Here is a 54,885-nt window from a genome sequence, read left to right as displayed (position 1 = left end):
CCCTGGCCCTCGGAACCCTGGCCCTCGGAACCCTGGCCCTCGGAACCCCGCCCTCGGAACCCTGGCCCTCGGAACCCCCGCCCTCGGATGCCTCGCCCGCAGAACCCTCCGCCGCAGAAGCCTTGGCCGCCGAGCCCTCGCCCGAAGAACCCTCCTCTGCGGAACCCCCCGCCGCGGAACCCTCGGCCCCCGGCACGGCGACGGCCTCCTCCGGCGCGGCCTCCGCGCGCGGCGTCTCCGCTCCGGTGTCCCCCGTGGTCTCGGGCTCCGTGCTCACAGCGTGCTCCAGTCGTGATCGGGATAGCGGTGCACGGGCGCCGACACATCGTCCAGCGCCCGGCAGATCTCGTCAGGAAGACTAAGGGCCTCCACTGACAAAGCCGCCGTGAGCTGCTGCGCGTTGCGCGCGCCGATGATGGGCGCGGCCACTCCCGGCCGGTCCCGGACCCAGGCGAGGGCCACCTGGAGCGGGGTCACCGCCAGCCCGTCCGCCGCGGTCTGCACGGCGTCCACGATCCGGCTCGCGGTGTCGTCGAGGTACGGCGCGACAAAGGGCGCCAGGTGCTCGGAGGCGCCCCGGGAGTCCGGCGGCGGGGTGGCGCCGCGGTACTTGCCGGTGAGCACGCCCCGCCCGAGCGGCGAGGAGGGCAGCATCCCGATGCCCAGATCCAGCGCGGCGGGCAGCACCTCGCGCTCCACGCCCCGCTGGAGCAGGGAGTACTCCAGCTGCGTACTGGCCAGCCGGGTCCGTATGCCCGGCGCCGCGAGCTGCCAGGTGGCGGCCTTGGCGAGCTGCCAGCCGCAGAAGTTGGACACGCCCGCGTACCGGGCGCGGCCGCTGCTGACCGCGATGTCGAGGGCCTGGAGGGTCTCCTCCAGCGGGGTGTCCGGGTCGTAGGCGTGGATGTGCCAGACGTCGACGTAGTCCGTGCCGAGCCGGGACAGGGAGGCGTCGAGCGCGGCGAGCAGATGCCCCCGGGAGCCGTCGACCCGGCGCTCGGGGTCGGGCACGCTGCCCGCCTTGGTGGAGATGACCAGGTCCCGGCGCGGCACCAGGCCCTCCATGAGCTGCCCGAGCAGGTACTCGGCCTCCCCGTTGCCGTACACGTCCGCCGTGTCGACGAGCGTCCCGCCGGCCTCCCAGAAGGTCTTCAAGAGGTCCGCGGCGTCGTGCTCGTCGGTGTCCCTGCCCCAGGTGAGGGTGCCGAGTCCGATCCGGGACACGCGCAGGCCGGTGCGGCCGAGATGCCTCTGCTCCATGAACGCCGAGATTACTGGCCAGAACCTTCCACGTGGGTGCCTGTGGACAACCGGTTTCCCGGTCAACGAAAAGAACCGGCGCCGTGCCCCGGCGCCCTCCCCGCCGGGGCGGTCACCGCGCTAAGGTCTCGGCAACAAGGACGTTACTGATCAGTAAGGGGAATCGGCCATGCAGCTCGGGATCAACCTCGGCTACTGGGGTGCCGGAATGGACGGCGACAATCTCGCCGTCGCCCAGGAGGCCGACCGCCTCGGCTACGCCGTCTGCTGGGCCGCCGAGGCCTACGGCTCGGACGCCGCCACCGTGCTCAGCTGGGTCGCCGCCCAGACCGAGCGCATCGACGTCGGCTCGGCCATCTTCCAGATCCCGGCCCGTCAGCCGGCGATGACCGCGATGACCGCCGCCACGCTGGACTCCCTCTCCGGCGGCCGGTTCCGCCTCGGCCTCGGCGTCTCCGGGCCGCAGGTCTCCGAGGGCTGGTACGGCGTCAAGTTCGACAAGCCGCTGGCCCGCACCCGTGAGTACGTCGAGATCGTCCGCAAGGCGATGAGCCGGGAGCGGCTCACCCACGACGGCGAGCACTGGACGCTGCCGCTGCCCGGCGGCCCCGGCAAGCCCATCAAGCTCACCGTCCACCCCACCCGCGAGCACATCCCGCTGTACATCGCCGCGATCGGGCCGAAGAACCTCGAACAGACCGGCGAGATCGCCGACGGCGCCCTGCTGATCTTCCCCGCCGCCGAGCACCTGGAGGACACGGCGGTCAAGTACATCCGCGCGGGCCGCGAGAAGGCGGGCAAGACCCTCGAAGGGTTCGACATCTGCCCGACCGTCCCGCTCGCCGTCGGCGACGACAAGGACGTCGCCTCCCTCGCCGACACCTTCCGCCCCTACACCGCCCTGTACGTCGGCGGCATGGGCAGCCGCAAGCAGAACTTCTACAACCAGCTCGCCCAGCGCATGGGGTACGAGAAGGAAGCCGCCGAGATCCAGGACAAGTACCTCTCCGGCGACAAGCAGGGCGCCGCGGCCGCCGTCCCGCACGACCTGATCGACTCCACCACCCTGCTCGGCTCGGTCGACCGCATCGCCGACCGCATGCGCGCCTACGCGGAAGCGGGCGTCACCACCCTCACCCTGGCCCCCGCGGGCTTCACCCTGGACGAGCGCCTGGCCTCCCTCCGCGCGGGCACGGAAGCCCTGGAACGCGCGGGCCTGGCATAACCCCCGGCCCCACGGGGCGTCCCGGCGCGGGGCCACGCCGGCGCCGGGACGACGGACTCGCCGCGCCCGGCTCCGCCCGCGCGAGGCGGGGACACGGCGTATCCGCGCCAGGAACGGGGCGACCTCGCGCAGACCTCCCCGCGCACGGCAGCCGGTCGGCACCACGGCCCTGGAACCGGTCGACTCACCGCCCATCGACAGAGCCCCCGCGCGGGGGCGCGGGGGCTCTGAAGTGTGCCGGTTCCGTACCGGAGGTTTCCGCGGCCGTGGTGGGGGCTCGGGGGTCTTCCCCGCCACGGCCGTCACGCAGAACAACGCGTGCGCGCCCGCACGGTTACGCCCCTGTGGTGACGGCGCCCGTCCTCCTTTTGGCGGAGTTGTCCGACACAACTGTTGCAGCACCCCTCGCACCGCATTTGACTCGTTCTTTGCGGAGTCCCGCGGAGGCACACAGAGAGGTGCTCACGATGCTTTCGGCCAAGAGTCTGTTCCAGGAGATCCTCGACCACGACGAGTCCTTCGCCCTGTTCTGCTCCATCGCCGCGAGCGGGGAGTCCCAGGGAGGCTGGGAGAACGCCCGCATCGCCGCGCTTGTCCCGGCGGACGAACGCGGCATGGCCCCCAAGATCACCCGGCACGGCGCCGACGAGGACAAGCACGGCCGGATCTTCAACGCCCTGATGAAGAAGCGGGGACTGGAGCCCGTCCCCGTCCCGCCCGAGACCGACTACACGATGCTCCTGGAGAAGCACGGCATCGGTCTCGCCCACGAGAAGCTCAAGGGCGAGGAACCCCTCACCGTCCAGGACATCGTCACCTACCTCGCCCACAGCAGGGTCACCGAACAACGCGCCTCGGAGCAGATGGAACTGCTGCGCAAGCACTTCTCCGACCACCCCGACATCGGCCGCGCGGTGAAGATGATCTCCAACGACGAGGACAACCACCTCGCCTACTGCCACGAGGAACTGCTGCGCTTCGCCCGCGCCGGACACGGCCGCGCGATCCAGCGGACCCTGCGGGAGTGCGCCCTCGCGGAGATCCGCATCTACCGCGACGTCAGCCTCTCCGTCATGGCCCACATGGGCCGCATCCTAGGCTGGCCGCGCGCCAAGTCCGCGGTGCTCGCCGCCGGCATCCACGCCGTGTACGCCTGGGAACGGGCCGCGGGCTGGCGGCGCATGGTGTCCCTGGAGATGCCCGAGCGCCGCGACGCCCTCGGCGGCCCCGCCACCTCCGCCCCCGAGTTCGCCTAACGCGCCGGGCGGGACAGCCTCACATCCAGCCCCGCCGCTTGAACAGCCGGTACAGCAGAACCTCCAGGGCGACCATGGCCGCGATCAGCAGCGGGTACGACCACCGCCAGGTCAGCTCGGGCATGTGCTCGAAGTTCATGCCGTAGACCCCCGCGACCATCGTGGGGACCGCGGCCATGGCCGCCCACGCGGAGATCTTCCGCATGTCGTCGTTCTGCCGCACGCTCATCTGCGCCAGATGCGCCGACAGCACGTCCGACACCAGCCGGTCCAGACCGTCCACCGCCTCGTTCACCCGCGTGAGGTGGTCGCTCACGTCCCGGAAGAACGGCCGCGCCTTGTCGTTGACGAACGGCACCGCCACGCCGCCGCCCGTCCCCGCCAGCCGCGCGACCGGCAGCGCCAGCGGCCCGGTGGCCCGCCGGAACTCCAGGATCTGCCGCTTGAAGGTGTAGACGCGGGACGCGGCGTCCCGGGACCCGCCGCTCGGCGAGAACACGTCCGCCTCCAGCCCCTCCAGATCCGTCAGCAGCTCCGACGACACCTCCATGTAGTGGTCCACGACCGCGTCCGCGATCGCGTACAGCACCGCCGTCGGCCCCTTGACCAGCAGCTTCGGCTCCTGCTCCAGACGATGCCGGACCGCCTTCAACGGGGAGCCCTCGCCATGACGGACCGTCACCACGAAGGAGTCACCGAGGAAGATCATGATCTCGCCGGTGGAGACGGCGTCGCTCCTCGGCTCGTACACCACCGGCTTCAGCACCACGAACAGCGAGTCGTCGTAGACCTCCAGCTTGGGGCGCTGATGGGCCTTCAGGGCGTCCTCCACGGCCAGCGGATGCAGCCCGAACTCCTGCGTCACCAGGTCGAACTCGTCCTCCGTCGGCGAGTGCAGACCGATCCAGACGAACCCGCCCACCGCGCGCGCCGCGCCGAGCGCCTCGGACAGGTCCCCGGGGGCCTGGGTCCGTCGCCCTTTCTCGTAGACCGCGCAATCGACGATCACGGAGCGTATTCTCCCGTCTGCGCCCGGCCGCCGCACCCCGTGGTGCGCCTACCCTGGGCCGCATGCCCACGTTGATCCTGGTCCGGCACGGACGTTCCACCGCCAACACCGAGGGACTGCTCGCCGGCCGGATGCCCGGCATCGCCCTCGACGAACGCGGCGCCGCGCAGGCCGCCGCCCTCCCCGGCCGCCTCGCCGGGCTGCCGATCTCCGAGGTCGTCACCAGCCCCCTCCAGCGCTGCGAGGAGACCGTACGCCCCCTTCTCGACGCGCGTCCCGGGCTGCGTGCGCACACCGACGAGCGGATCGGGGAGTGCGACTACGGCGACTGGTCCGGCCGCAAGCTCGCCGAGCTCAAGGACGAACCCCTGATGGAGATCGTCCAGGCGCACCCCTCGGCGGCCGCCTTCCCCGGCGGCGAGTCGATGCGGGCCATGCAGACCCGCGCCGCCGAGGCCGTACGCGAGTGGAACGCGCGCGTGGAGCGCGACCACGGCGCCGACGCCGTCTATCTGATGTGCTCGCACGGGGACATCATCAAGTCCCTGGTGGCGGAGGCACTCGGGCTTCATCTCGACCTCTTCCAGCGGATCGCTGTGGAACCGTGTTCCATCACCGCGATCCGTTACACCCGTCTGCGGCCCTTCCTTCTGCGCCTCGGCGACACCGGCGACTTCGCCTCCCTGGTGCCGCGCGAGGAGCCGCCGGCCGGTGACGCCGCGGTCGGGGGTGGCGCGGGCGCACCGTGATCGCCGGGCGCAGTAGGGTGAAGCGGTCGCGGTAAGCGGCCCCGACCACGAGTCCGTTCACGATTCCCATGGAGACAGGACGTGTCCCGTCAGGTGTTCCTCTACGACCCGCCGGACCGCTTCGTGGCCGGCACGGTCGGACTTCCCGGACGCCGTACGTTCTTCCTCCAGGCCACCGCCGGCTCCCGGGTGACCAGCGTGGCCCTGGAGAAGACCCAGGTCGCCGCGCTCGCCGAGCGCATGGACGAACTGCTCGACGAGGTGGTGCGGCGCAGCGGCGGCAGCGCGGCCGTGCCCGCCGTGGCACCCACCGAAGTCGCCGACACCGCCCCCCTCGACACCCCGATCGAGGAGGAGTTCCGGGTCGGCACCATGGCGCTGGCCTGGGACGGCGAGGAACAGCGCATGATCGTCGAGGCGCAGGCGCTGGTCGAGCTGGAGGCCGAGTCCGAGGAGGACCTCGCCGAGGCCGAGGAGCGGCTCCTGCAGGACGAGGAGAACGGCCCGCCGATGCTGCGGGTCCGGCTCACCGGCGCGCAGGCCCGGGCCTTCGCCAAGCGCGCCCTGGACGTCGTCAACGCCGGGCGGCCGCCGTGCCCGCTGTGCAGTCTGCCCCTGGACCCGGAGGGACACGTATGTCCGCGCCAGAACGGATACCGCCGCGGAGCGTGACCACGCCGGACCTGCTCACCGAGGGCGAGCTGACCGTGCGCGGCCGGATCCGCGAGGCGTCCAACGCCGCCCTGCTGTGCTCGGTGTCCCTCGCGGGCCGGGAGGCGTCCTGCGTGTACAAGCCGGTCGCCGGTGAGCGCCCGCTGTGGGACTTCCCCGACGGCACCCTCGCCCAGCGGGAGGTCGCCGCGTACGCGGTCTCCGAGGCGACCGGCTGGGACCTGGTGCCGCCCACCGTGCTGCGTGACGGCCCCTACGGCGAGGGCATGTGCCAGCTGTGGATCGACCTCGAACCCGGCGCCGAACTGCTCGCCCTGGTCGACCGGGAGGAGCCCGAGCCCGGCTGGAAGGCCGTCGGTCTCGCCGACGTCGGCGAGGGACGCACGGCCCTGCTGGTGCACGCCGACGACGAGCGGCTGCGGCGGCTCGCGGTACTGGACGCCGTGATCAACAACGCCGACCGCAAGGGCGGTCACCTGCTGCCCGCCGCCGGGGGCCGCCTCTACGGCATCGACCACGGGGTCACCTTCAACGTCGAGAACAAGCTGCGCACGCTGCTGTGGGGCTGGGCGGGCGAACCCCTGACGGGGGAGGCCATCGACGTCCTCAAGGGCCTGAGGGCGGCCCTGGAGCCCGCCGGGACGCTCACGGCCACCCTCACCCCGCTGATCACCGCGGCGGAGCTGGACGCCACCCGCGCGCGGGTCGACGCCCTCCTCGCCTCCGGTGTCCACCCCGAGCCGACGGGGGAGTGGCCCGCGATCCCCTGGCCGCCGGTGTAGTGCGCCGCCGGGCACACGCCCCGGCGGAGCGCAAGAGGGCCTTCCCGGCCATCCGGCGTGATCCGGTTCGTATATGGAACGCCGGTCCGGTTACGCTCATGACATGTATGCCTGGCCCGCTTCTGAGGTCCCCGCCCTGCCCGGCACGGGCCGCGACCTCCGGATCCACGACACCGCGACCGGTGGGCTCGTCACCCTTGAGCCCGGTCCCGTCGCCCGTATCTACGTCTGCGGCATCACCCCGTACGACGCGACCCACATGGGTCACGCGGCGACCTACAACGCGTTCGACCTCGTCCAGCGCGTGTGGCTCGACACCAAGCGGCAGGTCCACTACGTCCAGAACGTCACCGATGTCGACGACCCGCTGCTGGAGCGGGCCGAACGCGACAGCGTCGACTGGGTGGCCCTCGCCGAGAAGGAGACCGCCCTCTTCCGCGAGGACATGACCGCCCTGCGCATGCTGCCCCCGCGGCACTACATCGGCGCCGTGGAGGCCATACCCGGCATCGTGCCGCTCGTGGAGCGGCTGCGGGACGCCGGAGCCGCCTACGAACTCGAAGGCGACATCTACTTCTCCGTCGAGTCCGACCCGCACTTCGGCAAGGTCTCCAACCTCGACGCCGCCGCCATGCGGCTGCTGTCCGCCGAGCGCGGCGGCGACCCGGACCGCCCGGGCAAGAAGAACCCGCTCGACCCGATGCTGTGGATGGCCGCCCGCCCCGGCGAGCCCAGCTGGGACGGCGCCTCGCTCGGCCGGGGCCGCCCCGGCTGGCACATCGAGTGCGTGGCCATCGCCCTGGACCACCTCGGCATGGGCTTCGACGTCCAGGGCGGCGGCTCCGACCTCGCCTTCCCGCACCACGAGATGGGCGCCTCGCACGCCCAGGTGCTCACCGGCGAGTTCCCCATGGCCAAGGCCTACGTCCACGCGGGCATGGTCGCCCTGCACGGCGAGAAGATGTCCAAGTCCAAGGGCAACCTGGTCTTCGTCTCCGCGCTGCGCCGCGAGGGCGTCGACCCGGCCGCCATACGCCTCGCGCTCCTCGCCCACCACTACCGGTCCGACTGGGAGTGGACCGACCAGGTGCTCCAGGACGCCGAGGCCCGCCTCGGCCGCTGGCGCGCGGCCGTCTCCCGCCCCGACGGCCCCTCGGCGGAGGCGCTGGTCGAGGAGATCCGCGAGGCCCTCGCCGACGACCTCGACGCCCCGTCCGCGCTCGCCGCGGTCGACCGCTGGGCCGCGCTCCAGCAGGAGAACGGCGGCACCGACGAGAGCGCGCCCGGCGTGGTCTCCCGCGCGGTGGACGCGCTGCTCGGCGTCGCGCTGTAGGACACGCACGGTGGTTCCCCGGCTGCCGGGGAACCACCCGTGTGCCGCGCGGCGAACCTGTCAGGACGCTGTCGAAGACGGGCGCCCGCTGTGGTGGGCGCGGCGCATGTGATGGGGTGGAACGGTCAGTTGACCGCTGGACCGGTTCAACTGCCGGTCCTCTCGTGGAAGGGCACCCCGTGGCTCCCACACACGGCTCCTTCGCACATCCCCTCAGCCGCCGCGGACTGCTCGCCGTCGGCGCCGCGGCCACCGGTGCCGCACTGGTCGGCGCACCCGCCCACGCGGCCGCCGGACCCACCGTCATCCCCCTGCCGGACGGCTTCCGCCCGGAGGGCATCACCATCGGCGGCGGCCCCTACGCCTACCTCGGCTCCCTTGGCGACGGCTCGATCTACCGCGCCGACCTGCGCACCGGCACCGGGAAGATCGTCTCGTCCGGCCCCGGCACCCCCTCGGTCGGGCTCAAACTCGACGAGCGGGGGCGGCTGTTCGTCGCCGGACGGGCCGAGGGCGCCCGGGTGGTGGACGCCCGCAGCGGCGAGACCCTCGCCTCCTACCGCCTCGCCGCCACCACCCCCACATTCGCCAACGACGTGTTCCTGACCCCGCGCGCGGCCTGGTTCACCGACTCCTTCCAGCCCGTCCTGTACGCACTCCCGCTCGGCCGGCACGGTCGGCTCCCGGACGCGGAGGACGTCGTACGGATCACCCTGGGCGGCGCCTGGAGCCAGGTCCCCGGCGAGGTCGTCAACGCCAACGGCATCACCCGCACCCCCGACGGCTCCGCGCTGCTGGTCGTCCAGTCCGGGGTCGGCGCCCTGCACCGGGTGAACCCGCGCACCGGCGTCACCGAACTCGTCGACCTCGGCGGCGCCGACCCCCTCACCAACGGCGACGGCCTGCTGCTGATCGGCCGCACGCTGTACGTCGTGCAGAACCGGCAGAACGCCGTCGAGGTCTTCACCCTGGCCGCCGACGGCCGCAGCGGGGTCTTCCGGCGCCGGATCACCGACCCCGCGTTCGACGTGCCGACAACGGTGGCCGCCTTCCGGGGGCGGCTCTACCTGCCGAACGCCCGGTTCACCACGACTCCGACACCGGAGACGACGTACACGGTCGTCTCGGTACCGAAGTAACGAGAAGAAGCAACGAGGAGAAGCAACGAGCAACGGAAACGGCGAAGGGCGGCGCGCACCCGGCGCACCGCCCTTCGCCTGACAACCGGCTCAGTCCTCCGGCGAGTCGTCGTCCTCGGAGTTCGGCTTCGGCGGCATCGGCGGGCGCGTACGGCCGCTGCCCGGAGTGTCCCGCAGATACGTGCCGTCACCCCCGTCCGCGGTCGCGTGCCCGCCCGTGGCCGGGCCGCCGCCGTCGCGGCGCCGCAGATAGCGTTCGAACTCGCGCGCGATGGCCTCGCCCGACGCCTCCGGCAGCTCGGCGGTGTCCCGGGCCTCCTCCAGCGTCTGCACGTACTCGGCGACCTCGCTGTCCTCGGCGGCCAGCTGGTCCACGCCCACCTGCCAGGCGCGCGCGTCCTCGGGCAGCTCGCCCAGCGGGATGCGTACGTCGATCAGGTCCTCAAGCCGGTTCAGCAGCGCCAGCGTCGCCTTCGGGTTCGGCGGCTGGGACACGTAGTGCGGTACCGCCGCCCACAGGCTGACGGCGGGCACGCCCGCGTGCGTGCATGCCTCCTGGAGCACCCCGACGATGCCCGTGGGGCCCTCGTACTTGGTCTCCTCCAGGTCCATCCGACGGGCCAGGTCCGTGTCCGAGGTGGTCCCGCTGATCGGGACCGGACGGGTGTGCGGGGTGTCGCCCAGCAGGGCGCCCAGGATGACCACCAGCTCCACGCCCAGTTCATGGGCGAAGCCCAGCAGTTCGTTGCAGAACGAGCGCCAGCGCATGGACGGCTCGATGCCCCGGACCAGCACGAGGTCACGCGGCTTCTCGCCGCCGACCCGGACCACGGACAGCCTGGTCGTGGGCCAGGTGATCTTCCGCACCCCGGCGTCCATCCACACGGTGGGGCGGTTGACCTGGAAGTCGTAGTAGTCCTCGGCGTCCAGCGCCGCGAACACCTCGCCCTTCCATTCCCGGTCCAGATGCGCGACCGCGGTGGAGGCGGCGTCACCGGCATCGTTCCAGCCCTCGAACGCGGCCACCATGACTGGGTCGATCAGCTCGGGAACTCCCTCCAGCTCGATCACCCAGCGCCTCCTTCCGACGTGCCCTCGCCTGACGACCCAACCTTACGGCGTGCGACGGGGGCGCCCGCAGCCCCCTTGCACGGGGGAGTGAACGGATCACTGCCCCGTTCACCACCCCGGAACACCCCCCGGCCCGGCGCTCCTCGCAGGCCACCGGCGCCCCTTCGGGAACCGGGCCGTGCGAAAGGGGCGGCTCCGTGCGGGGAGCCGCCCCTTTCGCGTGCCGGCCCCCGTGAGAAAGAGGGCCGTTCCCGTTCGCCAGGTCCTGTCGGGGGAGGGAACCGGCGACCGAGGTCTACTTCTTGTCGAGCAGGTCCTGGACCTTCGCGCGGACCTCGTCCGTGGCCAGGCCCCGGATCGTCAGCGTCGTACGGCGGCGCAGCACGTCGTCCGCGGTCTCGGCCCACTCGTTGTCCCGGGCGTAGACGACCTGCGCCCAGATCTCCGGGGCGTCGGGGTGGACGCGTTCGGCCAGCTCGGGGTTGTCGTTGGCCAGGCGGGCGATGTCGAAGGCCAGCGAGCCGTAGTGGGTGGCCAGGTGCTTGGCGGTGTCGGCGCCCATACGCGGGCCTGGCGCCGGACGGTCCACCAGGAGACGGTGCGCGACGGCGCGCGGGTTGGCGACACCGGGCAGCGGGAGCTTCTTCGGCAGCGTGCTGACCGGCTCGAAGTCCTCGCCCAGCGGGTGGCCCGGCAGGGCCTCCAGCTTCTTCATGATGGTCCGGCCGATGTGCCGGAACGTGGTCCACTTGCCGCCCGCCACCGACAGCATCCCGCCGCGGCCCTCGGTGACCACGGTCTCGCGCTTGGCCTTCGCGGTGTCTCCGGGGCCGCCAGGGAGCACCCGAAGACCCGCGAAGGAGTAGGTGATCAGGTCCCGCGACAGCTGCTGGTCGCGGATGGAGAACGCGGCCTCGTCGAGGATCTGGGTTATGTCCTTGTCGTTGACGGCGACGTCCGCCGGGTCGCCCTCGAACTCCTCGTCGGTGGTGCCCAGCAGGAGCATGTCCTCCCACGGCAGCGCGAAGGTGATGCGGTACTTGTCGATCGGGGTGGCGAGCGCCGCCCGCCACGGCGCGGTCCGCTTCAGGACCAGGTGCGCGCCCTTCGACAGCCGGATCGACGGTGCCGCATTGGGGTCCTCCATCCGGCGCAGGTGGTCCACCCACGGACCGGTCGCGTTCAGCACCAGGCGGGCGCTGACGCCGAACTCCTCGCCGGTGAGCCGGTCGCGCAGCTCGGCGCCGGTGACCCGGCCCCGGGTGAAGCGCAGCCCGGAGACCTCGGCGTGGTTCAGCACGACCGCACCGGCCTCGACGGCCGCGCGGACCGTCATCAGCGCCATCCGGGCGTCGTTCATCTGGTCGTCGCCGTAGACGGCCACGGCCTTGAGGTTGTCGGTGCGCAGCTCCGGCACGTCCTGCGCCGCCTTGGCGGGGGAGAGCAGGTGGCCGACGCCGTCACCGAAGGCGGAGAGCGCGGAGTAGGCGAACACGCCCGCGCCGAGCTTCGCCGCGCCGTGCGGCCCGCCCTTGTACACGGGGAGGTAGAAGGTGAGCGGGTTCGCCAGGTGGGGGGCCACCTGGCGGGAGACCGCACGGCGCTCGAAGTGGTTCTCCGCCACCAGCTTCACCGCGCCGGTCTGCAGGTAGCGCAGACCGCCGTGGAGGAGCTTGGAGGAGGCGGAGGAGGTGGCGCCGGCGAAGTCGCCGGCGTCGACCAGAGCCACCCTGAGGCCGGCCTGCGCGGCGTGCCAGGCGGTGGAGATGCCCAGGATGCCGCCTCCGATCACGAGAAGGTCGTACGACGCCTTGGAGAGCTGCTCCCGGGTCTCGGCGCGGCTCGGGTTGGAGCCGGAGGCCGGGCGCGTCCCGAGGGCAGGCACGGACTGCAGGGTGGACTGACTGGTCATTTCGGGTTCTTACTCCTCGTCAGAGCGTGCGGGAGGCCTGACCGGGGAGCCCGCAGGCGGGCTCCCCGCGGCCCTCGTCAGTGCTCGTCGTCCTCGATCCAGCCCATGGTCCGGTCGACGGCCTTGAGCCAGTTCTTGTACTCGCGGTCGCGGGTCTCCGCGTCCATGTGGGGGGTCCACTCGGCGGCCCGGCGCCAGTTGGCGCGCAGTTCGTCCGTGCTGGACCAGAAGCCGACGGCCAGGCCGGCGGCGTAGGCGGCACCCAGGCAGGTGGTCTCGGCGACCATCGGGCGCACCACGGGTGCGTCCAGCACGTCGGCGAGGGTCTGCATCAGGAGGTTGTTGGAGGTCATGCCGCCGTCGACCTTCAGGGCCACCAGCTCGTCGCCGGAGTCCTTGACCATCGCGTCGGCGATCTCCCGGGTCTGCCAGGCGGTCGCCTCCAGGACCGCGCGGGCCAGGTGCGCCTTGGTGACGTACCGGGTCAGGCCGGCGATCACACCGCGGGCGTCGGAGCGCCAGTGCGGGGCGAACAGACCGGAGAAGGCCGGCACGAAGTAGGCGCCGCCGTTGTCCTCCACCGAGAGCGCGAGCGTCTCGATCTCGGCGGCGGTGGAGATCAGGCCCATCTGGTCGCGCATCCACTGCACCAGGGAGCCGGTGACGGCGATCGAGCCCTCCAGCGCGTACACGGTCGGCTGGTCGCCGATCTTGTAGCCGACCGTGGTCAGCAGGCCCGCGTAGGAGTTGATGATCTTGTCACCGGTGTTCATCACCATGAAGGTGCCGGTGCCGTAGGTGGACTTGGTCTCGCCCTCGGAGAAGCAGGTCTGGCCGAACAGGGCCGCCTGCTGGTCGCCGAGCGCCGAGGCGACCGGGATGCCGCCGAGGACCTCGCCCAGCTTGCCGCCGGTGACCTCGCCGTAGACCTCGGCGGAGGAGCGGATCTCCGGCAGGATCGCCAGCGGGACGCCGATGGACTCGGCGATCTTCTCGTCCCACTCCATGGTGTGCAGGTTCATCAGCATGGTGCGGGAGGCGTTGGTGACGTCGGTGACGTGCTTGCCGCCGTTGACACCGCCGGTCAGGTTCCAGATGACCCAGGTGTCCATGGTGCCGAAGAGGATGTCGCCGGCCTCGGCGCGCTCGCGCAGGCCCTCGACGTTGTCCAGCAGCCAGCGGGCCTTGGGGCCGGAGAAGTAGGACGCCAGCGGCAGGCCCGTCTCGCGGCGGAAGCGGTCCTGGCCGACGTTGCGGCCGAGCTCCTTGCAGAGCGCGTCGGTGCGGGTGTCCTGCCACACGAGGGCGTTGTGGACGGGCTCACCGGTGTTCTTGTCCCACAGCACGGTCGTCTCGCGCTGGTTGGTGATGCCGATGGCCTTGATGTCGTCGCGGGTGATGCCGGCCTTCTCGATGGCCCCGGCGACCACTTCCTGGACGTTGGTCCAGATCTCGGTGGCGTTGTGCTCGACCCAGCCCGGCTTGGGGAAGATCTGCTCGTGCTCCTTCTGGTCGACGGAGACGATGCGGCCGTCGCGGTCGAAGACGATGCAGCGGGAGGACGTGGTGCCCTGGTCGATCGCGGCGATGAAGGGGCCGGCGGTGTGGGCGTCGGTCACTGTGTGCTCCTGAAGGTCCGTGGATGTGAGAGACGTGTCTACTGGTGCTTCGGGAAAGCAGCGTGCTTGGGGAAGCTGCCCGCTTTAGACGAAAGCGACGTTGTAGAGACCGGCGGCGATCGCCGCGCCGAGCAGCGGGCCGACCACCGGGACCCACGCGTAGCCCCAGTCGGAACCACCCTTGTTGGGCAGCGGCAGGAGGGCGTGCACGATACGCGGACCGAGGTCACGGGCCGGGTTGATCGCGTACCCCGTCGGGCCGCCGAGGGAGAGGCCGATACCGACCACCACGAGGGCGGTGATGAGACCGCCGAGGATGCCGAGGCCGTCGCCGCCCGCGTTCAGGCCCTGCGTGAGGACGGCCAGGATCAGCACGATCGTGCCGATGACCTCGGTGGCGACGTTCTGCCAGGCGACCCGGATCTCCGGACCGGTGGAGAAGACGCCGAGGACGGGGCCCGCGCCCTTCTCCTGGGCCTCCACGGCCTTGGCGGTGGTGGCCTGGGCGCCCGGACCGCCCACGATCTCCTTGTCGGTGAGGTGGGCGTGGAACTGGCCGTAGTACGCGATCCAGACCAGGGCCGCACCGATCATGGCGCCGAGCAGTTCACCGGCGAAGTAGACGGGGACGTCGCCCCACTCGATGCCGTTGTCCTTGATCGCCAGCGCGAGGGTGACGGCCGGGTTCAGGTGGGCGCCGGACAGCGGCGCCGAGATGTAGACGGCGGTGAGGACCGCGAAGCCCCACCCGAAGGTGATGGCGAGCCAGCCGGCGTTACGGGCCTTGGAAGCCTTCAGCGTGACGGCGGCGCAGACGCCGCCGCCCAGCAGGATGAGCATGGCGGTACCGATGGTCTCGCCGAGGAAGATGTCGGAGCTGGACACCCGCGACTCCTTTGTCATTCGTCCAGGGGAAGCCGAACCCCGGGTCCCACCGGTGGTTCGCGCCCTCGGGGGTGAGAGCGTTACCGGCCCTTGGCGTTGCCACACTCTAGCGTGTATTGCCGGTAGGTGTTCGACAATGCCGACCGATGGACGGGAGTCTTGCTCCGGCGTAAGGCGTGCGTCAAGGGTTCTGTTATCGAAAGTGCGATCGTTATTGATCGTCGTCGGTTATCGATGTACGCAGGGATGTGTTATGGATCATCCCTGTTTGTCCGTCTCAGGGTAGGCCGAAGACCGGGACGCCGTACGGCTCCCGGTCCTCAGTGGTCCGTGTTCAGAAGCGTCCGGCGCCCAGATCCCGCGACACCGCGCGGGCGCAGTCCCGTACCGCGGCGATCACCTCGGGGCGCACCTCCCCGTCCTGGCACAGGCGCTCCACGGCACCCGTGACGCCCACCGCGCCGACCGGCATGCGCCGCCGGTCGTGGATGGGGGCCGCGAGCGAGGCCACGCCCTCCCAGGTCTCCTCCACGTCGGCCGCGTAACCGCGGGCCCGCGTGATGTCGAGGATGTGCTCGAAGTCCTCCAGCTCGACCACCGTTTTCTCGGTGAACGGCTTGCGGTCCGCCTCCAGCGCCTCGCTGTGCGCGACCGGGTCGTAGGCGGAGAGCACCTTGCCCAGCGCGGTGGAGTGCAGCGGCTGCATGGCGCCGATCTCCAGCACTTGACGGCTGTCGTCCGGACGGAAGACGTGGTGCACGATCAGCACGCCCTGCTGGTGCAGCACGCCCAGGTAGACGCTCTCCCCGCTGGAGCGGGCCAGGTCGTCGGTCCACACCAGGGCACGCGCCCGCAGTTCGTGCACGTCCAGATAGGTCGTGCCCAGGCGCAGCAGCTCCGCGCCCAGCTGGTAGCGCCCGGAGGCGTCGTCCTGCTCGACGAAGCCCTCCTGCTGGAGCGTGCGCAGTATGCCGTGCGCGGTGCCCTTGGCCAGCCCCAGTGAGGAGGCGATGTCGGACAGACCGAGCCGACGCTCGCCGCCCGCGAGCAGCCGCAGCATCGCGGCCGCCCGTTCGAGCGACTGGATGTTCCGTGCCATCGCCGTCCCTGCCTCCGTCCCCATCGACCGCCGACCTCGACGATGTCGCTGCCGTTGTTCGGCAATGTCGAACACTACCGGTCCATGACGACCAATCGCCAATGTTCCGCCGGGATCCACGGCGATCTGTTGCGTCACTCGTATCCCGACCGTGGCCCGTCCGTCATCCTCGTCCGCCCCGTGGACGCCCTGACCATCAGGTCCCGGTCCCGGCTACGCTGGCGGCGTGCGCCCACCGCGGGAACCGTCCGCCCGGGTGCAAAGCCGACAGCCGTCGCACCTCAGGGAGCCCTTTCATGGCCTCGTTGCCACAGACCCCTTCCGCCGACAGCCGGACCCGTGTGTCCGCCCTCCGCGAGGCGCTCGCCACCCGTGTGGTCGTCGCCGACGGAGCCATGGGCACCATGCTCCAGGCCCAGGACCCCACTCTTGAGGACTTCGAGAACCTTGAGGGCTGCAACGAGATCCTGAACCTGACCCGGCCCGACATCGTCCGCTCCGTGCACGAGGCGTACTTCGACGCCGGCGTGGACTGCGTCGAGACCAACACCTTCGGCGCCAACCACGCGGCGATGGCCGAGTACGACATCCCCGAGCGCGTCTTCGAGCTGTCCGAGGCGGGCGCCCGAATCGCCCGCGAAACCGCCGACGCCTACACCGCCCGCGACGGCCGCGCCCGCTGGGTCCTCGGCTCCATCGGCCCCGGCACCAAGCTGCCCACCCTCGGCCACATCGGCTACACCACCATCCGCGACGCCTTCCAGCAGAACGCCGAGGGCCTGATCACCGGCGGCGCCGACGCGCTGATCGTGGAGACCACCCAGGACCTGCTGCAGACCAAGGCCGCCGTGATCGGCGCCCAGCGCGCCCGCGAGATCTCCGGCCTCGACCTGCCGATCATCGTCTCCGTCACCGTCGAGACCACCGGCACCATGCTGCTCGGTTCCGAGATCGGCGCCGCGCTCACCGCGCTGGAGCCGCTCGGCATCGACATGATCGGCATGAACTGCGCCACCGGCCCCGCCGAGATGAGCGAGCACCTGCGCTACCTCTCCCGGCACTCGCGCATCCCGCTGTCCTGCATGCCCAACGCCGGTCTGCCCGTCCTCGGCAAGGACGGCGCCAGCTACCCGCTCACCCCCGCCGAGCTGGCCGACGCCCACGAGAACTTCGTCCGCGACTACGGCCTCTCCCTCGTCGGCGGCTGCTGCGGCACCACGCCCGAACACCTGCGCCAGCTGGTGGAGCGGGTCCGCGACGTCACGCCCACCGAGCGCGAGCCGCGCCCCGAGCCCGGCGCCGCCTCCCTCTACCAGACCGTGCCCTTCCGCCAGGACACCTCCTACCTGGCGATCGGCGAGCGCACCAACGCCAACGGCTCCAAGAAGTTCCGTGAGGCCATGCTGGAGGGCCGCTGGGACGACTGTGTGGAGATGGCCCGCGAGCAGATCCGCGAGGGCGCGCACATGCTCGACCTGTGCGTGGACTACGTCGGCCGGGACGGCGTCGCCGACATGGAGGAGCTGGCCGGCCGCTTCGCCACCGCCTCCACCCTGCCGATCGTGCTGGACTCCACCGAGGTCGAGGTCATCCGGGCCGGTCTGGAGAAGCTCGGCGGACGCGCGGTCATCAACTCCGTCAACTACGAGGACGGCGACGGCCCCGAGTCCCGCTTCGCCAAGGTCACCGCGCTCGCCCGGGAGCACGGCGCCGCGCTGATCGCGCTCACCATCGACGAGGAGGGCCAGGCCCGCACCCCGGAGAAGAAGGTCGAGATCGCCGAGCGGCTGATCGAGGACCTGACGACGAACTGGGGCATCCAGGAGTCCGACATCCTCATCGACACCCTGACCTTCACCATCTGCACCGGCCAGGAGGAGTCCCGTAAGGACGGCATCGCCACCATCGAGGCGATCCGCGAGCTCAAGCGCCGCCACCCCGACGTGCAGACCACGCTCGGCCTGTCCAACATCTCCTTCGGCCTCAACCCGGCCGCCCGCATCCTGCTCAACTCCGTCTTCCTCGACGAATGCGTCAAGGCGGGCCTGGACTCGGCGATCGTGCACGCCAGCAAGATCCTGCCGATCGCCCGCTTCGACGAGGAGCAGGTGCAGACCGCCCTCGACCTCATCTACGACCGCCGCCGCGAGGGCTATGACCCGCTGCAGAAGCTGATGCAGCTCTTCGAGGGCGCCACCGCCAAGTCCCTCAAGGCCGGCAAGGCCGAGGAACTCGCCGCGCTGCCCCTGGAGGAGCGCCTCAAGCGGCGCATCATCGACGGCGAGCGCAACGGCCTGGAGGCCGACCTCGACGAGGCCCTCACCACCACGCCCGCCCTCGACATCGTCAACAACACCCTGCTGGACGGCATGAAGGTGGTCGGCGAGCTGTTCGGCTCCGGCCAGATGCAGCTGCCGTTCGTGCTCCAGTCCGCCGAGGTGATGAAGGCCGCCGTCGCCTACCTCGAACCGCACATGGAGAAGACCGACGCCGACGGCAAGGGCACCATCGTGCTCGCCACCGTCCGCGGCGACGTCCACGACATCGGCAAGAACCTCGTCGACATCATCCTGTCCAACAACGGCTACAACGTCGTCAACCTGGGCATCAAGCAGCCGGTCTCCGCGATCCTGGACGCCGCCGCGGAGCACAAGGCCGACGTCATCGGCATGTCCGGGCTCCTGGTCAAGTCCACGGTGATCATGAAGGAGAACCTGGAGGAGCTCAACCAGCGCGGCCTGGCCGCCGACTACCCGGTCATCCTCGGCGGCGCCGCCCTGACCCGCGCCTACGTCGAACAGGACCTGCACGAGATCTACGAGGGCGAAGTCCGCTACGCCCGCGACGCGTTCGAGGGCCTGCGCCTGATGGACGCCCTCATCGGCGTCAAGCGCGGCGTGCCCGGCGCCAAGCTGCCCGAGCTCAGGCAGCGCCGGGTCCGGGCCACCGCGGCCACCGTCGTCGAGGAGCGCCCGGAGGAGGGGCACGTCCGCTCCGACGTCGCCACCGACAACCCCGTGCCCACACCGCCGTTCTGGGGCACCCGCGTCATCAAGGGCATCCAGCTCAAGGAGTACGCGAGCTGGCTGGACGAGGGCGCGCTGTTCAAGGGCCAGTGGGGACTGAAGCAGGCCCGCACCGGCGACGGCCCCACCTACGAGGAGCTCGTCGAGACCGAGGGCCGCCCCCGGCTGCGCGGACTGCTGGACCGGCTGCAGACCGAGAACCTCCTCGAAGCGGCCGTCGTCTACGGCTACTTCCCCTGCGTGTCCAAGGACGACGACCTGATCATCCTGGACGAACAGGGCAACGAGCGCACCCGCTTCACCTTCCCGCGCCAGCGCCGCGGCCGCCGTCTGTGCCTCGCGGACTTCTTCCGCCCGGAGGAGTCCGGCGAGACGGACGTGGTCGGCCTCCAGGTCGTCACCGTCGGCTCCCGCATCGGCGAGCAGACCGCGCAGCTGTTCGCCGCCAACGCCTACCGCGACTACCTCGAACTGCACGGACTGTCCGTGCAGTTGGCGGAGGCCCTCGCCGAGTACTGGCACGCGCGCGTGCGTTCGGAGCTGGGCTTCGCCGGGGAGGACCCGAACGACATCGAGGACATGTTCGCGCTGAAGTACCGGGGTGCCCGCTTCTCCCTCGGCTACGGCGCCTGCCCGGACCTGGAGGACCGCGCCAAGATCGCCGAGCTGCTGCAGCCCGAGCGGATCGGCGTCCACCTGTCCGAGGAGTTCCAGCTGCACCCCGAGCAGTCCACGGACGCCATCGTGATCCACCACCCGGAGGCGAAGTACTTCAACGCCCGCTGAGACACGGGCCGCCGTCCGGAGCTTTTCCAGGTGGGGCGCCGTTTCGAGGCACGACGCGGCGCCCCTCGACCGTAGCTCCGGTGTTCCCCGTGCCACTCCGGTTAAACAGAGCGTTCCGGCTGCGCACGACGTACACTGGTCGGTCCACTGCAGGCCGGTTCCCCGTGTGGGAACCGGCCTGATCGTCCCTCAAGGAGGTGCGCCAGGATGACCACCACGGTCCCCGCGCTCGGAACCCGTTCGGCCGAAGGCTCCGCCCTTCAGGCCGTGCTCCTCGACATGGACGGCACCCTCGTGGACACCGAGGGGTTCTGGTGGGACGTGGAGGTCGAGGTCTTCGCGCGGCTCGGTCACACCCTCGACGACTCCTGGCGGCATGTCGTGGTCGGCGGCCCGATGAGCCGCAGCGCGGGGTTCCTGATCGAGGCCACCGGCGCCGACATCACCCTGCCCGAGCTGAGCGTCCTGCTCAACGACGGGTTCGAGGAGCGCATCGCCGAGGCCCTGCCGCTGATGCCGGGCGCCGGGCGGCTGCTGGCCGAACTCGCCGAGTACGAGATCCCCACGGCCCTGGTCTCCGCCTCCCACCGGCGCATCATCGACCGGGTGCTGACCTCGCTCGGCCCGCAGCACTTCGCGCTCACCGTGGCCGGCGACGAGGTCCCGCGCACCAAGCCGCACCCCGACCCGTATCTGACCGCGGCCGCCGGACTCGGCGCCGACCCGACCAGATGCGCGGTCGTCGAGGACACCGCGACCGGGGTGGCCGCGGCCGAGGCGGCGGGCTGCCATGTGGTGGCGGTGCCCTCGGTCGCCCCCATCGCCCCGGCCCACCGCAGGACCGTCGTCCGCTCCCTGGAAGAAGTGAACCTGACATTTCTGCACGGCCTGATGACGGAAATGCGCTAGCCGTTCACCGAGCGTGCAACCGCGGAACCGAGAAATTCCGACTGCCCGTCAGAACCGCGAGAACAGGGCGCGCGGCCGGAATTCCGGCCGCGCGGACCCGCTAATTCCGCGGGTTCTTCAGTTGTTCTGAATGTGACGTTCCCCACCTCGGGCGACCTCGACAGGGCGCACGCCATGTGCTGTTCACCCCCTTTGGGGCCCTGTCTGTGCTCCCTTGTGTCCTGATTGGGGAGAGCGTGCACGAATCCTTCCGCTGTCGGTTTTTCGGTGTGTCCACGACCGGTTTCGCTGCGTGATGGCGGCCCGGCTCAGGGGCCCGCGAAGGGTCCCGCGAACGACGACTAATCTCACTACTTGAACCCTCACCCCCTGTCGTCGTGAGCCGCCGTATCACCCCATGTATGGGGAGTACACGGACTGAGCGTTGGAGAAACTCGCCCATGAACCGCAAGTCGTTGGTGCTGCCGGCCGTCATTGGTCTGCTCGCCCCGGTTCTCGCCGCCTGCGGCGGATCCGAGGGCGGCGGTGACAGCGGGGACGCGATCGTCGTCGGCACCACGGACGTGTTCTCCACCACCAAGGACGACCCGGCGCCGCTCGACCCGGCGTCCGCGTACGACGTCGGCACCTGGAACATCCTGCGCCAGACCGTGCAGACCCTGATGATCCAGCCGCGCGGCGAGGGCGACCCGGTCCCCGAGGCCGCCGAGAGCTGCGAGTTCACCGACGCCGGCAACGAGCGCTACTCCTGCACCCTGCGCGAGGGCCTCACCTTCGCCAACGGCGACGCCGTCACCGCCGAGGACGTGAAGTACTCCATCGACCGCGCCAGGCGCATCGAGGCGCCCAGCGGGGTGGTCGGCCTGCTGTCCACCGTCGACACCGTGGAGACCAAGGGCGAGCGCGAGGTGATCTTCCACCTGAAGACCGCCGACGCCACCTTCCCGTACAAGCTGTCCACGCCCGTCGCCGGCATCGTCGACGCCGACGACTACGCCAAGGACGAACTGCGCGACGGCTTCGAGGTCGACGGCTCCGGCCCCTACACCTTCCGCGCCGAGACCGACGACAACAAGCTCGTCAAGGCCGTGTTCACCAAGAACCCCAACTACAAGGGGACCCTCAAGGTGAACAACAGCAAGGTCGAGCTGCGCTCCTTCGCCGACGCCGACGCCATGAGCGAGGCGATCGAGGACGGCGACATCGACCTGATGACCCGCACCATGTCGCCGGACCAGATCCAGCGCCTGTCCACGGCCGCCGACAGCGAGGTCGACCTCGTCGAGAAGTCCGGCCTGGAGATCCGCTACCTCGGCTTCAACACCGACGACCCGGCCGTCAAGAGCAAGGCCGTCCGCCAGGCCATGGCCCAGGTCATCAACCGCAGCGAACTGGTCTCCAAGGTCTACGGCACCCAGGCCGAGCCGCTGTACTCGCTGGTCCCGGCAAGCCTGGCCGGCCACTCCAACTCCTTCTTCAACAAGTACGGCGAGCCCAGCGTCAGCAAGGCCCGCACCCTGCTGGAGAAGGCCGGCATCAGCACCCCGGTGAAGCTGACCCTGCACTACACCACCGACCACTACGGCGCGGCCACCAAGAAGGAGTTCGAGGTGCTCAAGGAGCAGCTCAACGCCAGTGGCCTGTTCGACGTCACCACCAAGGGCATCGCCTGGGACACCTTCCGCCCCGCCGAGCAGAAGGGCCGGTACGAGGTCTACGGCATGGGCTGGTTCCCCGACTTCCCCGACGCCGACAACTACGTCGCCCCCTTCCTCGACAAGGACAACTTCCTCGGCTCGCCCTACGCCAACAGCGAGATCCGCAACTCCCTGATCCCGCAGTCCCGGCGCGAGGCCGACCGGCAGTCCGCCGTGGGCAGCCTGGCCGAGATCCAGGACATCGTCGCCGAGGACGTGCCCGTCCTGCCGCTGTGGCAGGGCAAGCAGTACGTGGCGGCACGCGACACCATCACGGGTACGGCGTACGCGCTGAACTCCTCCTCCACCCTCCAGCTGTGGGAACTCGGCCGTGGCGTGAGCGGCTGATGTCTCCCGTGCCCGGACCGTCCGGACGGCGGTCCCGCGATTACCGAACCCGAACGACAAGGCACCTGCACGTGAACATGCGCAACCCGTGGCCGGTCCTGCCCATCATGGCGGGGCTGGCCTCCGGCCTGCTGACCGGCTGCGGCTCGGAGAGCGGCGACCCCGCGAGCGACGGCTCAGCCGTGGTGGTGGGGATGTCCGACGACGTCCTCGCCACCGACCCGGCCTCCGGCTACGACCCCGGCTCGTGGCTGCTGTTCAACAACGTCTACCAGTCCCTGATGGCCTTCCCCAAGGGCGGCACCGACCCCGAGCCCGACGCGGCCGAGTCGTGCGCCTTCAGCGACACACAGGCCAAGGTCTACAAGTGCACGCTGAAGGACGGACTGAAGTTCAGCAACGGTGACTCGCTCACCTCGGAGGACGTCAAGTTCTCCTTCGACCGCATGCTGAAGATCGACGACGCCGACGGTCCGGCGGTTATGTTCCCGATGCTGGACAAGGTCGAGACCCCGGACGAGAAGACGGTCGTCTTCAAGCTGAACACCCCGGACGCCACCTTCCCGAGCAAGATCGCCTCGGGTGCCGGCGCCATCGTCGACCACCGCCAGTACGACGCCGACGGACTGCGCGAGGACGGCAAGGCCGTCGGCTCCGGCCCGTACAAGCTGGAGTCCTTCGGCGAGGACGAGGCCGTCTTCGCCGTCAACGAGCACTACAAGGGCACCGCCGAGGTCAAGAACTCCGGCGTGACCATGAAGTTCTTCCACGGTGACCGCGCCGCCCTGAAGAGCGCGCTGCTCAAGGGCGACGTCGACATCGCCTTCCGCGGCCTGAGCGCCGCCGACATCGCCGAGACCGAGAAGGCCGACGACCGCGGCAGCGGCAGCGTCGAACTCGTCGACGGCACCGGCGCCGAGGTCCAGCACCTGGTCTTCAACATGGACCACCCGGTCGCCGGACAGCTCGGCGTCCGCAAGGCCATCGCCTACCTGCTCGACCGGGAAGCCCTCATCGAGGACGTCTACCAGGGCACCGCGACCCCGCTGTACTCGATCATTCCCGCGGGCATCGGCGGCCACAACACCGCCTTCTTCGACACCTACGGCTCCCGGCCCTCCAAGGCCAAGGCCGCGGCGGCCCTCCAGGCCGACGGCATCACCGGCAAGGTGAAGCTGACCCTGTGGTCCACCCCGTCCCGCTACGGCCCGGCCACCGACCAGGAGCTGGAGGCCATAGCCGAGCAGCTCAACGCCAGCGGCCTGTTCGACGCCGACATGAAGTCGGTTGACTTCGAGCAGTACGAGAAGGACATCGCCAAGGGCAAGTACGGCGTCTACGTCAAGGGCTGGGTCCCGGACTACCCGGACGCCGACAACTTCACCTCGCCGTTCTTCGGCAAGGGCAACGTGCTGTCGAACAACTACAGCAACGACACCATCACCGACACCCTGATCCCGCGCACGGCCGCCCAGAGCGACCGCACCGCCACCGACCAGGACTACGGCCGCCTCCAGGACATCGTCGCCGACGAACTGCCCATCCTGCCGGTCTGGCAGGCCAAGCAGTACGCCGTCATCCGCGAGAGCGTCTACGGCCTGGAGTACTGCCTCGACGCCTCCACGGTGTTCCGCTTCTGGGAGCTCAGCAAGACCGACTGAGCCACCCCGCACCACAAACGGCGCCCGCTTCCCCCGGAGGGAAGCGGGCGCCGCTGTGTCCGCGCTCGCAGGCCCTACTGCGCGCCGGGGCGCACCAGACCGCTCTCGTACGCGTACACCGCCGCCTGCACCCGGTCCCGCAGCCCCAGCTTCGTCAGCACATGCCCCACATGCGTCTTCACCGTGGTCTCACTGACGAACAGATCGGCGGCGATCTCCGCGTTGGACAGCCCGCGCGCCACCAGCTTCAGCACCTCCACCTCACGGTCGGTGAGCGTGTGCAGCGTGTCCGGGACCGGCTCCTCCCCCGACGGCAGATGCGTGGCGTACTTGTCCAGCAGCCGGCGCGTGATGCTCGGCGCCAGCATCGCCTCCCCGGCCGCCACCACGCGGATCGCCTGCACCAGCTCATTGGCGGGCGCGTCCTTCAGCAGAAAGCCGCTGGCACCCGCCTTCAGCGCCTCCACCACGTACTCGTCGAGGTCGAACGTGGTCAGCACCAGCACCTTCGCCGGGCCGTCCCGCCCCGGCCCGGTGATCTGCCGGGTCGCCTCCACGCCGTCCATCCGCGGCATGCGGATGTCCATCAGAACCACATCGGGCTGCAGGGCACGCACCTGGTCGAGAGCCTGGAGGCCGTCCCCGGCCTCACCCACGACCGCGATGTCCTGCTCGGCCTCCAGGATCATCCGGAAGCCGGTGCGCAGCAGTGGCTGGTCGTCGACCAGTAGGACGCGGATGGCCACGTAAGTCTCCTTCGCTAGTCCGGGCCCATTCTGCCCTGCGCCCCCGGCTGCGCCTCGGGCGCCCTGACCGGCAGCGGATACGGCGGGGGAGTACCGCCGAATTCCGGACAGTGCGCCTGGTGGTCGCACCAGCCGCACAGCTTCGTCGGCCGCGGCCGCCAGTCGCCCGACTCCGTCGCCGTACGGATCGCCTCCCACAGCGCCAGCAGCTTGCGCTCCACCCGCTCAAGATCCGCGAGCACCGGATCGTAGGTCAGCACCTCGCCACTGCCCAGATAGACCAGCTGCAGGCGGCGCGGCACCACGTTCTTCAGCCGCCACACCACCAGCGCGTAGAACTTCATCTGGAACAGCGCGCCCTCGGCGTACTCGGGCCGCGGCGCCTTGCCCGTCTTGTAGTCGACGATCCGCACCTCGCCCGTCGGCGCCACATCCACCCGGTCGATGATCCCGCGCAGCCGCAGCCCCGAGTCCAGCTCGGCCTCCACGAACAACTCCCGCTCGGCAGGCTCCAGACGCGTCGGGTCCTCCAGCGTGAACCACCGCTCCACCAGCCGCTCCGCCTCCGCCAGCCACCCGGCGAGCCGCTCGCCCTCCGGGTCGTCGGCGAACAGCTCCCGGATCTCCGGCCGAGACTCCCGCAGCCGGTCCCACTGCCCCGGGATCAGCGACTTCGCGCGCGGCGCCGTCCGCTCGGCCGCCGGGGCGTCGAACAGCCGCTCCAGCACCGCGTGCACCAGCGTGCCCCGCGTCGCCGCCTCGCTCGGCTTCTCCGGCAGCCGGTCGATCACCCGGAACCGGTACAGCAACGGGCACTGCATGAAGTCCGAGGCACGCGACGGGGACAACGAAGCGGGCGGTATGGCCGTGGCCACCACGGGCAGCTCCGCCGCCCGCTCCCGCGGCCCCGCCGCCACACCCTCGGCCGTCGCCGACGGCTCCACGTCCTCCGTGCTCGTCTCCATGCCCACGACCTTACGGCCCGGCACTGACAGCCCACCCCGTCGGCGGTGGGCGAACACAGGGGTGCCGGGGCGGAACCCACGGCCACGGCCGCATACCATCGACCCGAGACCCTTCCGCCCGGCAGGCGCGGAAGACGCTTCGAACGAGGGGACACCGTGGACGAGAGCGGCGGGAGCGGGAAGCCGCGGTCCGGCACCGAGGAGCCGACCCAGCACCACGCACCACCAACCACCCCGCCCACACCACCGGCACCGCCCGAAGGCCCCGCCGAGCACGAGACCACCGAGCAGGAGACGCCCTCGGAGCGGCCCGACCAGCCGCGCACCGACAGCGACGAACCCACCACCCGGCCGCTGCCCGCCCAGCCCGGAGACCACGACCGCGCCCACGCCCACTCCGCCACCGGCGGCAACCGCCCGCCCAAGCCCCCGGAGCCGCGCGGCGGACTCCTCATGGGCCGCCCCTTCGGCGTGCCCGTCTACGTCGCCCCCAGCTGGTTCCTGGTCGCCGCCCTGATCACCTGGGTCTTCGGCGGCCAGCTCGACCGCGTCCTGCCCGAACTCGGCGCCGCCCGCTACCTCGTCTCCCTCTTCTTCGCGGTCGCCTTCTACGCCTCCGTCCTCGTCCACGAACTCGCCCACACCGTCGCCGCCCTCCGCTTCAAGCTCCCGGTGCGGCGCATCCAGCTCCAGTTCTTCGGCGGCGTCTCCGAGATCGAGAAGGAGTCCGACACCCCCGGCCGGGAATTCGTCCTCGCCTTCGTCGGCCCCCTGCTCTCCCTCGTCCTCGCCGGCGTCTTCTACGGCGCCATGCAGGCCGTCGAACCCGGCACCGTCCCCGGCGTCCTGCTGGCCGGCCTGATGATCTCCAACCTCATCGTCGCCGCCTTCAACCTCCTGCCCGGCCTGCCCCTCGACGGCGGCCGCATGCTCCGCGCCGTCGTCTGGAAGATCACCGGCAAGCCCATGACCGGCACCGTCGCCGCCGCCTGGGTCGGCCGCGCCCTCGCCGTCTCCGTCCTCATCGGACTCCCGCTGCTCACCCAGTCCGGGGCACTCGGCGCCGACGCCGAGGACAACGTCGGCATGGACACCGTCATGGACGCCCTGCTGGCCGCCATCCTCGCCGCGATCATCTGGACCGGCGCCGGCAACAGCCTGCGCATGGCACGCCTGCGCGAACACCTCCCCGAACTGCGCGCCCGCACCCTCACCCGGCGCGCCGTCCCCGTCGAGTCCGACACCCCCCTCTCCGAGGCCCTGCGCCGCGCCAATGTCGCCGGCGCCCGCGCCCTGGTCGTCGTCGACGCCGACGGCACCCCCCTCTCCCTCGTCCGCGAGGCCGCCATCGTCGGCGTCCCCGAACACCGCCGCCCCTGGGTCGCCGTCAGCGGCCTCGCCCAGGACATCACCGACGGCATGCGCGTCTCCGCCGAACTCTCCGGCGAAGAACTCCTCGACGCCCTGCGCGCCACCCCCGCCACCGAATACCTCGTCGTCGAGGACACCGGCGAAATCTACGGCGTCCTCTCCGCGGCCGACGTGGAACGAGCCTTCGTCAAAGCCATGGCCCGCCCCTCCTGACCACCCGCCGCCCGCCCGGCGGGCGGCCCCGCCCCGTGGTCGGCGGCCCCCGCAAACCCCGGTAGGCTGTTCACATGTCCGAACCGACCGGTGCCGCCCGCAGGCGCGGGCCCTTCAAGGTCGGGGACCAGGTTCAGCTGACCGACCCCAAGGGCCGCCACTACACGTTCACGCTCGAAGAGGGAAAGAACTTCCACACCCACAAGGGTTCCTTCCCGCACGACGAGCTGATCGGCGCTCCCGAGGGCAGCGTTGTCCGCACCACCGGTAACGTCGCCTACCTCGCGCTGCGCCCCCTGCTCCCCGACTACGTCCTGTCCATGCCCCGCGGGGCAGCCGTCGTCTACCCCAAGGACGCGGGGCAGATCCTCGCCTTCGCCGACATCTTCCCTGGCGCACGCGTCGTCGAAGCCGGCGTCGGCTCCGGCTCGCTCAGCAGCTTCCTGCTGCGCGCCATCGGCGACCAGGGCATGCTGCACTCCTACGAGCGCCGCGAGGACTTCGCCGAGATCGCCCAGCAGAACGTGGAGCGCTACTTCGGCGGCCCCCACCCCGCCTGGCAGCTCACCGTCGGCGACCTCCAGGACAACCTGTCCGACACCGACGTCGACCGCGTCATCCTCGACATGCTCGCCCCCTGGGAATGCCTGGAGGCCGTCTCCAAGGCCCTCGTCCCCGGCGGCATCCTGTGCTGCTACGTCGCCACCACCACCCAGCTCGCCCGGACCGTCGAGTCCATCCGGGAGATCGGCTGCTTCAACGAACCGACCGCCTGGGAGACGATGATCCGCAACTGGCACATCGAGGGCCTCGCCGTCCGCCCCGACCACCGCATGATCGGCCACACCGGCTTCCTGCTCACCGCCCGCCGCCTCGCCGACGGCGTCGAGCCCCCCATGCGCCGCCGCCGCCCCGCCAAGGGCGCATACGGCGAGGACTACGCCGGCCCCAACGCCGACGGAGGCTCCAGCCGCTGACCCGGCCACCCGTCCCGTACAACGCGAAGGCGCCGCGGCGCAGTTCCCGGACCCACCCGGGAACTCCGCCCCGGCGCCTTCGTGCTGACGCCACGCCAAACCCCCACCCGCGAAACCCCACACCCCGCCGTTCCCAGCGCGTGTGACGTGTGGCACGATGCCTGGCACCCCCACCGGCACAGCCCTCACAGGAGACACTCCTAGTGCAGCACCCCGCCGTCCCGGAACTGGCCCACACCCACACCCGCCCCATCCACTGGGTCGCGACCGCCACCGCCCTGGCCGGCGTCGTGGCGCTCTCCGCCGTCCTGCAACCCGACGCCGCCACCGCCGCCCAAGCAGCGGGCCCGGAGACCAGGACGGCGCACGCCGCACCCGCGCCCGACCCCGAGGCCGCCGACTTCCCGCTCGAATGCGGGCCCGTGAAGGCCGTCGTCGTCAAGAAGGCCACCGGCGACCTCGACGGCGACGGCAACCCCGAAACAGTCGCCGTCGTCCACTGCGACGCCCCCATGGGCACCCCGCCCGACGGCGTCTACGTCCTCACCCGCGGCACCGGCACCGAACGCGCCCGCGTCGTCGCCACCCTCGTCGACCCCAAGACCCGCCAGACCGTCAAGGAAATCGCCGTACACCGAGGCGAGGTCACCGCCACCCTGCTCGGCTACTCCACCGACGACGTGCCCAGGTGCTGCCCCGACGTCACCGACCACGCCACATGGACCTGGAAGGACGGCGCCTTCCTGCGCACCACCCCCGCCGGAGCGCGCAGCGTCTGACGACCCCGCGCGCCCGGCACGTCACGGCGCGTCCGGCCCGTACACCTCGGCCCCGTCCGCGACCCGGCGCACATGAATGCACTCCCCGGGGCACTCCTTCGCGCTGTCCACCACATCGGTCAGCAGCGGCAGCGGCACCGGCGTCGTCGCGCCCTTTTCCTGCAGCAGCTCGTCGTCCGCGCTCTTGACGTAGGCGAGTCCGTCGATGTCCAGCTCGAACACCTCCGGCGCGTACTGGGCACAGATGCCGTCGCCGGTACAGAGATCCTGATCGATCCAGACCTCCAGCGCCTCGCCGACCACGGCCTCCTCCTGCACGCTCATCTCTCCTGCCGTCCTCCCGTACCGGGCGATCTTTCCTCGACCCTACCTCCGCCCGCACTCCGCCCAAGGCCGCCGAGCACTCCCGCCGGACCCGAGAAATGCCCGACCGTCAACACCCACCGTGGGCGCACCTACCCACAGCGTCACCGTCGAACGCCCCCGACGCCCCGGCCCCGGCGCCTCACCCCGACCCGCCCGCACCCCGCCGACGACGGCAACTCCGGCCAAAAGCGACGGTGTTTGACCACTCCGGCCAGGAACAGTCGGCTTCCAGAACGCGTTGAGTGGGTATCCACACCGCGTACGGAAGGCCGCGAGGTGTGGCCGACGACACACCTTGACAGTCTTTGTGATCTAGGGGTTTCAATCGACACCCACCCAGGTAGGGTCTGGAAGCGTCCAGCTCCCCTTGGAGGAGGTGAGGACCGTGGCAGCCCACGACGACGACATGAACCGCGGCATCCGCCCGGGACGAGGGTCCGAAGACCCGGCCGGGCAGATCGCCTACCTTGAGCAGGAGATCGCCGTCCTGCGACGCAAGCTCGCCGACTCTCCGCGACACACGAGGATTCTCGAAGAGCGGATCGTCGAGCTGCAGACCAACCTGGCCGGCGTGTCCGCCCAGAACGAGCGACTCGCGAACACGCTCCGTGAGGCCCGCGACCAGATCGTGGCCCTCAAGGAAGAAGTCGACCGGCTCGCACAGCCACCGGCCGGCTTCGGTGTCTTCCTCCAGGCGAACGAGGACGGCACCGCCGACATCTTCACCGGCGGCCGCAAACTCCGCGTGAACGTCAGCCCCAGCGTCGAACTCGACGACCTGCGCCGCGGCCAGGAAGTCATGCTCAACGAAGCGCTCAACGTGGTCGACGCCATGGAATTCGAGCGCGTCGGCGACATCGTCACCCTCAAGGAGATCCTGGAGGACGGCGAACGCGCCCTGGTGCTCGGGCACACCGACGAGGAACGGGTGGTACGCCTCGCCGAGCCACTGCTGGACGTCACCATCCGGCCCGGCGACGCACTCCTGCTCGAACCCCGCTCCGGCTACGTCTACGAAGTCGTCCCCAAGAGCGAGGTCGAGGAACTCGTCCTCGAAGAGGTCCCGGACATCGGCTACGAGCAGATCGGCGGCCTGGGCAACCAGATCGAGATGATCCGCGACGCCGTCGAGCTCCCCTACCTCTACCCCGACCTGTTCAAGGAGCACGAACTGCGCCCGCCCAAGGGCGTCCTGCTCTACGGGCCCCCCGGATGCGGAAAGACCCTCATCGCCAAGGCCGTCGCCAACTCGCTGGCCAAGAAGGTCGCCGAAGTCACCGGACAGGCCGCCGGCAAGAGCTTCTTCCTCAACATCAAGGGCCCCGAGCTCCTCAACAAGTACGTCGGCGAGACCGAGCGGCAGATCCGCCTCGTCTTCCAGCGCGCACGTGAGAAGGCCTCCGAGGGCACACCCGTCATCGTCTTCTTCGACGAGATGGAATCCCTCTTCCGCACCCGCGGCTCCGGCGTCAGCTCGGACGTGGAGAACACCATCGTCCCCCAGCTCCTCGCCGAGATCGACGGCGTGGAAGGCCTGGAGAACGTGGTCGTCATCGGCGCCTCCAACCGCGAGGACATGATCGACCCCGCCATCCTGCGCCCCGGCCGGCTCGATGTGAAGATCAAGATCGAGCGTCCGGACGCCGAGGCCGCCAAGGACATCTTCGCCAAGTACCTCACCGACCGGCTCCCGCTCCACCCCGACGACGTCGGAGAGCACGGCGGCGACAAGACCTCCACGGTCCAGGGCATGATCCAGACCGCGGTCGAGCAGATGTACGCCGAATCCGAGGAAAACCGCTTCCTGGAAGTCACCTACGCCAACGGAGACAAGGAAGTCCTCTACTTCAAGGACTTCAACTCCGGCGCCATGATCGAAAACATCGTCGGCCGCGCCAAGAAGATGGCGATCAAGGACTTCCTGGAACACAACCAGAAGGGCATCCGCGTCTCCCACCTCCTCCAGGCCTGCGTGGACGAGTTCAAGGAGAACGAGGACCTGCCCAACACCACCAACCCCGACGACTGGGCCCGCATCTCCGGAAAGAAGGGCGAACGGATCGTCTACATCCGCACCCTCATCACCGGAAAGCAGGGTGCCGACACCGGACGCTCCATCGACACGGTGGCGAACACCGGTCAGTACCTGTAAAAGACAGGGCGGCTGCGGGTGCCCTCACCGGGTACCCGCAGCCGACTGTTTTTACGGCCACGACCGGACCAACGCAATGACGCAAATGATCTCCCCACCAGCGCAAAGGCGTTCTAGGCTCTTCCCTACCGCCGAGTCGCGCAGTGCGGGGACGGGCACCGCACACGCACCGGAGCGCCAGCGGTACTTGAGCGCCGCCCCCGACCGAGGGCGCCGCCGGGCAAGGAGGGCCGCATGACCGTACGGCGAGTAATGGGCATCGAGACGGAGTACGGGATCTCCGTCCCCGGTCACCCCAACGCCAATGCCATGCTCACCTCATCCCAGATCGTCAACGCCTACGCGGCGGCGATGCACCGGGCCCGCCGGGCCCGCTGGGACTTCGAGGAGGAGAACCCGCTGCGGGACGCGCGAGGCTTCGACCTCGCCCGCGAGGCCGCCGACTCCAGCCAGCTCACCGACGAGGACATCGGCCTGGCCAACGTCATCCTCACCAACGGCGCGAGGCTGTACGTCGACCACGCCCACCCCGAATACAGCGCCCCCGAGGTCACCAACCCGCGCGACGCCGTCCTGTGGGACAAGGCCGGCGAACGCATCATGGCCGAAGCCGCCGAACGCGCCGCACAGCTCCCCGGCGCCCAGCCCATCCACCTCTACAAGAACAACACCGACAACAAGGGCGCCTCCTACGGCACGCACGAGAACTACCTGATGAAGCGGGAAACCGCCTTCTCGGACATCGTGCGCCACCTCACGCCCTTCTTCGTCTCCCGCCAGGTCTTCGCCGGAGCCGGCCGCGTCGGCATCGGCCAGGACGGCCACGAACACGGCTTCCAGCTCAGCCAGCGCGCCGACTACTTCGAGGTCGAGGTCGGCCTGGAGACCACCCTCAAGCGCCCCATCATCAACACCCGCGACGAACCCCACGCCGACGCCGAGAAGTACCGCCGACTCCACGTGATCATCGGCGACGCCAACCTCTCCGAGATCTCCACCTACCTCAAACTCGGCACCACGGCGCTCGTCCTGTCGATGATCGAGGACAACTTCATCGCCGTCGACCTCGCCGTCGACCAGCCCGTACGCACCCTCCACCAGGTCTCCCACGACCCGTCCCTCAAGCGCCTGGTCACGCTCCGCAGCGGACGGACACTCACCGCGGTACAGCTCCAGATGGAGTACTACGAGCTGTCCCGCAAATACGTCGAGGAACGCTTCGGCGCCGACGCCGACGAACAGACCAAGGACGTCCTGACCAGGTGGGAGGACACCCTCAACCGCCTGGAGAACGACCCCATGAGCCTGTCCGGCGAACTGGACTGGGTCGCCAAGCGCGAACTCATGGAGGGCTACCGCCGCCGCGACAACCTCGACTGGGACGCCGCGCGGCTGCACCTGGTGGACCTCCAGTACGCCGACGTACGGGCCGAGAAGGGCCTCTACAACCGTCTGGTGGCCCGCGGGCGCATGAAACGGCTCCTGGACGAGGCCGACGTCGACAGGGCCCGTACGACGCCCCCGGAGGACACCCGCGCCTACTTCCGCGGCCGCTGCCTGGAGCAGTACGCCGACGACGTCGCGGCCGCCTCCTGGGACTCCGTGATCTTCGATCTCCCGGGCCGGGACTCCCTCCAGCGCGTTCCAACCCTCGAACCGCTTCGCGGAACGCGAAATCACGTCAAGGAGCTCCTGGACCGCTGCCGGACCGCGGAAGACCTGGTCAGGGTGCTTTCCGGCGGCTGAACGGGCCCCTGGGCCGAGTCCCCCGGACAGGGTGGAAAACCCCCCGTCCGGGAATCATCGAGGTGGCCCCCGCACGTTGAGGAAAGTGCGGGGCCGATGTCAGACCCGGCTTGTAGGGTCTGATCATCACCGATCGGCAGGAATGCCGACCTGGCGACCATGTCGGGCGAACTGAGCGGGGTGAGGGTTATGGCAACCAAGGACACCGGCGGCGGGCAGCAGAAGGCCACGCGTTCCACCGAGGAGGTCGAGGAGCAGGCCACCGAGGCCCAGGCATCGGAGGACCTCAAGGAGCGCCACGAGAAGCTGAACGACGACGTGGACTCGGTGCTGGACGAAATCGATGACGTACTCGAGGAAAATGCCGAGGACTTCGTGCGGTCCTTCGTTCAGAAGGGTGGGGAGTGATCTCGCCTTTGATTCGAAGGGCGTGGCGGGGGAGTCGGAGTTGTCGGGCGAAGGCGTGAAGCGCTGCTCGCGGTGCAAGCAGCACAGGCCGCGAGCAGCGTTCGCCAGTAACAGGGCCATGAAGGACGGCCTTCAGGCCTACTGCCGGGAGTGCTCTGCGGTGTACTACCGACAGCGCCAGGAGGCCCGTGGCAAGAAGCCCCGCCCAAGGGTCACCGCGCCCGAAGGGCACAAGTATTGCCAGCGCTGCGGGGAGATCAAGCCGCATTCCGAGTGGGATCGCAACAAGACCGCTTCCGATGGTCTGTCCACGGCCTGCAAGGCATGTCGGGCGATCGCGGGGCGGGCACACCACCTCAAGCGGAACTACGGTCTCACCGAAGCCGAGCGTGACGCGATGATCGCCTCCCAAATGGGGCTCTGCGTGATCTGTCTGAAGGCGCCGGCCGTTCATGTGGATCACTGCCACAAGACGGGTAGGGTCCGTGGCGTACTGTGCTTCAACTGCAATTCGGCCATCGGCAAGTTGGGAGACGACCCCGACGCCGTCCGCCGGGCCGCCGCTTACTTGGAAGGAATCGCGTGGAAGCCAACACTCGTAGCACCGGGCGTCTACCAGCTGCCTTCCTGACGCCAGGGTCCTCGTCCTTCATGGACTTCCTCTCCGAGCACCAGCCGGAGCTGTTGCCGGGCAATCGTCAACTGCCGCCCACGCAGGGCGTGATCGAGGCGCCGCACGGGACGACGATCGTGGCGGTGACGTTCCCCGGGGGCGTGGTGCTCGCCGGTGACCGGCGGGCCACCATGGGCAATGTGATCGCCCAGCGGGACATCGAGAAGGTGTTCCCGGCCGACGAGTACTCGGCCGTCGGTATCGCCGGCACCGCCGGTCTGGCGGTGGAGATGGTGAAGCTGTTCCAGCTGGAGCTGGAGCACTTCGAGAAGGTGGAGGGCGCGCAGCTGTCGCTGGAGGGCAAGGCGAACCGCCTGTCGACCATGATCCGGTCGAATCTGGGCATGGCGATGCAGGGTCTTGCCGTGGTGCCGCTGTTCGCGGGGTACGACCTGGACCGTGAGAAGGGCCGGATCTTCTCCTACGACGTGACGGGTGGCCGTTCCGAGGAGCAGGGCTATGCCGCCACGGGCTCGGGTTCGATCTTCGCGCGCGGTGCGATGAAGAAGCTGTTCCGTGACGATCTGACCGAGGACCAGGCCACCACGCTGGTGGTGCAGGCCCTGTACGACGCGGCTGACGACGACTCGGCGACCGGTGGTCCCGATGTCGCCCGCCGGATCTACCCGATTGTCACCGTGATCACCGAGGACGGTTTCCGCCGGCTCACGGACGACGAGTCCTCCGAGATCGCTCGCTCGATCCTGGAGCGGCGTCTGGAGCAGCCGGACGGCCCGCGGGCCGCGCTGCTCTAGCCGGAGCCGGTTGTTGCAAGGTGATCGCAGTGACTTCCACAGAAAGGGACGGATAACCGGTGTCGACGCCGTTCTATGTCTCCCCGCAGCAGGCCATGGCCGACCGGGCGGAGTACGCCCGCAAGGGCATCGCCCGTGGTCGCAGTCTGGTGGTGCTCCAGTACGCCGACGGCATTGTGTTCGTCGGTGAGAACCCGTCCCGCGCGCTGCACAAGTTCAGTGAGATCTACGACCGGATCGGCTTCGCGGCCGCCGGCAAGTACAACGAGTACGAGAATCTGCGGATCGGCGGGGTCCGCTATGCCGATCTGCGTGGGTACACCTACGACCGTGACGATGTGACGGCGCGCGGTCTGGCGAATGTGTACGCCCAGACGCTGGGCACGATCTTCTCCTCGGCGGCCGAGAAGCCGTACGAGGTGGAGCTGGTGGTCGCGGAGGTGGGTGAGACTCCGGAGGGTGACCAGATCTACCGGCTGCCGCACGACGGTTCGATCGTGGACGAGCACGGCTCGGTGGCGGTGGGCGGTAACGCCGAGTTGATCAGCACCTATCTGGATCAGCGTCACCAGGACGGGATGAGCCTGGCGGAGGCGCTGAAGCTGGCGGTGCAGGCGCTGTCGCGCGAGTCGAACGGTTCGCAGCGGGAGATTCCGGCGGAGCGGCTTGAGGTGGCGGTGCTGGACCGGACGCGTCCGCAGAAGCGGAAGTTCAAGCGGATCGTGGGCCGCCAGTTGGACCGTCTGCTGGCGGAGGACGGTGCGGCCACCGAGGCGGAGAGCGCCGAGGGTGGCGAGGAGAGCGGCGAGGAGTAGTCCGTACCGCGCTGTCACGCTTGCTGTGCCCCGGCCGGTGTTCCGGTCGGGGCACAGGTGCGTTCAGGAGGCCCTGGGGGGCGCTGTGGAGGCCCGTACGACGAGTTCGACGGGAATGTCCCCTGCCTCGGGTTCGCGGCCGTCCAGGACGGCGAGGAGGGCTTGCATGCCGCGTTCGCCGAAGAGCTCGGCGTCGAGGCGGACGGTGGTGAGTTCGGGGTCGATGGCGGTGGCGAGGGCGAGGTCGTCGAGGCCGGTGACGGAGAGGTCGTCGGGGACGGTCAGGCCGAGGCGGCGGGCGGCTTTGTAGGCGCCGGCGGCGAGTTTGTCGTCGTCGCAGATGAGGGCGGTGGGGCGGGGTCCGGGCGCGGCGAGGGCGGTTTCGGCGGCGTGCTGGGCGCCCTCGATGGAGATCGGGGCGTGTGCGGTGGCCAGGGTGGTGCCGGGGACCGGGGCCAGGCGGGTGCGCAGTTCGCGGGCGCGTACGTCGAAGGTCCAGGAGGGGACGTCGGCGGCGAGGTGCAGGAAGCGGCGGTGGCCGAGGCCGAGGAGGTGGTCGGTGACCTGGCGGATGCCGTCGGCGATGTCGAGGTTGACGGTGGCGGCGCCGAGGCTGCCTTCGGGGTCGCTGTCGAGCATCACCAGGGGGAGCTGGTCGCCGCGGATGGCGGTGAGGGCGTCGGCGGCCATGGAGGAGGCGATGACGCCGTCGAGGGCGGCCTGGGCGGAGGCGAAGGGGTCGCGGGCGGGGCCGATGCCTTCGGGGGAGGGGTAGAGGACGACGCCGAAGCCGTGGGCGGCGGCGACGCGGGCGGCGCCGGTGTAGACGCCGGCGAAGAATTCGGTGGTGAGGGCGGGGACGACGAGCAGGACGGTGCGGGTGCGGCCGAGGCGGAGGTTGCGGGCGGCGAGGTTGGGCCGGTAGCCGAGTTCGCGGGCGGCCTCGCGGACGCGTTCGGCGGTGGCGGCGCTGACGCGGCCGCGCCATTTGTCGCCGAGGACGAGGGAGACCGCGGCCTGGGAGACGCCCGCGGCCTGGGCGACGTCCCGGCTGGTGGGGCGGGTGCTGCCTCGGGCCACCGTGGGTGCCTGCGCTTTCCTGTGGACGCCTGAACAGCGCACATGGTACGTATGACGAAGGACGTTATACGTAAAACCTCACGCGTCACGGCGAGGAGATGGCGGACATGGCCGCGGGATACCTGGAGATCCTCAGGGCGAGGCATGCCGCTCGGCTGCTCGCCGGAACGCTGGTGGGACGGCTGCCGAACGCCACTGCCGCCATCGCGATCGTGCTGTTCGTGCGCGCGGAGGGCGGCACGTACAGCCTCGCGGGCGCGCTGGCGGCGGTGTACGGCGTGGCGAACGCGGTGGGGCAGCCGCTGCTGGGGCGGCTGGTGGATCTGCACGGGCAGCCACGGGTGCAGTTGCCCGCCGCGGTGCTGTCGGCGCTGGCGATGGCCGTCTTCGCGGTGACCGGCATCGGGCCGCTGGTGCTCGCGTACGCGGCCGTGGCGGTGGCCGGGCTGTTCACGCCGCCGCTGGAGGGCGGGCTGCGGGCGCTGTGGCCGTCGGTGCTGGGCAAGGAGAGCCAGGTGCACACGGCGTACGCGATGGACGCCGTGGCGCAGGAAGTGATGTTCACGGTCGGGCCGTTGCTGGTGACGCTGTGCACCTCGCTGTGGTCGGCGCAGGCGGCGCTGCTGGTCCTGAACCTCATTGGCGTGCTCGGCGCGCTGTCGGTGGTGCTGTCGCCGCCCTCGCGCGCGTGGCGTTCGGCGCCCCGGGAGGCGCACTGGCTGGGCGCGCTGCGCTCGCCGGGGCTGCTGGCGCTGCTGGCGGCGTTCCTGTTCATCGGTGTGGCGCTGGGTTCCATCACGGTGGCGTCGGTGCCGTACGCGGACGACCACGGCGGTGACGTGGCGTACGGCTGGCTGATGGCGGGGATCGGGCTGGGCGCGCTGCTCGGGGGCACCGTGTACGGGGCGCGGCAGTGGTCGGGGGAGCCGGCGCGGCGACTGACGGTACTGGTGGCCCTTCTGGCGGTGTGTTACCTGCCGCTGATGCTGATGCCGGGCGTGGTGGCCATGGTGGCGCTGATGGTGCTGGCGGGTGTGTTCCTGGCGCCCTGTATCGCTTGTGCGTTTGTGCTCGTGGACCGGCACGCCCCGCGCGGGACGGTGACGGAGGCGTTCTCGTGGCTGGTGACGACGTTCACGGTAGGCGCGTCGGTCGGGACGGGGCTCGCGGGTCCGGTCGTGGAGAAGGGCGGGGCGCTGTGGGGTTACGCCGTTCCGGGTGCCGCGGGAGGTGTCTCGCTGCTGGTCCTGTTGGCCACGCGCGGGGTCCTCGCGGCGTCCGCGCAGCCAGCGGTGGTTGCGGCTTCATCGGAAAATGATCCAAACCGTGCTGTCGAACCCCGTTTCAGCTCAGGGGATCGGGCGTAATGTTCAGTCATGGACCGCCGCATTTTCGGGCTGGAGAACGAGTACGGCGTCACGTGCACGTTCAGGGGACAGCGCCGTCTGTCGCCTGACGAGGTGGCGCGGTACCTCTTCCGCCGTGTCGTGTCATGGGGCCGCAGCAGCAATGTCTTTCTGCGGAACGGCGCCCGCCTGTATCTCGACGTGGGGTCACATCCGGAATACGCGACACCCGAGTGTGACAACGTGACCGAACTGGTCACGCACGACAAAGCAGGCGAACGCATTCTGGAAGGGCTACTGGTCGACGCCGAACGACGCCTGCACGAGGAAGGAATCGCGGGCGACGTCTACCTCTTCAAGAACAACACCGACTCGGCGGGCAACTCCTATGGTTGCCACGAGAACTATCTGGTGGCGCGGCACGGGGAGTTCTCCCGGCTCGCGGACATCCTGATCCCGTTCCTCGTCACGCGTCAGCTGCTGTGCGGTGCGGGCAAGGTGCTGCAGACCCCGCGCGGGGCGGTGTACTGCGTGAGCCAGCGGGCGGAGCACATCTGGGAGGGCGTCTCGTCGGCGACGACGCGTTCCCGGCCCATCATCAACACCCGTGACGAACCGCACGCGGACGCCGAGCGCTACCGCCGACTGCATGTCATCGTGGGCGACTCCAACATGTCGGAGACGACCATGCTGCTCAAGGTCGGTGCCACCGACCTGGTGCTGCGCATGATCGAGGCGGGCACGGTGATGCGGGACCTGACGCTGGAGAACCCGATCCGGGCGATCCGCGAGGTCAGCCACGACATCACCGGGCGGCGCAAGGTGCGCCTGGCCAGCGGCCGGGAGGCCTCGGCGCTTGAGGTGCAGCGGGAGTACTACGAGAAGGCCGTGGACTTCTGCGAGCGGCGCGGTATCCGCACCGGCACCGTGGAGCAGGTGCTGGAGCTGTGGGGCCGCACGCTGGACGCGATCGAGTCCGAGGACCTGGACCGGATCGGCACCGAGATCGACTGGGTCATGAAGTACAAGCTCATCGAGCGGTACCGGGCCAAGCACAACATGACGATGTCGCATCCGCGGGTGGCGCAGATAGACCTCGCCTACCACGACATCCACCGTCGTCGTGGCCTGTACTACTTGCTGGAGAAGAAGGGTCAAGCAGCGCGGATCTGCAATGACTTGAAGATCTTCGAGGGCAAGTCCGTTCCGCCGCAGACCACTCGGGCCCGGCTGCGCGGCGACTTCATCCGCAGGGCCCAGGAGCAGCGGCGGGACTTCACGGTGGACTGGGTCCACCTGAAGCTGAACGACCAGGCGCAGCGCACGGTGTTGTGCAAGGACCCGTTCCGTTCGGTGGACGACAGGGTGGAGAAGCTGATCGCCGGTATGTGAGAGTCGAGTTCCGGCCCACGGGCCCCGGAACGCAACACGGGCGCCGTACGTTTACCGTACGGCGCTCTTCTCACGCCGTAGAGTTGCGCGCACGCCATCAGACAAGATCGATTGATTACGAGGCCCCCACCGTGCGCCGACGCTCACTGCTCATTGCCGTACCCGCCGGACTGGCCACGCTCGCCGCGTGCGGCGACGACGACGGAAGCGATTCGGCCGAGTCCGCCGAAACCCCGTCGCCCTCGGCCCCCGAGGCGGCGCCGTCGCCGAAGATCGTGGACGGGCCGCTGCCCAAGATCACCGCGGGTGTGAAGTTCGACGAGAAGCCGACCGTGGCCAAGGGCGACGGGGAGCCGTCGAAGGATCTCGCGGTGCAGACGGTGATCGCGGGCAACGGCGCCACCATCGCGGAGAACGACTACATCCAGGCCAACTACCTGGGGCAGATCTGGGCCACGGCGAAGGTCTTCGACAACTCCTACGACCGCAAGACGCCGCTGGTCATCCAGCTCGCGCAGGGCAGCATCATCGACGGCTGGCGCTACGCCCTGCCGGGCAAGAAGGTCGGCAGCCGCGTGCTGATGGCCGTCCCTCCGACCTGGGGCTACGGCACCGAGGGCAACAGCCAGGCGGGCATCAAGGGCACCGACACGCTGGTGTTCGTGGTGGATGTGCAGGGCACGTTCAACACCAAGAGCTCCGCCAAGGGCACCGAGACCCCCCAGGACGACGCGAACCTGCCGAAGGTCGGTACCAACACCGACGGCAAGGCGCCGTCCATCGAGGTGCCGGACACCGACGCGCCGACGAAGCTGGTGGCGAACTACATCCTGGAGGGTGACGGCCCGGAGGTCGGCGCCCAGGACAGCGTGCTGGTGCAGTACAAGGGCGTGCTGTGGGACGGCGGCAAGGAGTTCGACTCCACGTACGCCAACAAGCAGCTCGCCTCGTTCGGGCTGACGCAGGTCGTCAAGGGCTGGGCGCAGGGTTTGACCGGCAAGAAGGTGGGCAGCCGGGTGCTCATCGTCATCCCGCCGAAGCTCGGCTACGGCGACAATCCCCCGCAGGGCAGCGAGATCAAGAAGGACTCCACGCTGGTCTTCTCGGTCGACATCCTGGCGAAGATGTGACCCCGCGCGGGATGCGAGACTGTGATCGTTGCCTTTCCACCACAAGCATGGAGCTGAACACGTGAGCATCGACAAGCCCGAGATCGACTTCCCGGGCGGCGAGCCGCCGGCGGAGCTGGAGATCAAGGACATCTGGGAGGGCGACGGCGAGGTGGCCCAGGCGGGCCAGACCGTCACGGTGCACTACGTCGGTGTCGCCTTCAGCACCGGCGAGGAGTTCGACGCCAGCTGGAACCGCGGCACCCCGTTCCGCTTCCCGCTGGGCGCCGGCCGTGTCATCAAGGGCTGGGACCAGGGCGTGCAGGGCATGAAGGTCGGCGGCCGCCGCCAGCTGACCATCCCCGCCCACCTCGCCTACGGCAACCAGAGCCCGACGCCGGCGATCCAGCCGGGCGAGACGCTGATCTTCGTCGTGGACCTCCTCGGCGTCTGACCACCGCGTGTCCGATCACGCGCCGTTCCGACCGTTCGGCGACTGATCACTTGGGGTCTGATCGTCGTACGACCGGACTCGATCACCTGGGGCCCATGCCTGTCCGGGCATGGGCCCTCGGCTTTTGCCGCGCGACCCGGGGGCGGTACGGTCATCGGTCGTAAGCACCATAGGGAAGGCGAAGGGCGTCGATGGCCATTGCCAAGGCCGAGCGGCTCATGAATCTGGCGCTGTGTCTGCTCGGGACGCGGCGGCCGCTGAGCAAGCGCGAGCTGCGTGACTCCATCGAGGCGTACGTCGAGGCCTTCGGACCGGGCAACGGGTCGACGGGGAGCGACGACTCCTTCAACCGCATGTTCGAGCGGGACAAGGACGACCTGCGCGAGCTGGGCCTGGTCATCGAGACCGTGGAGAGCCTGGACGGCGAGGTCGGCTACCTGGCCCGCCGTGACAGCAACCGGCTGCCCCCGATCACCCTGGACGCCGAGGAGGCCGCCGCGCTCGGGCTGGCCGCCAAGGTCTGGCAGCAGGCCCGGCTCGCCGGTGCCGCCAGCGGCGCCCTGCAGAAGCTGCGCGCGGCCGGGCTGCCCGAGGAGGTCGACCCCTACGAGGCGCACGGCGCGCTGGAGCCGCGCATCCCCGTCCACGAGGCCGCGTTCGAGCCGCTGATGCTGGCCTGCCGGGACCGCCGCCCCGTCGTCTTCGACTACCGCAAGGCCACCGCCGCGCACCCCGAGCCGCGGCATGTCGAGCCGTGGGCGCTGGAGTGCTGGCGCGGCCACTGGTACCTGGCGGGCTTCGACCGCGACCGGGGCGCCGAGCGGGTCTTCAGGCTCTCCCGGATCACCGGCAAGGTCCGCTCCCGCGGCGGGAAGTTCACCGCTCCGGTGCCCGATGTCGTCACCGTGCGGGAGACCGTCGCGGGCTGGGCGGGGGAGACCGCCGACCGCTCCGCGCTGATCCGGCTGCGCTCGGACGCCGGGTACCCCTTGCGGGCGAAGGCCACCCGGGTCCGGGAACTCGGTGACGGCTGGGACGAGTTGGAGATTCCGTACGGCCACGGCCTGGACGCCTGGCTGGTGGAGTTCGGGCCGGACGTGGTGGTGCTGGAGCCCGCCGAGCTGCGGGCCGATGTGATGGACCGGCTGCGTGCCGTGGCCAAGGGCTGAGGGGGAGCGGACGGAACAGTGGCAGGCAAACCGGTCAGGCCCGCGAACGCCATCGACCAGACCCGGCGGATGCTCTCCCTGGTGACCTACCTCCGGGAGCGCCCCGGCGCCCGGATCGAGGACGTCGCGCGCGCCTTCGGCGTCACCGAGGACGAGCTGGTCTCGGACCTCGATGTGCTGCCCATGTGCGGCACCAGCTTCCGCGGCGGCGACCTCCTCGACATCGACACCGACGGGGAGCGGATCTGGTGGCACAACCCGGCCGCGCTGGCCGCGGAGGCGGCCGAGCCGCTGCGGCTGGCCTCCGACGAGGCCACGGCGCTGCTGGTGGCCGCCCGCGCGGTGTCCACCCTGCCCGGACTGCGCGAGAGCGACCGGCAGGCCCTGCTGCGGGCCACCGCCAAGGTGGAGGCCGCGGCCGGTGAGGCGGCCGGGGCCAGCTCCCGGCTGTCGGTGACCTTCGAATCGGAGGGCGGCGTCTTCGCCGATGTCGACCGGGCGATCTCCGAGCGGCGCCGGCTGTGGATCCGCTACTACTCCCCGGCCCGCGACGAGGTCACCGAACGCGAGATCGATCCCATCCGGCTGGTCAGCGTCGGCCACACCTATGTCGAGGCGTGGTGCCGCCGCTCCGAGGCGCGCCGCACCTTCCGGCTGGACCGGGTGGCCGAGATCAGGATCCTCGACGAGCCGGCCGCGCCGCCCGAGATCGAGCTGCGGGACCTGTCCGAGGGGCTGGTGCAGCCCGCCGCCGAGGACCCCGAGGTGATCATCGAGGTCGGTCCCGGCGGGCGCTGGGTGGCGGAGTACTACCCGCACGACAGTGCGGATGAGCTTCCCGACGGCGGGCTGCGTATCACTCTGCGGACGCCGGACCCGGCGTCGCTGCGGCGGCTCGCGCTCCGGCTCGGCCGCGACGGCCGTATCGTCGCGCCGCCCGAGCTGGCCGAGAGCGCCCGCCGGGCGGCCCGTGAGGCGCTCGCGGCGTACGACGGGATCGAGGCGCGGGACGCCGACGGGGCGTGAGCCGCGGGGGCGGGACCGAATGGCGTGGACCCGGGAGTGAGCCCAGGGGCGCCGGTTCGCGGAGCGCGAGCGCGTGCGGGCCCGAGGGGCCGGGCACGGTCACGGTCGGCGAACGGGCACACGGCGCCCGTAGGCGATCGACCAAGAACGAGGGAGTGCGGGGCTTTGAGTGAAGCGGGGTCGGTCGGGATGTCGGTGGCGTCCGCGTTCGCGGGGATGAGACGGGTCTCCCCGGTCGTGTTCCGGGCGGGCTGCCCGGACTGCCGGGGCCGGTTCGAACTCGCGGCGAGCGCGTTGCGGCTGGCCATCGGCGCCAGCAGCCGGACCACGTTCTACTCCTTCACCTGCCCGGAGTGCGGGGCTGCGGTGCGCAAGCCGGCCGGGGAGCGGATCGTGGAGCTGCTCACCGGCGGCGGGGTGCGCACCCTGCGGCTGCACTCGACCCTCTAGGCTCGGCGTCATGTTCTGGCCGATGTTCGCGGTAGCTGTGGGGTTCCTGGGTCTTGCCGTTCTCGGGGTGCTCGCGGTGCGGGTGTTCCTGGAGGCGCAGCGTCTGGGCAGGCAGGTCGCGGAGTCCGCGCGGCGCATCAACCGGGCCGCGGAGGATCTGGAGCGGGCGGCGGTGAGCACGGCGCGGGCCGTGGACTCGCTGTGAGCGATGCTGAGAAGCGGGTGTGAGTCCTGCGTGACGAGCGTTTTGGGCCGCTTCGCCCTGTCATCGAGGCGCCCGTGGCAGGTACGCTGCTGGTCGCGGCCCGGATAACGAGGCCCAGGCCGCGGACTGGGAGTACGCACGGGGATTGCTTCTCGTTCACCCCTGAGCGTTACGATCGCTGTCAGCGCGTTCGTTCGGACGCATGTCCGACCGGTCGGACAGCACCCCCACCCAAGCCGCCTCGGTGAGAAGGTAAAGACTTATGTTCGGAAGGCTCGGAGCTCCCGAGATCATTCTCATCCTCGTCGTCATCATCCTGCTGTTCGGCGCGAAGAAGCTTCCGGACATGGCTCGGTCGCTCGGCAAGTCCGCCCGGATCCTCAAGAGCGAGGCGAAGGCGATGAAGGACGACGGCAAGACCACCGCCCCCGCCGACCCGCCCAACAACGACGAGCAGCCCCCGGCCCAGCGCATCATCCAGGCCGCGCCCGGCGACGTGACGAGCTCGCGCCCGGTCAACGAGCCGACGGACACGACCAAGCGCTGACGCAGGGCCGGTGACCTCCGGCCCGCCGCACGAGATGGGAACGTGGGTTGCTGAAGTCTGCCCGCAAGCAGGAGAAGGATCCCGAGGGGCGGATGCCCCTTGCGGAACACCTCCGCGAGCTCCGCAACCGGCTCGTCAAGAGTCTGCTGGCGATCGTCATCACGACGATCATCGCTGCCTTCTTCTACAAGGACATCATCCAGTTCTTCACGGATCCCATCCTTGAGGCGGTGGGATGCGACTACAGCTTCGCGGAGCTGGCGAAGAACACCAGTGAGACCCAGTGCGCGCGGATCGTGCAGAACGGTCTGCTGAGCCCGTTCACGCTGGCGCTCACCGTCTCGCTGGCCTCGGGTGTGGTGCTGGCCTCGCCGTTCTGGCTGTACCAGCTCTGGGCCTTCGTGGCGCCGGGTCTGCACCGGAGCGAGAAGAAGTACAGCCTCGCCTTTGTGGGCGCGGGCTTCCCCCTGTTCCTCACGGGCGCCTACTTCGCCTACTGGTCGCTGCCCAAGATGGCCTCCGTCATGCTGGAGTTCTCGATCATCGGCAGCGACAACCAGCTGCCCCTCGATGACCTCCTCCAGCTGATCATGCGGATGATCGTCGTCTTCGGCCTCTCCTTCGAGCTGCCGCTGCTGCTGGTGATGCTGAACTTCGGCGGCGTGATCACCGGCAAGCGGATGGCCGGCTGGTGGCGCGGCATGATCCTGGGCATCACGCTCTTCGCGGCGATCGCCACGCCCAGCACCGACCCCATCTCCATGCTGGCGCTGGCCGGTCCGATCTGGGTCCTCTACTTCGCGGCCACAGGCATCGCCCTCGTCAACGACCGGCGCCGCGCCCGCCGCGACGCCATGGGTCCCGCCGACGACGAGGCCTCCGAGCTGGATCTCACCCCCGACGACATCGGCGAGGTCGAGGCGGTCTCCGCCAGCCGTGCCCTGCCCGAGCAGACGTCCACGGACCGGGTCAACGGTTATGACGACGTGACCTGAGCAGGGGTGGGCAGCTCGTAGGGTCTGTGCCGTGAGCAGCGAGATCACTCTTTTCGTCAACCCCACCGCGGGTCGCGGCCGGGGCGCCGGTGCGGCGCAGCCGGCCGCTTCCGCGTTGCGGGCGGCCGGGTTCAGTGTGCGGACCGTCATCGGTGAGGACGCCGGGGACGCCCTGGTACGCGCGCGGGCCGCCGTCGCGGACGGCACCGGGGCCCTGGTCGCCGTCGGCGGGGACGGCATGGCGAACCTCGCCCTCCAGGCGGTGGCGGGAACGCGTACCCCGTTGGGACTGGTGGCCGTCGGTACCGGCAACGACTTCGCGCGGGCCCTGGGTCTGCCGGTGCGGGATCCGGCCGCCGCGGGGCGGATGATCGCCGACGCCCTCAAGGGCGCCCGGATCCGCGACATCGACCTCGGACAGGTCGGCGACCGCTGGTTCGGCACCGTCCTCGCCTCCGGCTTCGACTCCCGTGTCAACGACCGCGGCAACCGTATGCGCTGGCCCACGGGCCGTCTGAAGTACGACCTCGCGATGCTCGCCGAACTGGCCGCCTTCCGGCCCTTCCCGTACCGCATCACCCTCGACGGCGGCGAGGTCCGTGAGGTCGAGGCCACGCTGGTCGCGGTCGGCAACGGCTCCTCGTACGGAGGCGGGATGCGGATCTGTCCAGGCGCCGACCCCACCGACGGACTGTTCGACATCACGATCGTCGGGGACTGCTCCCGCGCCACCCTGCTCAGGGTGTTCCCGAGCGTCTACAAGGGCGGGCACGTCGGCCACCCCAAGGTCACCGTGGTGCGGGCCGCGCAGGTGGAGATCGCCGCCGAGAACATCACCGGCTACGCCGACGGCGAGCGGCTGGGCGCGCTGCCCCTGACCGCACGCTGTGTGCCCGGAGCGGTACGCGTAGTAGGCCCGTGAGCTGCGCGGATCCAGGGTTAACGGGACCTGGATCCGGATAATGATCGTCCTGTTGTCAGTGGGGCCCGGTACGCTCGAAAGCACGATGACAGAGGACCTCTCACCGGCCGAGCGCTATGCGGCTGCCCGGGCACGGGCTGCCGAGCAGGCCACCGCGCTCGCCTCCTTCCGCGAGATGTACGACTTCGGCCTCGATCCCTTCCAGATCGCGGCCTGCACGGCGCTCGAAGCGGGCAAGGGCGTGCTGGTGGCCGCCCCCACCGGCTCCGGCAAGACGATCGTGGGCGAGTTCGCCGTCCACCTCGCCCTCCAGCAGGGCAAGAAGTGCTTCTACACGACGCCCATCAAGGCGCTGTCGAACCAGAAGTACAACGACCTGTGCCGCCGTTACGGCACGTCCAAGGTCGGCCTGCTCACCGGCGACAACAGCGTCAACTCCGACGCCCCGGTGGTCGTGATGACCACCGAGGTGCTGCGGAACATGCTGTACGCGGGCTCGCAGACCCTCCTCGGCCTGGGCTATGTGGTCATGGACGAGGTGCACTACCTCTCCGACCGCTTCCGCGGCGCCGTGTGGGAGGAAGTGATCATCCACCTCCCCGAGTCGGTGACCCTGGTGTCCCTGTCGGCCACCGTGTCCAACGCCGAGGAGTTCGGCGACTGGCTGGACACCGTACGCGGCGACACCGAGGTGATCGTCTCCGAGCACCGCCCCGTGCCGCTGTTCCAGCACGTGCTGGCCGGACGGCGGATGTACGACCTGTTCGAGGAGGGCGAGGGGCACAGGAAGGCCGTCAACCCCGACTTGACGCGGCTGGCGCGGATGGAGGCCACCCGGCCCTCGTACCAGGACCGCAGACGCGGGCGCGCCATGCGCGAGGCCGACCGGGAGCGCGAGCGCAGACAGCGCTCGCGGGTGTGGACGCCGGGCCGCCCCGAAGTCATCGAACGGCTCGACGCCGAGGGCCTGCTGCCCGCCATCACCTTCATCTTCAGCCGCGCCGCCTGCGAGGCCGCCGTGCAGCAGTGCCTGTACGCCGGACTGCGGCTCAACGACGACGAGGCGCGGCACAAGGTGCGTTCCCTGGTGGAGGAGCGCACCGCCTCCATCCCCACCGAGGACCTGCACGTCCTCGGGTACTACGAGTGGCTGGAGGGCCTGGAGCGCGGTATCGCCGCCCATCACGCGGGCATGCTGCCGACGTTCAAGGAGGTCGTCGAGGAACTCTTCGTACGCGGCCTGGTCAAGGCCGTGTTCGCCACCGAGACCCTCGCGCTCGGCATCAACATGCCCGCCCGCTCGGTGGTGCTGGAGAAGCTCGTCAAGTGGAACGGCGAGCAGCACGCCGACATCACCCCGGGCGAGTACACCCAGCTCACCGGACGCGCGGGGCGGCGCGGCATCGACGTCGAGGGCCACGCGGTGGTGCTGTGGCAGCGGGGGATGAGCCCGGAGCACCTCGCGGGCCTCGCCGGCACACGTACGTATCCGCTGCGCTCCAGCTTCAAGCCGTCGTACAACATGGCGGTCAACCTGGTCGAGCAGTTCGGGCGGCACCGCTCGCGCGAGCTGCTGGAGACCTCCTTCGCGCAGTTCCAGGCCGACAAGTCGGTCGTCGGGATCTCCCGGCAGGTGCAGCGCAACGAGGAGGGGCTCGAAGGCTACAAGGCCTCCATGACCTGCCACCTCGGCGACTTCGAGGAGTACGCGCGGCTGCGCCGCGAGCTGAAGGACCGGGAGACCGAGCTGGCCCGCCAGGGCGCCGCCCAGCGGCGCGCGGAGGCCGCGGTCGCGCTGGAGAAGCTCAAGCCGGGCGATGTCATCCATGTGCCGACCGGCAAGTACGCCGGTCTCGCGCTGGTGCTGGACCCCGGGCTGCCCGCGGGCCGGTCCAACGGGCACCGCGGCTTCGACCACCACGACGGGCCGCGCCCGCTGGTGCTCACCGCCGAGCGGCAGGTCAAGCGGCTCGCCTCGATGGACTTCCCGGTGCCGGTGGAGGCGCTGGAGCGGATGCGCATCCCGAAGTCCTTCAACCCGCGCTCCCCGCAGTCCCGTCGGGACCTCGCCTCCGCGCTGCGCACCAAGGCCGGGCACATCCCGCCGGAGCGGGCCCGCAAGAAGCGCTCGCAGGCCGCCGACGACCGGGAGATCGCCCGGCTGCGCACCGCGATCCGCGCGCACCCGTGCCACGGCTGCAACGACCGCGAGGACCACGCCCGTTGGGCCGAGCGCTACCACCGGCTGCTGCGCGACACCTCGCAGCTGGAGCGGCGTATCGAGGGCCGCACGAACACCATCGCGCGCACCTTCGACCGGATCGTGGCGCTGCTGACCGAGCTGGACTACCTACGCGCCGACGAGGTCACCGAGCACGGCAAGCGGCTCGCGCGGCTCTACGGCGAACTGGACCTGCTGGCCAGCGAATGCCTGCGGGCCGGTGTCTGGGAGGGCCTCGGGCCCGCCGAACTCGCCGCGTGCGTCTCGGCGTTGGTGTACGAGGCGCGGGTCGGCGACGACGCGATGGCGCCGAAGCTGCCGAGCGGCAAGGCCAAGGCGGCGCTCGGTGAGATGGTCCGGATCTGGGGGCGGCTGGACGCCCTGGAGGAGGACTTCCGGATCAACCAGACCGAGGGCGTGGGCCAGCGCGAGCCCGATCTGGGCTTCGCCTGGGCGGCGTACATGTGGGCCTCCGGCAAGGGCCTGGACGAGGTGCTGCGCGAGGCGGACATGCCGGCCGGTGACTTCGTGCGCTGGTGCAAGCAGGTCATCGACGTGCTCGGGCAGATCTCGGCGGCGGCGCCCGCGCGGGAGGGCTCGACGGTGGCGAAGGCGGCCCGCAAGGCGGTCGACCAGTTGCTGCGGGGAGTAGTGGCCTACTCGTCGGTGGGCTGATGCGCCGTACCGGCTGAACCGCCGGAGAGTGATGCGGGGTTCCGCGTGGGTGAATTCCACGCGGGGCCCCGACGTCGTTTCCGGGGGTGGTTTCCTCACTCGTCACGGTGAGTGTTCTCGCACGTGCGTACCCCGTGACACGGAGTGTGCGAATGATTCCTCAGCGTGCAAATGGAGACGAGGGTACTCCTGTCCCAGGTGGGATTTCAGGTGCTTGCTGAATATGACACGGCGATGATCCGGTCGGACTAAGCTCGCCCGCGACGCACCGAGTTGAGGCGTATTCGTGCGCTTGTTCCAAAACCTCCCGAAGACCCAGAACGTTCCATGACGTACCCCCCTGCAAGTCCCCCCGACTCCCAGCCGATTCCTTTCAGAGGGCCCACATGGTGAGTGTTCAACCTCCTCCCGCCTCCCAGCCCCAGCGCCGCGAACTTCCCTATGCGCGCGTGCTGTTGCCCCCCGCCATACTGATGGCCGCGGCGACCGGAGCCGCCGCCGCGCTGGTCTCGGGGCCGGTGCGGGCCGCCGTCGGCTGGTGCGGCGCCGTCGCCACGGTTCTGGTGATCGCGACGGCCTCCCAGGTCGTCCGCCGCGGCCGTGCCCTGCGCAGCGCCCGTGAGGAGCACGCCCGTCACACCGCGTATCTGGAGCGGCGGGTCGCCTCCCACGACTACGAGATGGACCGGCTCGCCAGGGAGATCGTGCCCGTCGCGATCGATTACATGCACCGCGGCAATTCCCCCGCGGAGGTGATTCGCCACCTCGGCGAGCTCAACCCGGACTACCGCGAACTCAAGGCGCCCGAGCTGGCGTTGATCGAGCGCGTGCTCCTGATCATCGACGAGGAAGAGGCGCTGCGGGACTCCGCCCAGCGCTCCTTCGTCAACATCGCCCGCCGGGTGCAGGCCATCGTCCACCAGCAGAACAAGGAACTCCTCGAAATGGAGGAGGACCACGGCCGCAACCCCGAGGTCTTCGACGACCTGTTGCGCATCGACCACGGCACCGCGCTGATCGGCCGGCTCGCCGACTCCATCGCCGTGCTCGGCGGTGGCCGGCCGGGCCGCCAGTGGCCCGAGCCCGTCGCGCTCTACAGCGTGCTGCGCGGCGCCATGTCGCGCATCCTGGAGTACCGGCGCATCTCGCTGGACAACATCGCCAAGGTCAACATCCGCGGTATCTCCGTCGAGCCGGTCATCCACGCCGCCGCCGAACTCCTCGACAACGCCACCCGCTACTCGCCGCCGCAGACCAAGGTGCACGTCACCGCCACCGAGGTGCAGACCGGCGTCGCCATCGAGATCGAGGACGCCGGCGTCAGCCTCAGCGAGGAGGCCCGCGCCAAGGTCGAGGGCATGCTGGAGGCCGCCAAGGCCGGTATCGACCTGCAGGAACTCGGCGACACCCCGCGCCTGGGCCTCGCCGTCGTGGGCCGTCTGTGCACCGCCTTCGACATGCAGGTCAGCCTGCGCACCTCGGCGTACGGCGGGGTCCGCGCGGTGCTGATCGTGCCGCGCGAGATGATCACCAGTGACCCCGCGCCCGGCTACGCCCACGGCATCGGCGCCGCGGCCGCCCCGCTGCCCGAACTCGGCGGCGTCGAGGGCCCCAAGCGCAAGCCGAAGAAGCGCCGCCCCACCAACCCCAAGATCCCGGCGAACCTCTCCCTGGAGGACGACGTCCCGGTCGTCACCGAGTGGACCGCCAACGGCCTGCCGCAGCGCCGAAGCCGCGTCAAGACCCCGCTCAGCGAGCGCATCGCCCAGCAGGCCAAGCACGAACGCGAGGACCAGGAGCGCATCGCGCGCGGCGAGCAGCCCCTGTGGGGCACCGTCAAGCCCGACCCCGAGCCCGCGCCCGAGGACGACACCCCGCCCGGGCTGTGGGTGGAGGCCTTCTGGGAGGGCCTCAAGCGCGACCCCGATCCCAACGCATTCCGCCAGCCGACCAACGAACCGGCCCACGCCCCGGCCGATGACGAGGGGGACCTCAAGTGATCCAGCAGCGAGCCAACTTCGACTGGATGCTCAAGGATCTGGCCGACGGCGTACCAGGCATCGAGATGATCGTCGTGCTGTCCGCCGACGGTCTGCGCATCGCCCGGCACGGCGGCGACCCCGACGCCGCCGACCGCGTCGCGGCCGCCTGCGCCGGACTGCAGAGCCTGGCCGGAGCCGTCGCGCACGAGATCCCGGACAGCGACGGCAAGATGAAGCTGGTCATCATCGAGATCAACCGCGGCTACTTCTATCTGATGGCCGCCGGGCCCAACGCCTATCTCGCGGTGCTGTCCGACACGTTCGCCGAGCCCGGCCTGATGAGCAACCGCATGCGGGACCTGGTGGACCGGATCGGGCCGCACCTGACCAGTCCGCCCCGGCGCAACGGGCAGACCGTATGACTCCTCCGCAACGCCAGAGGCGGTACCCCAGCCAGCCGCCCGCCCCCGAGCCGGCCGCGGTGGGCGAGCGCAGGAACCCCGAGCGGATGTTCGTGGTCGGCGGAGACGGCGGGGACCGGGCCAACCTCGACCTGGTCACCTTAATCGTGGCGCGCGCCGACCCCCCGCCCTCCGCCACGCCCGAGCAGACGGCGCTGCTCCGGCTCTGCACGGCCCCGCTGTCCGTGGCCGAGCTGTCCGCATATCTCAGTCTCCCGTTCAGCGTGGTGACGGTCGTGCTCACCCAGATGCTGGCGGACGAACTGGTCGAGGCGCACAAGCCGCTGGTGCGGCAGTCGGTCGCCGACCGTTCCCTCCTCGAAGCGGTGATGCATGGACTTCAAAAACTCTGACACCATCCCCGGACCACGCACCGAGGACCGGCTGCCGCAGACCGTCCAGGCCGCGGTGAAGATCGTCATCGTGGGCGGTTTCGGGGTCGGCAAGACGACCATGGTCGGCTCGGTCAGCGAGATCAAACCGCTGACCACCGAGGAGACCATGACCCAGGCGGGCATCGGGATCGACGACAACTTCGGTTCCGACACCAAGACCGCCACCACCGTGGCCATGGACTTCGGCCGGATCAGCATCACCGAGAAGCTGGTGCTCTACCTCTTCGGCACCCCCGGCCAGGAGCGCTTCTGGTTCCTGTGGAACGGCCTGTTCGAGGGGGCGCTCGGCGCGGTGGTGCTGATCGACACCCGCCGGCTGGAGGTCAGCTTCGACGTCATAGGGCGGCTGGAGGAGCGCGGGGTGCCCTTCGTGGTCGCCGTCAACTCCTTCCCGGACGCGCCCCGTTACCCGGTCGAGGAGCTGCGTCAGGCGCTCGACCTGGCACCGGAGATCCCCATCGTGGAGTGCGACGCCCGCCGCCGCGCCTCCAGCCGGGACACCCTGATGACCCTGATGCGCTTCCTGCACTCGCTCGCCATGACCGGCGCGCTCACCTGACCGACGCTCACCCGACCGACGTATCCGACCGAACTCCCCCGACCCCGGATCCACTTCGGAGCGACCACGTGACGCCTGAATCCCACTCCCTGACCGGCACGGACGACCCGCGCTCGGGGCCACCGCCGGGCTGCCCCGCCCACGGCTCCGGGCCGGGAGGACTGCGCCGCCTCTACGGCCCGGAGGCGGAGGACCTGGAGGAGCTGTACGAGGAACTGCGCGACGAGCACGGACCGGTGGCGCCGGTGCTGCTCCACGACGACGTGCCGATGTGGGTGGTGCTCGGCCACGCCGAGAACATGCACATGGTGCGCAGCCCCTCGCAGTTCTGCCGGGACAGCCGTATCTGGACCCCCTTGCTGGAGGGCATGGTCAAGCCCGACCACCCGCTGATGCCGCACATCGCCTGGGAACCGATCTGCTCCTACGCCGAGGGCGACGAGCACCTCAGGCTGCGCGGCGCGGTCACCGGCGCCATGTCCACCATCGACCACCGCGGTATCCGCCGCTACATCAACCGCTCCACGCAGCGCCTGGTCAACCAGTTCTGCGAGCAGGGCCGGGCCGATCTGGTCGGCCAGTTCGCCGAGCACCTGCCGATGGCGGTGATGTGCGAGATCCTCGGCATGCCCGAGGAGTACAACGACCGGATGGTGCAGGCCACCCGGGACATGCTGCGCGGCTCGGAGACCGCCATCGCCAGCCACGGCTATGTGATGGGCGCCCTGCAGCGGCTCACCGAGCGCCGGCGGGCCGAGCCGGGGGACGACTTCACCAGCCAGCTCATGGCCCACCCGGCCCGGCTCACCGACGACGAGGTCACCAAGCACCTGTGGTTGGTGCTGATGGCGGCCTACGAGGCGACCGCCAACCTGATCGCCAACGTGCTGCGCATGGTCCTCACCGACCCGCGGTTCCGCGCCCAGCTCAAGGGCGGCCAGATGACGGTGCCGGAGGCGGTGGAGCAGTCCCTGTGGGACGAACCGCCGTTCAGCACCGTCTTCGCCTACTACGCCAAGCAGGACACCGAGCTGGGCGGCAAGCGCATCCGCAAGGGCGACGGCCTGCTGTTCGGGATCGCGCCCGGCAATGTCGACCCGCGGGTGCGGCCGGACCTGTCCGCGAACATGCAGGGCAACCGTTCGCACCTCGCCTTCGGCGGCGGCCCGCACGAGTGCCCCGGCCAGGACATCGCGCGTGGCATCGCCGACGTCGGTGTGGACGCGCTGCTGGCACGGCTGCCGGACGTCCGGCTCGACTGCGCCGAGGAGGACCTGTCCTGGCGTCAGTCCATCGCCTCCCGGCACCTGGTGGCGCTCCCGGTCCGCTTCGAGCCGAAGCCGACGCAGGACGTGACCGTCAAGCCCGGACTGAACATGGTGCCGACCCAGCGCCCCTCCTGGCACGTCACCTCGGCCCCGCGGACCCCGGCCCCGCAGCCCGCGCAGCCGCAGCCCCACCCGGTGCCCGCCGCGGCCCCGCAGGCGCAGCCG

Annotated in this window: 48 protein-coding genes; 37 read left to right on the top strand and 11 right to left on the bottom strand. The window is 70.2% G+C overall.

From position 1 onward, the window contains the following. Positions 1–273: 273 nt before the first annotated feature. A complete protein-coding gene (locus GA0115233_RS25615; protein WP_093722652.1) occupies positions 274–1,260 on the bottom strand; it encodes an aldo/keto reductase in 987 nt (328 codons plus the stop codon). Between the two features lie 169 nt (positions 1,261–1,429). On the opposite strand from GA0115233_RS25615, the gene GA0115233_RS25610 reads away from it, so the two are divergent. Continuing rightward, the gene (locus tag GA0115233_RS25610; RefSeq protein ID WP_093722651.1) at positions 1,430–2,485 is read left to right on the top strand and encodes an LLM class F420-dependent oxidoreductase; all 1,056 of its coding nucleotides are present in this window, start codon (positions 1,430–1,432) and stop codon (positions 2,483–2,485) included. A 467-nt stretch (positions 2,486–2,952) separates the two neighbouring features. Continuing rightward, positions 2,953–3,741 carry a ferritin-like domain-containing protein gene (locus GA0115233_RS25605; protein ID WP_093722656.1) on the top strand — a complete coding sequence of 263 codons (789 nt, stop codon included), beginning with the start codon at positions 2,953–2,955 and terminating at the stop codon, positions 3,739–3,741. Between the two features lie 19 nt (positions 3,742–3,760). Here GA0115233_RS25605 and GA0115233_RS25600 read toward each other — a convergent pair whose 3' ends face one another. Next, on the bottom strand, positions 3,761–4,750 hold the full coding sequence (locus tag GA0115233_RS25600) for a magnesium and cobalt transport protein CorA (RefSeq protein ID WP_176711937.1): 990 nt from the start codon (positions 4,748–4,750) through the stop codon (positions 3,761–3,763). Positions 4,751–4,812: 62 nt separating this feature from the next. On the opposite strand from GA0115233_RS25600, the gene GA0115233_RS25595 reads away from it, so the two are divergent. The 5 genes from GA0115233_RS25595 (at position 4,813) to GA0115233_RS25575 (ending at position 9,425) form a co-directional block, all read left to right on the top strand. Further along, positions 4,813–5,499, top strand: a complete 687-nt coding sequence (locus tag GA0115233_RS25595; protein WP_093722650.1) for a histidine phosphatase family protein — start codon at positions 4,813–4,815, stop codon at positions 5,497–5,499. Between the two features lie 81 nt (positions 5,500–5,580). Beyond that, entirely contained in the window at positions 5,581–6,171 is a 591-nt protein-coding gene (locus tag GA0115233_RS25590; protein ID WP_093722649.1) for a DUF3090 domain-containing protein, read from the top strand. Continuing rightward, positions 6,135–6,953 carry an SCO1664 family protein gene (locus GA0115233_RS25585; RefSeq protein ID WP_093722648.1) on the top strand — a complete coding sequence of 273 codons (819 nt, stop codon included), beginning with the start codon at positions 6,135–6,137 and terminating at the stop codon, positions 6,951–6,953. The genes GA0115233_RS25590 and GA0115233_RS25585 overlap by 37 nt, the downstream gene beginning before the upstream one ends. A gap of 103 nt (positions 6,954–7,056) precedes the next feature. Then, a complete protein-coding gene (mshC, locus tag GA0115233_RS25580; protein WP_093722647.1) occupies positions 7,057–8,286 on the top strand; it encodes a cysteine--1-D-myo-inosityl 2-amino-2-deoxy-alpha-D-glucopyranoside ligase in 1,230 nt (409 codons plus the stop codon). A 179-nt stretch (positions 8,287–8,465) separates the two neighbouring features. Further along, entirely contained in the window at positions 8,466–9,425 is a 960-nt protein-coding gene (locus GA0115233_RS25575) for an SMP-30/gluconolactonase/LRE family protein (RefSeq protein ID WP_093722646.1), read from the top strand. 90 nt (positions 9,426–9,515) lie between these two features. Here GA0115233_RS25575 and GA0115233_RS25570 read toward each other — a convergent pair whose 3' ends face one another. The 5 genes from GA0115233_RS25570 to GA0115233_RS25550 form a co-directional block, all read right to left on the bottom strand. Beyond that, positions 9,516–10,496 carry a PAC2 family protein gene (locus GA0115233_RS25570; protein ID WP_093722645.1) on the bottom strand — a complete coding sequence of 327 codons (981 nt, stop codon included), beginning with the start codon at positions 10,494–10,496 and terminating at the stop codon, positions 9,516–9,518. A gap of 295 nt (positions 10,497–10,791) precedes the next feature. Beyond that, on the bottom strand, positions 10,792–12,408 hold the full coding sequence (locus tag GA0115233_RS25565) for a glycerol-3-phosphate dehydrogenase/oxidase (RefSeq protein WP_093722644.1): 1,617 nt from the start codon (positions 12,406–12,408) through the stop codon (positions 10,792–10,794). Between the two features lie 77 nt (positions 12,409–12,485). After that, positions 12,486–14,027: a glycerol kinase GlpK gene (gene glpK, locus GA0115233_RS25560; RefSeq protein WP_093722643.1), complete on the bottom strand. Its 1,542-nt coding sequence runs from the start codon at positions 14,025–14,027 to the stop codon at positions 12,486–12,488. An 84-nt stretch (positions 14,028–14,111) separates the two neighbouring features. Next, positions 14,112–14,912: an MIP/aquaporin family protein gene (locus GA0115233_RS25555; RefSeq protein WP_093722642.1), complete on the bottom strand. Its 801-nt coding sequence runs from the start codon at positions 14,910–14,912 to the stop codon at positions 14,112–14,114. Between the two features lie 334 nt (positions 14,913–15,246). Continuing rightward, positions 15,247–16,011, bottom strand: coding sequence for an IclR family transcriptional regulator (locus GA0115233_RS25550; protein WP_093722641.1), 765 nt, complete (start codon positions 16,009–16,011; stop codon positions 15,247–15,249). 296 nt (positions 16,012–16,307) lie between these two features. On the opposite strand from GA0115233_RS25550, the gene metH reads away from it, so the two are divergent. The 4 genes from metH to GA0115233_RS25530 all read left to right on the top strand — a co-directional run bounded on the left by metH (position 16,308) and on the right by GA0115233_RS25530 (position 24,438). After that, positions 16,308–19,823 (top strand): methionine synthase, encoded by a 3,516-nt coding sequence (metH, locus tag GA0115233_RS25545; RefSeq protein ID WP_093722640.1) that lies wholly within the window; start codon positions 16,308–16,310, stop codon positions 19,821–19,823. Between the two features lie 207 nt (positions 19,824–20,030). Continuing rightward, positions 20,031–20,732: an HAD family hydrolase gene (locus GA0115233_RS25540; RefSeq protein ID WP_093722639.1), complete on the top strand. Its 702-nt coding sequence runs from the start codon at positions 20,031–20,033 to the stop codon at positions 20,730–20,732. A gap of 440 nt (positions 20,733–21,172) precedes the next feature. Further along, a complete protein-coding gene (locus GA0115233_RS25535; protein ID WP_093722638.1) occupies positions 21,173–22,777 on the top strand; it encodes an ABC transporter substrate-binding protein in 1,605 nt (534 codons plus the stop codon). 71 nt (positions 22,778–22,848) lie between these two features. After that, positions 22,849–24,438, top strand: coding sequence for an ABC transporter substrate-binding protein (locus tag GA0115233_RS25530; protein WP_093722637.1), 1,590 nt, complete (start codon positions 22,849–22,851; stop codon positions 24,436–24,438). A 74-nt stretch (positions 24,439–24,512) separates the two neighbouring features. On the opposite strand, the gene GA0115233_RS25525 is transcribed toward GA0115233_RS25530, so the two are convergent. Beyond that, entirely contained in the window at positions 24,513–25,184 is a 672-nt protein-coding gene (locus tag GA0115233_RS25525) for a response regulator (RefSeq protein ID WP_004002520.1), read from the bottom strand. Positions 25,185–25,198: 14 nt separating this feature from the next. Then, complete coding sequence (locus GA0115233_RS25520) at positions 25,199–26,149, bottom strand: RecB family exonuclease (protein WP_093722636.1); 951 nt, start codon at positions 26,147–26,149, stop codon at positions 25,199–25,201. 156 nt (positions 26,150–26,305) lie between these two features. Here GA0115233_RS25520 and GA0115233_RS25515 point away from each other — a divergent pair, with 156 nt between their 5' ends. From GA0115233_RS25515 to GA0115233_RS25505, 3 genes are all read left to right on the top strand, one after another. Next, positions 26,306–27,733 carry a site-2 protease family protein gene (locus tag GA0115233_RS25515; protein WP_093722635.1) on the top strand — a complete coding sequence of 476 codons (1,428 nt, stop codon included), beginning with the start codon at positions 26,306–26,308 and terminating at the stop codon, positions 27,731–27,733. A gap of 74 nt (positions 27,734–27,807) precedes the next feature. Further along, positions 27,808–28,710, top strand: coding sequence for a tRNA (adenine-N1)-methyltransferase (locus GA0115233_RS25510; RefSeq protein WP_093722634.1), 903 nt, complete (start codon positions 27,808–27,810; stop codon positions 28,708–28,710). Positions 28,711–28,913: 203 nt separating this feature from the next. Continuing rightward, complete coding sequence (locus GA0115233_RS25505; protein WP_093722633.1) at positions 28,914–29,489, top strand: hypothetical protein; 576 nt, start codon at positions 28,914–28,916, stop codon at positions 29,487–29,489. A gap of 21 nt (positions 29,490–29,510) precedes the next feature. Here GA0115233_RS25505 and GA0115233_RS25500 read toward each other — a convergent pair whose 3' ends face one another. Beyond that, on the bottom strand, positions 29,511–29,813 hold the full coding sequence (locus GA0115233_RS25500) for a ferredoxin (RefSeq protein WP_093722632.1): 303 nt from the start codon (positions 29,811–29,813) through the stop codon (positions 29,511–29,513). Between the two features lie 427 nt (positions 29,814–30,240). Here GA0115233_RS25500 and arc point away from each other — a divergent pair, with 427 nt between their 5' ends. The 6 genes from arc (at position 30,241) to prcA (ending at position 36,404) form a co-directional block, all read left to right on the top strand. Continuing rightward, a complete protein-coding gene (gene arc / locus GA0115233_RS25490; RefSeq protein ID WP_093722631.1) occupies positions 30,241–32,007 on the top strand; it encodes a proteasome ATPase in 1,767 nt (588 codons plus the stop codon). A 234-nt stretch (positions 32,008–32,241) separates the two neighbouring features. Further along, a complete protein-coding gene (gene dop / locus GA0115233_RS25485) occupies positions 32,242–33,753 on the top strand; it encodes a depupylase/deamidase Dop (RefSeq protein ID WP_369691381.1) in 1,512 nt (503 codons plus the stop codon). Positions 33,754–33,942: 189 nt separating this feature from the next. Continuing rightward, entirely contained in the window at positions 33,943–34,161 is a 219-nt protein-coding gene (locus GA0115233_RS25480; protein ID WP_093722629.1) for a ubiquitin-like protein Pup, read from the top strand. Positions 34,162–34,201: 40 nt separating this feature from the next. Then, positions 34,202–34,792, top strand: coding sequence for an endonuclease VII domain-containing protein (locus GA0115233_RS25475; RefSeq protein WP_093722654.1), 591 nt, complete (start codon positions 34,202–34,204; stop codon positions 34,790–34,792). Beyond that, positions 34,744–35,589, top strand: a complete 846-nt coding sequence (gene prcB / locus GA0115233_RS25470) for a proteasome subunit beta (protein ID WP_093722628.1) — start codon at positions 34,744–34,746, stop codon at positions 35,587–35,589. Before GA0115233_RS25475 ends, prcB begins: the two co-directional genes overlap by 49 nt. Before the next feature lie 59 nt (positions 35,590–35,648). After that, positions 35,649–36,404: a proteasome subunit alpha gene (gene prcA, locus GA0115233_RS25465; protein ID WP_093722627.1), complete on the top strand. Its 756-nt coding sequence runs from the start codon at positions 35,649–35,651 to the stop codon at positions 36,402–36,404. 63 nt (positions 36,405–36,467) lie between these two features. Here the strand turns inward: prcA and GA0115233_RS25460 are convergent, their stop codons facing one another. Beyond that, the gene (locus tag GA0115233_RS25460; RefSeq protein ID WP_093722626.1) at positions 36,468–37,484 is read right to left on the bottom strand and encodes a LacI family DNA-binding transcriptional regulator; all 1,017 of its coding nucleotides are present in this window, start codon (positions 37,482–37,484) and stop codon (positions 36,468–36,470) included. Positions 37,485–37,591: 107 nt separating this feature from the next. On the opposite strand from GA0115233_RS25460, the gene GA0115233_RS25455 reads away from it, so the two are divergent. The 17 genes from GA0115233_RS25455 to GA0115233_RS25375 all read left to right on the top strand — a co-directional run. Then, positions 37,592–38,851 (top strand): MFS transporter, encoded by a 1,260-nt coding sequence (locus GA0115233_RS25455; protein ID WP_093722653.1) that lies wholly within the window; start codon positions 37,592–37,594, stop codon positions 38,849–38,851. A gap of 9 nt (positions 38,852–38,860) precedes the next feature. Beyond that, entirely contained in the window at positions 38,861–40,222 is a 1,362-nt protein-coding gene (pafA, locus tag GA0115233_RS25450) for a Pup--protein ligase (protein WP_093722625.1), read from the top strand. 131 nt (positions 40,223–40,353) lie between these two features. Then, positions 40,354–41,352, top strand: a complete 999-nt coding sequence (locus tag GA0115233_RS25445) for an FKBP-type peptidyl-prolyl cis-trans isomerase (RefSeq protein WP_093722624.1) — start codon at positions 40,354–40,356, stop codon at positions 41,350–41,352. Between the two features lie 61 nt (positions 41,353–41,413). Continuing rightward, entirely contained in the window at positions 41,414–41,785 is a 372-nt protein-coding gene (locus GA0115233_RS25440; protein WP_093722623.1) for an FKBP-type peptidyl-prolyl cis-trans isomerase, read from the top strand. Positions 41,786–41,976: 191 nt separating this feature from the next. Next, the gene (locus GA0115233_RS25435; RefSeq protein ID WP_093722622.1) at positions 41,977–42,954 is read left to right on the top strand and encodes a helix-turn-helix transcriptional regulator; all 978 of its coding nucleotides are present in this window, start codon (positions 41,977–41,979) and stop codon (positions 42,952–42,954) included. Positions 42,955–42,972: 18 nt separating this feature from the next. Beyond that, positions 42,973–43,980 (top strand): helix-turn-helix transcriptional regulator, encoded by a 1,008-nt coding sequence (locus tag GA0115233_RS25430; RefSeq protein WP_093722621.1) that lies wholly within the window; start codon positions 42,973–42,975, stop codon positions 43,978–43,980. Positions 43,981–44,169: 189 nt separating this feature from the next. Beyond that, positions 44,170–44,430: a hypothetical protein gene (locus GA0115233_RS25425; RefSeq protein ID WP_093722620.1), complete on the top strand. Its 261-nt coding sequence runs from the start codon at positions 44,170–44,172 to the stop codon at positions 44,428–44,430. Between the two features lie 10 nt (positions 44,431–44,440). Continuing rightward, a complete protein-coding gene (locus GA0115233_RS25420; protein ID WP_093722619.1) occupies positions 44,441–44,635 on the top strand; it encodes a hypothetical protein in 195 nt (64 codons plus the stop codon). 262 nt (positions 44,636–44,897) lie between these two features. Further along, positions 44,898–45,182: a Sec-independent protein translocase subunit TatA gene (tatA, locus tag GA0115233_RS25415; protein WP_093722618.1), complete on the top strand. Its 285-nt coding sequence runs from the start codon at positions 44,898–44,900 to the stop codon at positions 45,180–45,182. A gap of 47 nt (positions 45,183–45,229) precedes the next feature. Further along, the gene (gene tatC, locus GA0115233_RS25410) at positions 45,230–46,177 is read left to right on the top strand and encodes a twin-arginine translocase subunit TatC (protein ID WP_093722617.1); all 948 of its coding nucleotides are present in this window, start codon (positions 45,230–45,232) and stop codon (positions 46,175–46,177) included. A gap of 31 nt (positions 46,178–46,208) precedes the next feature. Then, a complete protein-coding gene (locus GA0115233_RS25405) occupies positions 46,209–47,099 on the top strand; it encodes a diacylglycerol kinase (RefSeq protein ID WP_093722616.1) in 891 nt (296 codons plus the stop codon). 40 nt (positions 47,100–47,139) lie between these two features. After that, a complete protein-coding gene (locus GA0115233_RS25400; protein ID WP_093722615.1) occupies positions 47,140–49,995 on the top strand; it encodes a DEAD/DEAH box helicase in 2,856 nt (951 codons plus the stop codon). A gap of 386 nt (positions 49,996–50,381) precedes the next feature. Further along, a complete protein-coding gene (locus GA0115233_RS25395) occupies positions 50,382–51,995 on the top strand; it encodes a sensor histidine kinase (RefSeq protein ID WP_093722614.1) in 1,614 nt (537 codons plus the stop codon). Continuing rightward, positions 51,992–52,399, top strand: coding sequence for a roadblock/LC7 domain-containing protein (locus tag GA0115233_RS25390; protein WP_015661667.1), 408 nt, complete (start codon positions 51,992–51,994; stop codon positions 52,397–52,399). The genes GA0115233_RS25395 and GA0115233_RS25390 overlap by 4 nt, the downstream gene beginning before the upstream one ends. Further along, positions 52,396–52,791, top strand: a complete 396-nt coding sequence (locus GA0115233_RS25385; RefSeq protein WP_093722613.1) for a DUF742 domain-containing protein — start codon at positions 52,396–52,398, stop codon at positions 52,789–52,791. The genes GA0115233_RS25390 and GA0115233_RS25385 overlap by 4 nt, the downstream gene beginning before the upstream one ends. Next, entirely contained in the window at positions 52,772–53,392 is a 621-nt protein-coding gene (locus GA0115233_RS25380) for a GTP-binding protein (RefSeq protein WP_093722612.1), read from the top strand. Before GA0115233_RS25385 ends, GA0115233_RS25380 begins: the two co-directional genes overlap by 20 nt. 68 nt (positions 53,393–53,460) lie before the next feature. Beyond that, positions 53,461–54,885 (top strand): cytochrome P450 (locus GA0115233_RS25375; protein ID WP_176711934.1); only part of this gene is annotated, 1,425 nt, incomplete at its 3' end.

This window comes from Streptomyces sp. DI166, assembly GCF_900091315.1.
GTDB lineage: Bacteria > Actinomycetota > Actinomycetes > Streptomycetales > Streptomycetaceae > Streptomyces > Streptomyces fuscus.
Note: the sequence above shows the minus strand (reverse complement) of the source record. Positions and strands in the feature narration are given on the sequence as shown.

Excerpts from the sequence above, each read along its gene's own strand:
- mshC (WP_093722647.1), top strand. The coding sequence starts at position 7,057 with ATGTATGCCTGGCCCGCTTCTGAGGTCCCCGCCCTGCCCGGCACGGGC.
- GA0115233_RS25420 (WP_093722619.1), top strand. The coding sequence starts at position 44,441 with ATGTTCTGGCCGATGTTCGCGGTAGCTGTGGGGTTCCTGGGTCTTGCC.
- GA0115233_RS25585 (WP_093722648.1), top strand. The coding sequence starts at position 6,135 with ATGTCCGCGCCAGAACGGATACCGCCGCGGAGCGTGACCACGCCGGAC.
- GA0115233_RS25500 (WP_093722632.1), bottom strand. The coding sequence starts at position 29,813 with ATGAGCGTGCAGGAGGAGGCCGTGGTCGGCGAGGCGCTGGAGGTCTGG.
- GA0115233_RS25610 (WP_093722651.1), top strand. The coding sequence starts at position 1,430 with ATGCAGCTCGGGATCAACCTCGGCTACTGGGGTGCCGGAATGGACGGC.
- GA0115233_RS25535 (WP_093722638.1), top strand. The coding sequence starts at position 21,173 with ATGAACCGCAAGTCGTTGGTGCTGCCGGCCGTCATTGGTCTGCTCGCC.
- GA0115233_RS25510 (WP_093722634.1), top strand. The coding sequence starts at position 27,808 with ATGTCCGAACCGACCGGTGCCGCCCGCAGGCGCGGGCCCTTCAAGGTC.
- GA0115233_RS25480 (WP_093722629.1), top strand. The coding sequence starts at position 33,943 with ATGGCAACCAAGGACACCGGCGGCGGGCAGCAGAAGGCCACGCGTTCC.
- GA0115233_RS25385 (WP_093722613.1), top strand. The coding sequence starts at position 52,396 with ATGACTCCTCCGCAACGCCAGAGGCGGTACCCCAGCCAGCCGCCCGCC.
- GA0115233_RS25520 (WP_093722636.1), bottom strand. The coding sequence starts at position 26,149 with ATGGAGACGAGCACGGAGGACGTGGAGCCGTCGGCGACGGCCGAGGGT.
- GA0115233_RS25395 (WP_093722614.1), top strand. The coding sequence starts at position 50,382 with ATGGTGAGTGTTCAACCTCCTCCCGCCTCCCAGCCCCAGCGCCGCGAA.
- GA0115233_RS25425 (WP_093722620.1), top strand. The coding sequence starts at position 44,170 with ATGTCGGTGGCGTCCGCGTTCGCGGGGATGAGACGGGTCTCCCCGGTC.
- GA0115233_RS25605 (WP_093722656.1), top strand. The coding sequence starts at position 2,953 with ATGCTTTCGGCCAAGAGTCTGTTCCAGGAGATCCTCGACCACGACGAG.
- pafA (WP_093722625.1), top strand. The coding sequence starts at position 38,861 with ATGGACCGCCGCATTTTCGGGCTGGAGAACGAGTACGGCGTCACGTGC.
- GA0115233_RS25455 (WP_093722653.1), top strand. The coding sequence starts at position 37,592 with ATGGCCGCGGGATACCTGGAGATCCTCAGGGCGAGGCATGCCGCTCGG.
- GA0115233_RS25615 (WP_093722652.1), bottom strand. The coding sequence starts at position 1,260 with ATGGAGCAGAGGCATCTCGGCCGCACCGGCCTGCGCGTGTCCCGGATC.
- GA0115233_RS25435 (WP_093722622.1), top strand. The coding sequence starts at position 41,977 with ATGGCCATTGCCAAGGCCGAGCGGCTCATGAATCTGGCGCTGTGTCTG.
- GA0115233_RS25595 (WP_093722650.1), top strand. The coding sequence starts at position 4,813 with ATGCCCACGTTGATCCTGGTCCGGCACGGACGTTCCACCGCCAACACC.
- metH (WP_093722640.1), top strand. The coding sequence starts at position 16,308 with ATGGCCTCGTTGCCACAGACCCCTTCCGCCGACAGCCGGACCCGTGTG.
- GA0115233_RS25380 (WP_093722612.1), top strand. The coding sequence starts at position 52,772 with ATGGACTTCAAAAACTCTGACACCATCCCCGGACCACGCACCGAGGAC.
- tatA (WP_093722618.1), top strand. The coding sequence starts at position 44,898 with ATGTTCGGAAGGCTCGGAGCTCCCGAGATCATTCTCATCCTCGTCGTC.
- dop (WP_369691381.1), top strand. The coding sequence starts at position 32,242 with ATGACCGTACGGCGAGTAATGGGCATCGAGACGGAGTACGGGATCTCC.
- GA0115233_RS25540 (WP_093722639.1), top strand. The coding sequence starts at position 20,031 with ATGACCACCACGGTCCCCGCGCTCGGAACCCGTTCGGCCGAAGGCTCC.
- GA0115233_RS25550 (WP_093722641.1), bottom strand. The coding sequence starts at position 16,011 with ATGGCACGGAACATCCAGTCGCTCGAACGGGCGGCCGCGATGCTGCGG.
- GA0115233_RS25400 (WP_093722615.1), top strand. The coding sequence starts at position 47,140 with ATGATCGTCCTGTTGTCAGTGGGGCCCGGTACGCTCGAAAGCACGATG.
- GA0115233_RS25565 (WP_093722644.1), bottom strand. The coding sequence starts at position 12,408 with ATGACCAGTCAGTCCACCCTGCAGTCCGTGCCTGCCCTCGGGACGCGC.